Annotated in this window: 49 protein-coding genes; 30 read left to right on the top strand and 19 right to left on the bottom strand. The window is 73.2% G+C overall.

From position 1 onward, the window contains the following. Window positions 1-1,185, bottom strand: a 1,185-nt coding sequence (locus ABZ815_RS36120; RefSeq protein WP_357705709.1) for an NAD(P)/FAD-dependent oxidoreductase, incomplete at its 3' end; no start/stop codon positions are given. A gap of 198 nt (window positions 1,186-1,383) precedes the next feature. Next, on the bottom strand, window positions 1,384-1,971 hold the full coding sequence (locus ABZ815_RS36115; protein ID WP_357705708.1) for a TetR/AcrR family transcriptional regulator: 588 nt from the start codon (window positions 1,969-1,971) through the stop codon (window positions 1,384-1,386). Between the two features lie 119 nt (window positions 1,972-2,090). On the opposite strand from ABZ815_RS36115, the gene ABZ815_RS36110 reads away from it, so the two are divergent. After that, complete coding sequence (locus ABZ815_RS36110; RefSeq protein WP_357705707.1) at window positions 2,091-2,660, top strand: TIGR03086 family metal-binding protein; 570 nt, start codon at window positions 2,091-2,093, stop codon at window positions 2,658-2,660. Between the two features lie 34 nt (window positions 2,661-2,694). On the opposite strand, the gene ABZ815_RS36105 is transcribed toward ABZ815_RS36110, so the two are convergent. Further along, complete coding sequence (locus ABZ815_RS36105) at window positions 2,695-5,064, bottom strand: family 20 glycosylhydrolase (RefSeq protein ID WP_357705706.1); 2,370 nt, start codon at window positions 5,062-5,064, stop codon at window positions 2,695-2,697. Between the two features lie 167 nt (window positions 5,065-5,231). Between ABZ815_RS36105 and ABZ815_RS36100 the strand changes: the two genes are divergently transcribed. The 5 genes from ABZ815_RS36100 (at window position 5,232) to ABZ815_RS36080 (ending at window position 10,704) form a co-directional block, all read left to right on the top strand. Next, window positions 5,232-6,719, top strand: coding sequence for a sulfatase-like hydrolase/transferase (locus tag ABZ815_RS36100; RefSeq protein WP_357705705.1), 1,488 nt, complete (start codon window positions 5,232-5,234; stop codon window positions 6,717-6,719). 49 nt (window positions 6,720-6,768) lie between these two features. Further along, window positions 6,769-7,770, top strand: coding sequence for an aliphatic sulfonate ABC transporter substrate-binding protein (locus ABZ815_RS36095; RefSeq protein WP_357705704.1), 1,002 nt, complete (start codon window positions 6,769-6,771; stop codon window positions 7,768-7,770). Window positions 7,771-7,817: 47 nt separating this feature from the next. Beyond that, on the top strand, window positions 7,818-9,029 hold the full coding sequence (locus tag ABZ815_RS36090; protein ID WP_357705703.1) for an ROK family transcriptional regulator: 1,212 nt from the start codon (window positions 7,818-7,820) through the stop codon (window positions 9,027-9,029). Window positions 9,030-9,136: 107 nt separating this feature from the next. Continuing rightward, window positions 9,137-9,937: an ABC transporter permease gene (locus ABZ815_RS36085; protein ID WP_357705702.1), complete on the top strand. Its 801-nt coding sequence runs from the start codon at window positions 9,137-9,139 to the stop codon at window positions 9,935-9,937. After that, a complete protein-coding gene (locus ABZ815_RS36080) occupies window positions 9,934-10,704 on the top strand; it encodes an ABC transporter ATP-binding protein (RefSeq protein ID WP_357705701.1) in 771 nt (256 codons plus the stop codon). The genes ABZ815_RS36085 and ABZ815_RS36080 overlap by 4 nt, the downstream gene beginning before the upstream one ends. 44 nt (window positions 10,705-10,748) lie before the next feature. Here ABZ815_RS36080 and ABZ815_RS36075 read toward each other — a convergent pair whose 3' ends face one another. Continuing rightward, a complete protein-coding gene (locus ABZ815_RS36075; RefSeq protein WP_357705700.1) occupies window positions 10,749-11,705 on the bottom strand; it encodes an NAD-dependent epimerase/dehydratase family protein in 957 nt (318 codons plus the stop codon). A gap of 192 nt (window positions 11,706-11,897) precedes the next feature. On the opposite strand from ABZ815_RS36075, the gene ABZ815_RS36070 reads away from it, so the two are divergent. Further along, window positions 11,898-12,449, top strand: a complete 552-nt coding sequence (locus ABZ815_RS36070) for a hypothetical protein (RefSeq protein WP_357705699.1) — start codon at window positions 11,898-11,900, stop codon at window positions 12,447-12,449. A 2-nt stretch (window positions 12,450-12,451) separates the two neighbouring features. Continuing rightward, on the top strand, window positions 12,452-15,148 hold the full coding sequence (locus ABZ815_RS36065; protein ID WP_357705698.1) for a M48 family metalloprotease: 2,697 nt from the start codon (window positions 12,452-12,454) through the stop codon (window positions 15,146-15,148). On the opposite strand, the gene ABZ815_RS36060 is transcribed toward ABZ815_RS36065, so the two are convergent. Both ABZ815_RS36060 and ABZ815_RS36055 read right to left on the bottom strand, forming a co-directional pair. After that, complete coding sequence (locus ABZ815_RS36060) at window positions 15,149-17,203, bottom strand: SpoIIE family protein phosphatase (RefSeq protein WP_357705697.1); 2,055 nt, start codon at window positions 17,201-17,203, stop codon at window positions 15,149-15,151. 79 nt (window positions 17,204-17,282) lie between these two features. Then, window positions 17,283-17,840, bottom strand: a complete 558-nt coding sequence (locus ABZ815_RS36055) for a TIGR00730 family Rossman fold protein (protein ID WP_357705696.1) — start codon at window positions 17,838-17,840, stop codon at window positions 17,283-17,285. 108 nt (window positions 17,841-17,948) lie between these two features. On the opposite strand from ABZ815_RS36055, the gene ABZ815_RS36050 reads away from it, so the two are divergent. Then, complete coding sequence (locus ABZ815_RS36050) at window positions 17,949-18,854, top strand: polysaccharide deacetylase (RefSeq protein WP_357705695.1); 906 nt, start codon at window positions 17,949-17,951, stop codon at window positions 18,852-18,854. Window positions 18,855-18,892: 38 nt separating this feature from the next. Here ABZ815_RS36050 and ABZ815_RS36045 read toward each other — a convergent pair whose 3' ends face one another. Beyond that, the gene (locus ABZ815_RS36045; RefSeq protein ID WP_357705694.1) at window positions 18,893-20,443 is read right to left on the bottom strand and encodes an alpha-L-arabinofuranosidase B; all 1,551 of its coding nucleotides are present in this window, start codon (window positions 20,441-20,443) and stop codon (window positions 18,893-18,895) included. Window positions 20,444-20,918: 475 nt separating this feature from the next. Between ABZ815_RS36045 and ABZ815_RS36040 the strand changes: the two genes are divergently transcribed. The 8 genes from ABZ815_RS36040 to ABZ815_RS36005 all read left to right on the top strand — a co-directional run bounded on the left by ABZ815_RS36040 (window position 20,919) and on the right by ABZ815_RS36005 (window position 28,301). Next, window positions 20,919-21,215: a phosphopantetheine-binding protein gene (locus ABZ815_RS36040; protein WP_357705693.1), complete on the top strand. Its 297-nt coding sequence runs from the start codon at window positions 20,919-20,921 to the stop codon at window positions 21,213-21,215. After that, window positions 21,208-22,386, top strand: coding sequence for a cytochrome P450 (locus ABZ815_RS36035; RefSeq protein ID WP_357705692.1), 1,179 nt, complete (start codon window positions 21,208-21,210; stop codon window positions 22,384-22,386). Before ABZ815_RS36040 ends, ABZ815_RS36035 begins: the two co-directional genes overlap by 8 nt. Beyond that, the gene (locus tag ABZ815_RS36030; RefSeq protein ID WP_357705691.1) at window positions 22,383-23,657 is read left to right on the top strand and encodes a condensation domain-containing protein; all 1,275 of its coding nucleotides are present in this window, start codon (window positions 22,383-22,385) and stop codon (window positions 23,655-23,657) included. The genes ABZ815_RS36035 and ABZ815_RS36030 overlap by 4 nt, the downstream gene beginning before the upstream one ends. After that, window positions 23,650-25,029, top strand: a complete 1,380-nt coding sequence (locus ABZ815_RS36025; protein WP_357705690.1) for an amino acid adenylation domain-containing protein — start codon at window positions 23,650-23,652, stop codon at window positions 25,027-25,029. Before ABZ815_RS36030 ends, ABZ815_RS36025 begins: the two co-directional genes overlap by 8 nt. Window positions 25,030-25,135: 106 nt before the next feature. Further along, window positions 25,136-25,735: an RNA polymerase sigma factor gene (locus ABZ815_RS36020; protein ID WP_357705689.1), complete on the top strand. Its 600-nt coding sequence runs from the start codon at window positions 25,136-25,138 to the stop codon at window positions 25,733-25,735. Beyond that, window positions 25,728-26,612: a hypothetical protein gene (locus ABZ815_RS36015; protein ID WP_357705688.1), complete on the top strand. Its 885-nt coding sequence runs from the start codon at window positions 25,728-25,730 to the stop codon at window positions 26,610-26,612. The genes ABZ815_RS36020 and ABZ815_RS36015 overlap by 8 nt, the downstream gene beginning before the upstream one ends. Window positions 26,613-26,742: 130 nt before the next feature. Then, on the top strand, window positions 26,743-27,303 hold the full coding sequence (locus ABZ815_RS36010) for an RNA polymerase sigma factor (protein WP_357705687.1): 561 nt from the start codon (window positions 26,743-26,745) through the stop codon (window positions 27,301-27,303). Beyond that, a complete protein-coding gene (locus ABZ815_RS36005; protein WP_357705686.1) occupies window positions 27,300-28,301 on the top strand; it encodes a hypothetical protein in 1,002 nt (333 codons plus the stop codon). Before ABZ815_RS36010 ends, ABZ815_RS36005 begins: the two co-directional genes overlap by 4 nt. Window positions 28,302-28,356: 55 nt before the next feature. Here ABZ815_RS36005 and ABZ815_RS36000 read toward each other — a convergent pair whose 3' ends face one another. Genes ABZ815_RS36000 through ABZ815_RS35985 form a run of 4 tightly spaced genes read right to left on the bottom strand, consistent with a single transcriptional unit; the run spans window position 28,357 to window position 31,799 of the window. After that, window positions 28,357-29,067 carry an SDR family NAD(P)-dependent oxidoreductase gene (locus ABZ815_RS36000; protein ID WP_357705685.1) on the bottom strand — a complete coding sequence of 237 codons (711 nt, stop codon included), beginning with the start codon at window positions 29,065-29,067 and terminating at the stop codon, window positions 28,357-28,359. A 40-nt stretch (window positions 29,068-29,107) separates the two neighbouring features. Further along, window positions 29,108-29,752 carry a response regulator transcription factor gene (locus tag ABZ815_RS35995; RefSeq protein ID WP_357705684.1) on the bottom strand — a complete coding sequence of 215 codons (645 nt, stop codon included), beginning with the start codon at window positions 29,750-29,752 and terminating at the stop codon, window positions 29,108-29,110. Then, complete coding sequence (locus ABZ815_RS35990) at window positions 29,716-30,972, bottom strand: sensor domain-containing protein (protein ID WP_357705683.1); 1,257 nt, start codon at window positions 30,970-30,972, stop codon at window positions 29,716-29,718. The genes ABZ815_RS35995 and ABZ815_RS35990 overlap by 37 nt, the downstream gene beginning before the upstream one ends. Next, the gene (locus ABZ815_RS35985; protein WP_357705682.1) at window positions 30,969-31,799 is read right to left on the bottom strand and encodes a CPBP family intramembrane glutamic endopeptidase; all 831 of its coding nucleotides are present in this window, start codon (window positions 31,797-31,799) and stop codon (window positions 30,969-30,971) included. Before ABZ815_RS35985 ends, ABZ815_RS35990 begins: the two co-directional genes overlap by 4 nt. Window positions 31,800-31,996: 197 nt before the next feature. On the opposite strand from ABZ815_RS35985, the gene ABZ815_RS35980 reads away from it, so the two are divergent. After that, window positions 31,997-33,850 carry a serine hydrolase domain-containing protein gene (locus tag ABZ815_RS35980; RefSeq protein WP_357705681.1) on the top strand — a complete coding sequence of 618 codons (1,854 nt, stop codon included), beginning with the start codon at window positions 31,997-31,999 and terminating at the stop codon, window positions 33,848-33,850. Window positions 33,851-33,915: 65 nt separating this feature from the next. Then, window positions 33,916-35,205, top strand: coding sequence for an NAD(P)/FAD-dependent oxidoreductase (locus ABZ815_RS35975; protein WP_357705680.1), 1,290 nt, complete (start codon window positions 33,916-33,918; stop codon window positions 35,203-35,205). Between the two features lie 41 nt (window positions 35,206-35,246). On the opposite strand, the gene ABZ815_RS35970 is transcribed toward ABZ815_RS35975, so the two are convergent. The 3 genes from ABZ815_RS35970 to ABZ815_RS35960 all read right to left on the bottom strand — a co-directional run bounded on the left by ABZ815_RS35970 (window position 35,247) and on the right by ABZ815_RS35960 (window position 38,704). Continuing rightward, the gene (locus ABZ815_RS35970; protein ID WP_357705679.1) at window positions 35,247-36,230 is read right to left on the bottom strand and encodes a BtrH N-terminal domain-containing protein; all 984 of its coding nucleotides are present in this window, start codon (window positions 36,228-36,230) and stop codon (window positions 35,247-35,249) included. Window positions 36,231-36,355: 125 nt separating this feature from the next. Then, window positions 36,356-37,807 carry an MFS transporter gene (locus ABZ815_RS35965; RefSeq protein ID WP_357705678.1) on the bottom strand — a complete coding sequence of 484 codons (1,452 nt, stop codon included), beginning with the start codon at window positions 37,805-37,807 and terminating at the stop codon, window positions 36,356-36,358. A gap of 108 nt (window positions 37,808-37,915) precedes the next feature. Beyond that, a complete protein-coding gene (locus ABZ815_RS35960) occupies window positions 37,916-38,704 on the bottom strand; it encodes a serine protease (RefSeq protein WP_357705677.1) in 789 nt (262 codons plus the stop codon). A gap of 225 nt (window positions 38,705-38,929) precedes the next feature. Between ABZ815_RS35960 and ABZ815_RS35955 the strand changes: the two genes are divergently transcribed. Together ABZ815_RS35955 and ABZ815_RS35950 are read left to right on the top strand one after the other, a co-directional pair. Continuing rightward, window positions 38,930-39,994, top strand: coding sequence for a serine hydrolase domain-containing protein (locus ABZ815_RS35955; RefSeq protein WP_357705676.1), 1,065 nt, complete (start codon window positions 38,930-38,932; stop codon window positions 39,992-39,994). A gap of 36 nt (window positions 39,995-40,030) precedes the next feature. Beyond that, window positions 40,031-40,540 carry a protein-tyrosine phosphatase family protein gene (locus ABZ815_RS35950; RefSeq protein ID WP_357705675.1) on the top strand — a complete coding sequence of 170 codons (510 nt, stop codon included), beginning with the start codon at window positions 40,031-40,033 and terminating at the stop codon, window positions 40,538-40,540. 30 nt (window positions 40,541-40,570) lie between these two features. Here the strand turns inward: ABZ815_RS35950 and ABZ815_RS35945 are convergent, their stop codons facing one another. Further along, entirely contained in the window at window positions 40,571-42,199 is a 1,629-nt protein-coding gene (locus ABZ815_RS35945; RefSeq protein WP_357705674.1) for a RecQ family ATP-dependent DNA helicase, read from the bottom strand. Window positions 42,200-42,589: 390 nt separating this feature from the next. Here ABZ815_RS35945 and ABZ815_RS35940 point away from each other — a divergent pair, with 390 nt between their 5' ends. The 5 genes from ABZ815_RS35940 to ABZ815_RS35920 all read left to right on the top strand — a co-directional run bounded on the left by ABZ815_RS35940 (window position 42,590) and on the right by ABZ815_RS35920 (window position 48,503). Then, window positions 42,590-44,998, top strand: coding sequence for a PQQ-dependent sugar dehydrogenase (locus tag ABZ815_RS35940; protein WP_357705673.1), 2,409 nt, complete (start codon window positions 42,590-42,592; stop codon window positions 44,996-44,998). Between the two features lie 17 nt (window positions 44,999-45,015). Next, window positions 45,016-46,764 (top strand): CBM35 domain-containing protein, encoded by a 1,749-nt coding sequence (locus ABZ815_RS35935; RefSeq protein ID WP_357705672.1) that lies wholly within the window; start codon window positions 45,016-45,018, stop codon window positions 46,762-46,764. Window positions 46,765-46,874: 110 nt separating this feature from the next. Continuing rightward, on the top strand, window positions 46,875-47,417 hold the full coding sequence (locus ABZ815_RS35930; protein WP_357705671.1) for an isochorismatase family cysteine hydrolase: 543 nt from the start codon (window positions 46,875-46,877) through the stop codon (window positions 47,415-47,417). Window positions 47,418-47,497: 80 nt separating this feature from the next. Continuing rightward, window positions 47,498-47,956 (top strand): hypothetical protein, encoded by a 459-nt coding sequence (locus tag ABZ815_RS35925; protein WP_357705670.1) that lies wholly within the window; start codon window positions 47,498-47,500, stop codon window positions 47,954-47,956. 7 nt (window positions 47,957-47,963) lie between these two features. Then, window positions 47,964-48,503 carry a hypothetical protein gene (locus ABZ815_RS35920; RefSeq protein WP_357705669.1) on the top strand — a complete coding sequence of 180 codons (540 nt, stop codon included), beginning with the start codon at window positions 47,964-47,966 and terminating at the stop codon, window positions 48,501-48,503. A gap of 18 nt (window positions 48,504-48,521) precedes the next feature. On the opposite strand, the gene ABZ815_RS35915 is transcribed toward ABZ815_RS35920, so the two are convergent. Then, window positions 48,522-49,367 carry an alpha/beta fold hydrolase gene (locus ABZ815_RS35915; RefSeq protein WP_357705668.1) on the bottom strand — a complete coding sequence of 282 codons (846 nt, stop codon included), beginning with the start codon at window positions 49,365-49,367 and terminating at the stop codon, window positions 48,522-48,524. A gap of 67 nt (window positions 49,368-49,434) precedes the next feature. Here ABZ815_RS35915 and ABZ815_RS35910 point away from each other — a divergent pair, with 67 nt between their 5' ends. Beyond that, entirely contained in the window at window positions 49,435-50,013 is a 579-nt protein-coding gene (locus ABZ815_RS35910; protein ID WP_357705667.1) for a helix-turn-helix domain-containing protein, read from the top strand. Between the two features lie 13 nt (window positions 50,014-50,026). On the opposite strand, the gene ABZ815_RS35905 is transcribed toward ABZ815_RS35910, so the two are convergent. Continuing rightward, window positions 50,027-50,887, bottom strand: a complete 861-nt coding sequence (locus ABZ815_RS35905) for an MEDS domain-containing protein (protein ID WP_357705666.1) — start codon at window positions 50,885-50,887, stop codon at window positions 50,027-50,029. A 123-nt stretch (window positions 50,888-51,010) separates the two neighbouring features. Between ABZ815_RS35905 and ABZ815_RS35900 the strand changes: the two genes are divergently transcribed. Further along, window positions 51,011-51,460, top strand: a complete 450-nt coding sequence (locus ABZ815_RS35900; protein WP_357705665.1) for an ATP-binding protein — start codon at window positions 51,011-51,013, stop codon at window positions 51,458-51,460. A gap of 464 nt (window positions 51,461-51,924) precedes the next feature. On the opposite strand, the gene ABZ815_RS35895 is transcribed toward ABZ815_RS35900, so the two are convergent. Next, window positions 51,925-52,275, bottom strand: a complete 351-nt coding sequence (locus tag ABZ815_RS35895; protein WP_357705711.1) for a TetR family transcriptional regulator C-terminal domain-containing protein — start codon at window positions 52,273-52,275, stop codon at window positions 51,925-51,927. 309 nt (window positions 52,276-52,584) lie between these two features. Here ABZ815_RS35895 and ABZ815_RS35890 point away from each other — a divergent pair, with 309 nt between their 5' ends. Then, window positions 52,585-53,187: a hypothetical protein gene (locus ABZ815_RS35890; RefSeq protein WP_357705664.1), complete on the top strand. Its 603-nt coding sequence runs from the start codon at window positions 52,585-52,587 to the stop codon at window positions 53,185-53,187. 53 nt (window positions 53,188-53,240) lie between these two features. Next, complete coding sequence (locus ABZ815_RS35885; RefSeq protein WP_357705663.1) at window positions 53,241-53,774, top strand: GNAT family N-acetyltransferase; 534 nt, start codon at window positions 53,241-53,243, stop codon at window positions 53,772-53,774. A 16-nt stretch (window positions 53,775-53,790) separates the two neighbouring features. Here the strand turns inward: ABZ815_RS35885 and ABZ815_RS35880 are convergent, their stop codons facing one another. Then, window positions 53,791-55,212: a hypothetical protein gene (locus ABZ815_RS35880; protein ID WP_357705662.1), complete on the bottom strand. Its 1,422-nt coding sequence runs from the start codon at window positions 55,210-55,212 to the stop codon at window positions 53,791-53,793. Window positions 55,213-55,392 lie beyond the last annotated feature (180 nt).

Below are 55,392 nucleotides of genomic sequence, written 5' to 3'. Positions count from 1 at the left end.
CACTCCCGCGCCCGCTCCCGGCGCCCCACGCCGCGGCCCCCCGGGCGGGGCCGTTCTCGCCGCGCACCGGGGCTCGACCACGGGGACGCCCCCGCCGCCCAACAGGCTCCGCGCGCCCAGCGCGCGGCCGGCGCGGCTGCGCAGGGCGGCCACCGCCGCCTCCGCCGCGAGCGGCGACCGGATGCCCGCGAACACCCGCCGCAGCAGCAACCGCCCACGGAACCGGGCCCGCAGCGCGGCCCCGTCGTACTGCCTGAGCACCCCTTGATCGCCGGTGCGCAGATACTCGGCGATCACCGCCGCGGCCGGTTCGGACATCCGCAGGCAGGGGTCCAGCCCGCCGGCCGTCAGCGGCGACACCGCGCCCGCCGCGTCCCCGACCAGCAGCCCGGCCGGGCAGGCCAGCCGCCGCAGCACGCCTCCGACCGGGATCGGGCCGCCCCGCCGCTCGACCGGCCCGGTGGGCGGCGCGTCGCGGCCGGGCGCGCCGGCGGCGAAGGCGTCCAGCAGACGGCGGACGCCGGCCCGCATCGCCCCCGGCTCCCCCGCCACACCCACGTGGGCGTGCCGCCCGTCGTCCACCACCCACCCGAGGTACCCCGGAGCCACCCGGGGGTCCAGCACGCAGTGGAACACCGGGACCGCCGGGCCCGGCGCGACCGGATGGACGATCTCCGCGCCGACGAGGAAGCGCCGGTTGACGTCCAGGCCGAGATCACGGGCCACCCGCGACCGCGCCCCGTCCGCCCCCACCACGAACCTGGCCCTCACCTCCCGTACCCCCTGCCCCGCGGCTTCCAGGCGGACGAGGCCCGCCGACGTGCCCGCGTACCGCGTGCCCAGCAGGACCCGTGCCCCGGCCGACTCGGCCGCGCGGCGGGCGTGCTCGTGGACGGCCGCCATGTCGGCCACCCGGAACTCGTCCCTGTCGCTGGTGAGGTGGATCGGCGAACGCCGCGACGGCGGGTGCAGCAGCACGTCCCGGACGCCGGGCCCGAGCAGGTGGTCCGGCAGGTCGAAGTCGTCGAGCGTGCGGCGGACGAAGATCCCGGTGGTGCGGATGCCGGCCGACAGCGACCTGCGGCGGTCGACGACCATGACGTCCAGCCCTCGCAGGGCGAGCAGCCGGGCCGTGCTCAACCCGGCAAGCCCGGCACCCACCACCAGAACATCCACTGTCCTCATATTTCGGGACGTTAGGCGGGTTCCCCCTCCCGTAGGGCGGTCTGCACGGTACCCGCCCCCGACCTTCACACCCCCGCCACAAGTCCGAGGCCCGTCGGTGCACCGCGCCCACGACCGCCTCGCCCTCGCCGGGTCGCCGCCGGCCGGGGGAAGCAGTGCCTCCGCCGCGCGGTGCCGTGCTCGGCCTCGTCGACACGGTCAAGGACCGTACGCCGTGCGTGCGAGCAGGCGATCGGCCAGGCCGTCGACGTACTCGGGGGTCAGCGGGGCGGCTCCGAACAGGACGCGGAGGTACATCGGGGCCAGGATGTGGTCGACCACGTCGAGGACCTCCGGAGGGTGCTCGCCCCGGTCGCGGGCCCGGTCGAGCATGGCCTGGAGCTGGCGGGAACGCTCGGCGAGGAACGCCGCGCGGGCCCGCAGGCCGTCGTCGCCCGCCGACGACAGGGCGATGACCAGGCGCAGCAGGGCCAGGCCGTCGGGGCCGGTGACGTCTCTGGCCACGTTGGCCGCGTAGGCGCGCAGGTCGCCGTCCAGGCTGCCGGTGTCGGGGACGGGCGAGGTGGTGGTGAGCCAGGTGATCGCGACGTCGATGGTCAGGGCCTCGATCGTGCCCCAGCGCCGGTAGACGCTGGTGTCGGCCACGCCCGCGCGCGCCGCGACGTCGCCGACGGTGTAGTTGCCGTAGCCGCGTTCGGCGATCAGGTCGGTGACGGCCTGGTGCACCGCGGCGCGGACCCGGGCGCTGCGCCCGCCGGGACGCCTGGCGGGCTGTCGCTCTTCCATGCCCTCACCTTAACGCAGCCACGACTTGCGTTTGCGGCTTCTCGCGCCCTAGAGTCCTCGCCGTAAACGCAGCCACATCCTGCTTTAGCAGTGGGGCGACGCACCTGAAGGAGAGCACGATGACCTCCGTGATCGAGCAGATCGACCGCGCCCTCGACATGGCCGGCGTCATCGTCGAGGGCCTCACCGGCGACCGGCTCGCCGTCCCCGCCCTCTGCCCGGCCTGGGACGTGCGGACCGAGCTGAACCACCTGGTCGGCGGCATGCGCATCTTCGCCGCCGAGCTCACCGGCACCGACGCCGGCGCGGCGCACGAGGACGACTGGCTCGGCGGCGACCCGCGGGCGGCCTTCGCCCTCGCCGCCCGCCTCGACCGCGACGCCTGGCACCGCCCCGGCGCCCTGGACGGGACGGTCCGCCTGAGCTTCGGCGAGCTGCCCGCGCGGATGGCCGCGCTCGTGCACCTCACCGAGGTGCTCGTCCACGGCGCCGACCTGGCGCTGGCCACCGGTCAGGAGACACTCGTGGACGACGACGCGTGCGGCGAACTGCTCACGGTGATGCTCGCCATGGATTTCGGCGCCTTCCGGCGGCCCGGCATGTTCGGCCCCGAAGTCCCGGCCGACCCCGGCGACCCCGCCCACCGCCGCCTCCTGGCCTTCACCGGCCGCCGGCTCCCGTCCCGCTGAAGGCCGGACGGGAGCCGATCGAACAGGACGCGGGTCAGTCCTTCACGGTGACCGCCAGAGCACCCTGCACCGGCGCGAGGCCGGTCGGGCGCACGGTCAGGGTGCCGCTGTACGTGCCGGGCCCGGCGAACGACCGGTCCGACCGGGCCGTGAAGGCGTCGTTGACCCGCATGTCCGGGATGCTCGCCACGCGCGGCGTGGTCAGCGTGACCTCCTCCGTCACCCCGTCGCTCCAGGCGATCGACGCCTTGAGCCCGTCCGCGGCGTGGCCGGGCGCGGTGACCGTCCACGTGGCCCCGGCCGGACGTCCGGCGCGGACGGTGACGGGCCGGCCGAGGACCTGCAGCCGCCACGGGACGTCGGCGGTGGGGAAGAAGTTGGTCCCCGTGACCGTCAGCCGGCCGCCGACCGCCGACAACCTGGTGCTGAATCCAGCGTAGTCACGCTGGTCCTGCGGGGTCCAGCCGACCTCGGCCGTCGCGATCAGGCGCGGGAAGGAGTAGTACTGCGCCTGGCCGAGCCGCCTGATGAACTCGCCCCACATCGCCGACTCCACGCCCAGCACGGACGACTCGGCGACGCCGGGCACGTACGTGCCGGGGTCCCAGTTGTAGTGGCGGTCCAGCCCGCAGACCCCGCCGCACGCCCACGTGCCGCCCTGCGGCTGACGGGGGTCCTGCTTCTGCGGGACGTACGTGTTGGCCGCCGGGGACAGGATGGCCTTGGCCCCGCGCTCGTTGACCGCCTTGGCGACGGCGGCCAGGTTGCCGTTCCAGAACTGCACGACGGCATCGCCCTGGGGCAGGGCGGTTCCGGCGTACTCGTTCCAGCCGACGACGGTCTTGCCGAGGCCCTTCACCGCGGCGGTGAACGCGTCCACCATCTTGACGTAGTCGGCGTGCGGGGTGACGTGCGCCTCGTCCCCGCCGATGTGCAGGTACGGGCCCGGCGTCATCGCGGCGATCTCGGCGAGCACGTGCCGGGCGAACTCGTAGGTGACGGGGGCGGCGGCGTCCAGCGAGGAGTAGCCGACCGCGCCGGTGCCGTTGTGCGGGACGGTGGTCTCCCCCGGCTGGAGCCGCGGCTGCGCGCCCGCCGTGTTGAGCTGCGGGACGGAGTGCAGCGCCGAGTTGACGTGACCGGGCAGGTCGATCTCGGGGATGACGGTCATGCCGTTCTCGCCCGCGTACCGCACGATCTCGGTGTAGTCGGCCTTGGTGTAGAAGCCGGTGATGCCCGGTTCGGTGCCCCGGTCGGTCATCGCGGTGGCGCCGCCGACCCGGGTGAGCAGGCCGTAGTCGATGCCCGAGGGGTTGGTGGCCGGGTCGCCGACGGCGATGCGCCAGCCCTGGTCGTCGGTGAGGTGCAGGTGCAGCCGGTTGATCTTGAACTGGGCGGCGGCGTCGATCGCGGACTTCACCTCCGCCACCGGGTAGAAGCTGCGCGCGACGTCGAGCATCATGCCCCGGTGCGCGAAGCGCGGGTAGTCGGTGATCGTCACCGCGGGCGCCGTCCACGAGGCGGGCACGACGGAGTCGGACTCGACCCACTGTGGGAAGAGCTGGCGCAGCGTCTGGACGCCGTTGAGCGCGCCGGCGGCCGTGCTCGCGGTCAGGGCGATCCGGCCGGGGGCGACGGTGAGCCGGTAACCCTCGTCCTCGTGCCCGGCCGGGCCCTTGCCGGGGCCGACCTCGACGACGATCGGCGCGGGGCCGTCCCCTGCGGCGACGACCGGCAGGCGGTAGCCGGTGGCCGGGCGCAGTGCCCTGGCCAGGTATTCGGCGGGCGCCCGCGCGTCCTGCCCGGCCGCGACGACCCGGGTGTTCCTGTGCAGCGTGTACGGCGTCCCGCCCTGCTCCTGGAGCGCCACCGGCTTCGGCAGCAGGCCCAGGACGGGCCGGGGCGGCGCGGGCGGCCGGTCCCAGATCTCGAACTCCGAGATCGAGTAGCCGAAGGCGGCCCAGCGCTTCCTGCCCTGCATCCGGACATGGGACACCGGGGTCTGTGAGGCCACGTCGATGACGTCGGTGCGCGGGCAGGTGTCGCGTTGCAGCGAGGCCACGTCGGTCCAGGTCACGCCGTCGGCGGAGGTCTGCAGGACGAAGTCGCGGGCGCAGGCGTTCGGCCAGCGCAACGTCACGTGGTCGACCTTGGCCGGCTCGTCCAGGCGTACCTGGACCCAGTTGTCGTCGGCGTACTTGGAGGACCAGCGGGTGGCGGTGTCGCCGTCGTTGACGTGCGCGGCGGCGAAGTCGGCGCGGTCCAGTTCGACGCTGGAGGCGGTGGCGGTGCCCGCGAGGGCCAGGTTGACGGGCTCGTCGGCGGCGTAGGCGCTCGGAGCGGGCCCAAGAGCCGGGACCACGAGCGCTGCCGCGAGCGCGGCGGTCAGGAGATGTCGACGCATCGGACTCCTTCGGGAGGCGGGGGATATCGCAAAGTGTGATCACCCTCACCGATTTACGTCAAGAGACCGGAAATAAAAACCGACATCTCTCCCCTATCACCCCCTTGCGGAGCTCATGATCCTTCTTTAACGTAAACCCTCAAGAAAAATTAGCGATCGGAGAGCGAGTGACCAGTCCCCGCAACGTCCTGTTCCTGATGACCGACCAGCATCGGGTGGACACGCTCGGCTGCTACGGCAACCCCGTCGTCCGCACCCCCGCGCTCGACGGCCTGGCGGCGGAGGGCACGCGCTTCGACCGGTTCTACACGCCGACCGCGATCTGCACCCCGGCCCGCGCGTCGCTGTTCACGGGGCTGCACCCGTTCCGGCACGGCCTGCTGGTCAACCCCGAGCGCAACGGCGGCGGCCGGGACGAGGTCGCCGACGACCAGCCGACCCTCGCCGCGCCGCTGCGGGCCGCCGGCTACAACCTGGGCCACGTCGGCAAGTGGCACATCGGCCGCGAACGCGGGCCCGAGTTCCACGGCATGGACGGCGAGCACCTGCCCGGGGCGCTGAACCCCTTCGACCACCCCTCCTACGACAGTTGGCTGAAGGAGCACGGCCATCCCCCCTTCGCGGTGGACAGCCCGATCTTCGGCAAGGCCCCCAACGGCACCGGCCGCGGCCATCTCATCGCCGGCAGGCTCCGGCAGCCGGCCGAGGCCACGATCGAGGCGTTCCTCGCCGACCGCACCCTGGAGCTGCTGGAACGCTACGCCGCGGACTTCCGCCGCACCGGCCGCCCGTTCCTGCTGTCCTGCCACTGGTACGGCCCCCACCTGCCGTACCTCATCCCCGACCACTACTACGACATGTACGACCCGGACCTCGTGCCGCTGCCCGCCTCGATGGCCGAGACCTTCGCCGGCAAGCCCGAGGTGCAGCGACGCTACTCCGAGTACTGGTCGGCCGACAGCTTCGACGCCGACGCCTGGCGCAAGCTGATCGCCGTCTACTGGGGTTACGTGACGATGATCGACGACCAGATCGGCCGGCTCCTGACGGCGCTGCGCGAGCTGTCCCTCTGGGACGACACCACGGTCGTCTTCACCGCCGACCACGGCGAGTTCACCGGCGCCCACCGGCTGAACGACAAGGGCCCGGCCATGTACGAGGACATCTACCGCATCCCCGGCATCGTCCGGGTGCCCGGCGCGCCCGCGAAGACCGTGGACGCGTTCGCCACCCTGATCGACCTCAACCCCACCATCCTGGACCTGGCCGGGCTGCCGCCGCAGGAGCCCTGCGACGGCGAGAGCCTGCTCCCGCTGCTGCGCGGCGAGCCCGCCGAGGGCCGGGACTCGGTGGTCGCCGAGTTCCACGGCCACCACTTCCCCTACTCCCAGCGCATGATCCGGGACCGCCGCCACAAGCTGGTCTTCAACCCGGAAGGCGTGCACGAGCTCTACGACCTGGACGCCGACCCGCACGAACTGCACAACGTCTACCCCGCGCCCGCCTACGCGGCGGTCCGGCGCGAGCTGACCGTACGCCTGTACCGGGAACTGCTGCGCCGCGGCGACCCGGCCTACACCTGGATGAGCTACATGGCCGACATCGGCGAGGGCCGCGCCCCCGACGTGGACGGCGTCGCCGACGAGGTCGCATGAGGCCGCCGTCACCCCCCGATCCCTCCGTGAGACGAGAAAGGACCCCCCGATGAGGCGTCCTCGCACCCTGGTCAGCGCCCTGGCGGCGCTGGCCGTCCTCCTCCCCGCCGCCGCCTGTGGCTCCTCCTCCGGCGACGGCCCCGAAGCCAAGAGCGTGCGCTTCGGCTACATCGCCGACTTCTCCGGCGCCGCCGCGCTCGCCGCGGCCGACAAGCAGGGCCTGTGGGCCAAGCAGGGGCTGGAGCCCGACCTGAAGGTGTTCACCAACGGCCCGCTGCAGATCCAGGCGCTCGGCTCCGGCGACATCGACTTCGGCTACATCGGCTCCGGCACGACCTGGCTCCCGGCCAGCGGCAAGGCCAAGATCATCGCGCCGAACATGCTCGGCATGGCCGACCGGGTGATCACCTACCCGGAGTCGGGCATCACCTCCGTCAAGGACCTGAAGGGCAAGAAGGTGGGCGTGCCCGAGGGCACGTCCGGCGACATGATCCTTGAGCTGGCCCTGAAGGAGGCCGGCCTGTCCGGCAAGGACGTGCAGAAGGTCAACATGGACCCGAGCACGGTCGTGACCGCGTTCAGCGCCAAGCAGATCGACGCGGCGGCCATCTGGTACCCGCTGATCGACACCATCAAGAAGAACGTGCCTGAGCTGGTCGAGCTGACCAAGAGCGAGGACTTCTACCCCAAGCTGAGCTTCCCCAGCTCGTTCGTCGCCCGCAACGAGCTGGTCTCCGGCGACGCGGCCACCGTCACCAAGGTGCTGAAGGTGCTCCAGGAGGCCAACGACTGGGTCGCCGGGCACGCGGCCGAGGCCGAGACGCTGACCGCCGCCTTCCTCAAGGCGCCGCCGCAGCAGTTCAAGGGCGCCTCGGCGGTGACGAAGATCCTGCCGACCGCCGAACTGGTCAAGCTGGCCAAGGACGGCACCGCGGCCGGCTGGTACAAGGGCCTGGCCGACCTGTTCGTCACCATGGGCAAGCTGACCGAGTCGCCCGAACCGTCCACGTACTTCACCGCCGACCTGTACGCGTCGGCCGCCGCCGGATGATCCGGACGGAGAGTTGACCGCAATGCCTTGCCCACCATCATGGTCCCATGTCGTCACCCACTGACGCGCTGCAGCGGCTGCGGCTGGTGCACGAGGACGCCGTGCTCGCCACGCTGCGCGCGGCGGGCGCGCTGAGCCGGGCCCAGCTCACCGAGCGCACCGGCCTGTCCCGCAGCACGCTGTTCGCGATCATCTCCGACCTGATGGACCGCGGTGCGGTGATCGAGACGGACTCGGTGCCCGCCGAGCCGCGCGGACGCGGCAGGCCCGCCGCCTTCGTCTCGCTCAACCCGGCCGCCGGCCTGCTCCTCGGCCTCGACCTCGGCCGCGGACGGGTCCGGCTGGCCGTGGCCAACGCCGCCCACCAGGTGGTGGCCACCGCCTCCGCGTCCCTGCCGGAGGACGCGGCCCCGCTGGAGGAGGCCGAGGCGGCGATCCGGCTGACCCGGGAGATCGCCGCCGAGCGCGGCATCGGCCTGGGCGCGCTGGAGGCCGTCGGCCTCGGCCTGGTCGGCGTCGTGGACGAGAGCCCCGCGCCGGCGCCGGTCGACGTCCCGGGCATCCCGCCGACGCTCCCGGCCTCCTACCTGCCGGTGGCCCGGCGGGTCGCCGAGGAGTTCGGCGTGCGGGTGGCCGTGGACAACAACGCCAGGCTCGCCGCGCTGGCCGAGGCCACGTGGGGCGTCGGCCGCTCGGTGCGCGACATGGTCTACGTGCGCTGGTCGGTCGGCGTCGGCGGCGGATTCATCGTCGCCGGCCGGCTGCTGCGCGGCGCGCACGGGGCCAGCGGCGAGATCGGCCACGTCTCCCTCGACCCCGGCGGCGAGCCCTGCCACTGCGGCAGCCGCGGCTGCCTGGAGGGCGGCATCGGCGGGCAGGGCCTGCTCAGGGCGTGCGCCGCCCGCGGGGTGCGGCTGTCCGGCCTGGACGCGCTGGTCGCGGCCGCCCAGGACCGCGTGCCGGCGGTGTGCGAGGTCATCGTCTCGGCGGCGGCCGACCTGGGCCGCGTGCTGGCCGGCACCGTCGCCCAGCTCGACCCCGCGCTGATCGTGGTGGGGGGTGAGCTGGCCGGGCTGGGCAGCCTCGTCCTCGACCCGATCCGGGACGCGGTCTCGCGGCTGGCGCTGCCGCGCGCCCCTCGGGAGATCGCGGTCGCGCAGGCGGACCTGGGGGTGAACGCCTCCGCCATGGGAGCGATCGCCCTCCTCGTCCACGAGGAACCCTCGATCCCCGCCCACCTCCGCCCCCTGACCCCCTGACCGTCATCCCACCCTCCCCCCACCCCACCCGCCCCTGCTTTTCCACGGAAACCCCAGACACGCATGCACCGCCCGGAAGGACCCCCGACGATGACGAGCCCCGAACCATGACCGCCGTGACCGTGACCGATCCTCCCCCGGCCCGCAGGCGGCGCCTGGCGCGACCCCGTCGCACGCTCGTGCTCAACGCGGCCGCCGTCGTGGCGGGCCTGGCCGTCTGGAGCGGGCTGTCGCTGGCCGGCATCCAGGGCCTGTCCAGCCCGGCCGACGTGGCGGCCCGCGCCGCCGAGCTCGTCTCCGACGGCACCCTCCCCACCGACCTGCTGGCCAGCCTGCGCCGCGTGTTCACCGGCTTCGCGCTCGGCACGGCGCTGGCCGTCCCGATCGGCTTCCTCATGGGCTGGTACGCCACCGCCCGCGCGCTGATCGAACCGTACGTGCAGTTCTTCCGTACGATCCCACCGCTGGCGATCATCCCGCTGGCCATCGTGCTGATGGGCATCGGCGAGACGCCGAAGATCTTCGTGATCTTCCTGGCGGCGTTCCTGTCGAGCGTGGTCTCCACCTTCCAGGGCGTCCTGGACGTCGACCGCACCCTGATCAACGCGGCCAGGGTGCTGGGCGCGGGCGACCGGACGATCTTCCTGAAGGTGATCGTCCCGGCGTCCACGCCGTTCATCATCGTCGGCATGCGGATCGGGCTGGGCGCGGCCTGGGGCACCCTGGTCGCCGCCGAGCTGATCGCCGCCCAGGAGGGCCTGGGCTACCGCATGCAGCAGGCGCAGCTCTACTACGACCTGCCCACGATCTTCGTCGGGCTGATCAGCATCGGCGTGCTCGGCCTGGTCATGGACCGGCTGCTGCTGCTCGCCGAGCGCCGTTTGACCGGATGGCAGGAGCGCCGATGACCCCCAAGATCTCCTTCGAGGCCGTCTCGAAGACCTTCCCGCTCAAGGACACCGAGTTCGTCGCCCTCGACCGGGTCGACCTCGACATCGCCGACCGCGAGTTCGTCACCGTCGTGGGCCCGTCGGGATGCGGCAAGAGCACGCTGATGAGCATGGCCGCGGGCCTGACCGAGCCGGGCGCCGGGCGCATCCTGCTCGACGGCGTCCCGGTGACCGGCCCCGGCCCCGAGCGCGGCGTGATCTTCCAGCAGTACGCGCTGTTCCCGTGGCTGACCGTGCGCAAGAACGTCGAGTTCGGCCTGAAGCTGGCCGGCCTGCCCGCCGACGAGCGCAGGCGGCGGGCCGAGCACGCCATCGAGCTGGTGGGCCTGACGGACTTCGCCGACGCCCTGCCCAAGACGTTGTCCGGCGGCATGAAGCAGCGCTGCGCCATCGCCCGCGCGTACGCGGTGGGCCCGCAGGTCCTGCTCATGGACGAGCCGTTCGGCGCGCTCGACGCCCTCACCCGGGTGCAGTTGCAGGACCAGCTCCTCGACACCTGGAGCAGGGAACGGCGCACGGTCATGTTCATCACCCACGACGTGGACGAGGCGGTCTACCTCGCCAACAAGGTCGTCGTCATGGCCGCCCGGCCGGGCCGGATCCACCGCGTCATCGAGGTGGATCTGCCCTATCCGCGCACGGAGGAGATCCGGCTGTCGCCGGAGTTCGCCCGCATCAGGAACGAGGTCTGGCACTCGGTCTACCACCAGGAGGCCACCGTCTGACGCCCCGTCCCCGACGTCCGGGCGGGCGGCGGGGACGGATGGGCTCAGGCGAGCAGGCGGAGCAGGCCGGCCTCCTCCTCGGCCGTGAGGCCGGAGCGGGTCACCGTGTGGCCGGAGTCGCGCAGCCAGGCGAGCGTGTCGCGGGCCGTGTCGGCCACCGGACGGATGCGCAGCCCGGCGGCCACCGTGGCGGAGGTGTCCCGGGTCATGAACCCGGCGTACTCCGGCAGCGGCAACCACAGCGGCAGCGAACGCGGCCCCATCCACGGCTCGACCTTGTGCTCGGTGAGGAACTCCTGACCGGCCCAGACGAGCTCCGGCTCGACCTCCAGCCCCTCGGCGATCCGCGCCAGCATCTCCCCCCTGCCGAACGGCATGGAGATCCCGTCGTACGGCCCGGTGAGCCCGGCCTGGGCCGCGTCGAGCGTCCAGGCGGCGAGATCGCGCACGTCGACGAACTGGACCAGGTCGCCGGGCGAGCCGGGGGCCAGCACGGGCCCGCCGCGCGCCAGCCGCTCGACCCAGTAGGTGAACCGGTCGGACAGGTCCTCGGGGCCGACGATCAGCCCGGCCCGCACGTGGAGCGCGTCGGCACCGACGATCTGCTCGCACGCCACCTTGGCCGGGCCGTAGTTCTCCGGGTCGCCCTCGTCGGCGTCGCCGGGCAGCGGGTCGTGGAGGACCTGGGTGACCCGGGTCGCGTCGGCGTAGACGCTGCACGTCGACACGAACGTCCAGTGACCGGCCCGGCCCGCCAGCTCCGTGACCGCGCGCCGGACCTGGCTCGGATGCCTGGCGACGTCGACGACCAGGTCGAACGCCCCCTTCACGGGTGCGAGCCCGCCGTCCTCGGCCCGGTCGACCCGGACGAACTCCACCCCCGGCGGCGGATCACCGGCCAGGCCGCGCGCCGCGCACACCACCTCGTGCCCGCGATCGCGTGCCTGTCGCGCGATCTCCCTGGACAGAAATCTCGTGCCACCCAGAACAAGTGTCCGCATGCCCACCATCCTGGCGCACCCGCCCCGGCCGGGCCCCCGCCCTTCACTCGCAGCGCAAAAGGCCCCCGGCGGCCGCGATGAGACGCCTCTGCGAAAGAGGTCGATCGCATTCCGCAGTCAGGTATCAGCAGAGCGGCGGACATGCTCTCATAGGGGTGATTCGGGGACTCAGTTCAAGTCAGGCGAGGAGACATGCCCGAACCAGGCTCCCCAGAAACCGGCCCCCTGGAAACCGGCGGCTCAGGTCCCACGGCGCCGACCATCGAGGAGGCCGCCCGGACGATCCTGCTCGACGTGGCCCCCGAGGACGCGCGGTTCCTGCCTCTGGCCTGCGCGGACTTCTTCGGCAACCCGATCGCGCGCAGACGCGCGGTCCGCGCCGTGCTGCGAGGACGCGAACGCGACCAGCCCACCGGCTTCGACGCGGGCGAGGGCATGCAGCTCGTCCTCGGCGTGGTCCTGACCCTGCTCAACGGCGTGGCCTGCGAGGTGCTGACGGGCATGGCGACCGAGCGGGTCGACCGGCTGCGCGGCCGGTGGCGGGAGCGCCGCCGTCGCAGGGCTCTGACCTCGGCCGTCGCCCCGCAGGCCGAGCGCACGCCGTTGCCCAGGGTCAGCGCGGTGGACGCGGCGGCCATCGGCGCCCAGGCGGCGGAGATCGTCCGGGCGGCGGGGATGTCCGAGGAGGCCGCCCAGCGGGTGAGCACGCTGCTCGCCGCGGCCCTCATCGACCCGCGGCCCTGACCGTGCCCACCACCAGCGGGCCGCGCCAGGACGGCGCGGCGCCGGCCGGTCCGCCGGTGCCGCCGTCGCCGCCGAGACTGGACCCGTTCGCGCTCCCCGCGGCGACCACGGCGCGTTTCCTGCTCATGATCGTGGTCGCCGTCACCAGCGCCGTCCACCTGTACCTGGTGCTGCTCGACCGGTACGTCACCGCCAGAACCGACCTCGGCCCGCGCGCCTGCGCCCTGGCCGCGAACTCCGGCGCGGGACGCGTGCCGGACGGCGACCTGGTCCGGGACTACCTCGGGTGCCTCCAGCACGAGTCGGTCCGTGCCGGGTGGACGGTGATCGGCATGGTGGCCGTGCTGCTCGCCGTGACCGTCGTGATCCACCTCCTCCACCCGCGCCTGGTCATGCGCTCCCGCCCACGGCCGCTGGCCCGGCTCGCCGTGGACGAGGGCATGGCCGCCGTGGTGCGCCGCGTCGAGGACACCGTACGGGCCCTGGCCCCGGGGACCGAGGTGTACGTGGCGACCCTGCGCGCGAGCGCGAGCGGCCGGGCCTTCGGCCGTCGCCCCCGGTACCGGATCATCCTCGACCTCGGGCTGCTGCGCGCGGCCGACGCCGACTCCGGGCAGCTCGACGCCGTCCTCGCCCACGAGCTGGCCCATCTGCGCAACAAGGACGTCGGCCTGACCACGTTCGCCTTCGCGATCTGGTGGGCGTACGTGCTGGTCGTCGCCCTGCCCCTGCTGCTGCTCTCGGCCGTCGAGCCCGGCCTGCGCGCCGTCCTGCCGTGGCGGGTGGCGGCGGTGCTCGCTCTCCTGTGGTTCACCCGCACCGCGGTGCTCAGGACCAGGGAGTACTACGCCGACCTGCGCGGCAGCGCCACGCCGGGCGGCGAGCGGCTGCTCCTGGACACGCTGCGCCCGTCGCGGCCGACGAGCGGGCGGCGCCGGTGGGAGCCGTTGTCGTTCCATCCCGGCGACGACGAGCGGGCGGGCGTCATCCGCGGCGCGCCGCTGCTCTTCCGGGTCGGCGTGGTGGAGTCGGCGGCCGTCGGCGTGCTGCTCGGGCTCGGCTACACGCCGTGCGTCCACCTGATGAGCCTGCTGTTCCCGGCGTCCGGGGTCTCCCTGTTCACTCCGGAGCGCCTGGCCGTCGGGGTGCTGTTCGGGGCGCTGGCCACCGGCGCGGTCGCGGGCACCGTGTGGCGGGCCGGGCTGCTGGCGCAGGCCACGCACACGCGGCCGCCGTCCACGCTGCTCGCCGCGACGGCCCTGACGGCGGGGGTGCTGACCGGCCAGCTCGTCGCGCCGCCGCTGGCGACCGCCCACGGCTCGTGGGCCGCGATCCTCGCCAGGTCGCCCGTGATCGCGGCCGTGCTGGCCTTGCTGCTCGCCGTCCTGTTCCAGCTCATGCTCAGGTGGGCGCTGCTGTGCGCGTCCGTGTGGCTGCCGCTGGCCCGGCGGGTCCGCACGGCCGCGCTGGCCGGCTCGGCGCTGTCGGCGTTGATCTTCGGGACGTGGTTGAGCTTCTGGTTCGACGTCATCACGTGGATGACCGGCAGCTCGGCCGACTGGAACATCCTCTGGTTCAGCCTGTTCACCACCGCGGTCAACCCGACGTTGCAGCTCTGCGTCGTGCTGGCCTGCGCCGTCGCGGTGACCGGCTGGGCGGCGCGCCGCGGGCTGCCACCCCGGCCTCTCGCGGCCGTCTGGCGGGACGCGCCGCCCAGCCGCCTGGCGGCGCCGCGCATGCCGTTGCCTGCGGTCAACGTCACCGCGGTGGCGATCGTCCTGGCGTACTCGGGGGTGATGGTCCCCTTCTACGGCCGGCTGCGCTCGACCTTCGGCGGCGTGCCGCTCACCGGGGACGTGCCCCCGGCGAGCGCGGCGGCTCTCTTCGCCCCGCTGCTCATCGTGGCGACGGCCGTGGTCCTGGCCGGGTCGTTCTGCTTCGGCCTGGCCGCCGGAGGACGCGGCGGCACGGCGCCGGTCGTGGCGGGCGCCGGGGTCCTCATGCTGCTGATCGTGCTCGGCCTCGTACCGCTGGTCCTGGTCCACCTGGTCATCGCGGCGTGCGGTCCCGGGCAGCTCTCGTCCTGCATGGCCCCGCTGCCGCGTCTACTGTCCCGGAACGGGCCGTTCTTCACGATCGGGTTCGCCGTGCTGATGCTGGTGGGCCCCGCCGTGGCGTGGCTGGGCAGTGTGCTGCGCGGCGGCGTGCAGGCGCTGTCCGACGCGGGTCCCCTTCCCCGGAAGGCACGTCCCTGGGGTGCGCGTCCATGGAACGGCGCCGCCGGGCGGCCGGTCGGCGCCGTGCTCTCGCTCGTCCCCACCGTGCTCGGCTCGCTGCTGTTCGGCCATCTGGCCATCACCGCGTTGTCCACTGCCGACGACAAGCCACTGCCGGTCGACCGGGCGGCCGTGGTCCGCGAGCTGAGCGTGGCCTCCGAGGGTCCGGTGCCGCCCGTACGCGCCTGCGCGGCCGCCGACCGGGCCGGCGCCGAGCCGGTGTTCCGCGTCCTGGACTCCACCGGCATCGTCGTCGGCGTGGCCCGTAGCGCCCGGTACGCCGTGGCCGCGCGCGACCCCGCCGTCCAGGCCATGGGACGCGAGGCCGCCGCCGCCCTGCTGGGCGGGGACTACGGGCGGGCCCTCAGCACCCACGCCGCGCTGCGCAGCCTGTGCACGGTCACGGGCCTGCTGCCCGGCTGATCACTCCTGCGCGGCGGGCGGGAGCCGGAGGGCGATGATGGCGATGTCGTCGAGCCCGGTGCTGGGCAGGCCGCTGAGCACCTGGTCGCAGAAGCTGTCCAGCGGTTCGGCGGCGAGCGACTCCGCCACCCGGCGCAGGCGCTCCAGGCCGAGGTCGAGATGCTCGCCCGACCGCTCGATGAGGCCGTCGGTGTAGAGCAGCACCGTGCCGCCCGGCGGGAGCGGTTCCGTCTGGGAGGCGCGGGTCTCGTCGTCGGGGAAGCCGAGCAGCGGGCTGACCGCGCCCTCCAGGAAGCGTCCGTGGCCCTGGGCGGTGACCAGCAGGGGCGGCGGATGGCCGGCCACCGCGAACCGCAGCCGGTGGCCGCCCTCGCACTCCTCCACGCGGGCGAACACGCACGTGGCCGTGACGTCGGAGGACAACGACTCCATCGCGACGTTGAGCCGGGTCAGGATCTCGCCGGGCGGCTCGCAGCGGTCCATCGCCAGCGCCCGCAGCATGTTGCGCAACTGGCTCATCAGGACGGCCGCCGACAGGTCGTGCCCCGCCACGTCGCCGATGACCAGCGCCGGGACGCCGTCGGGCAGGACGAAGCAGTCGTACCAGTCGCCGCCCACCTCGGCGGCGCTCGGGCTGGCCCGGTAGCGGGCCACGATCCGCAGGCCCGGCAGCCGCGGCGGCTCGGCGAGCAGGCTGTACTGCAGGGCCAGCGCGACCTGCTGGGTGCGCTGGAAGCGGATGGCCCGGCTCAGGGCGTCGTGGGCGTGGCCGAACATGTTGGTCAGCAGCGAGATGTCGGCCCGGCTGATCGCGGGGCGTTCGCCGCACGTCACCACCCCGACCACGGCGGGGACCGTGCCGTCGACCACGACCGGCAGGATCAGCAGGCTGTTGGCGTCGCTGGCCGCCAGCCACTCGCGCGTGCTCGCGGGGGCCAGGCCGGGCGGCGGCGACCCGGCCGGGAACGTCTGCAGCATGGGCCGCCGCCGGCGTACGGCCGTCACGAAGGCGTTGTCGTCGTCGAGCTGCTCCTCGCTGTACGGCGACAGCGGCACCAGGCCGCGACGGACCGCGGTGACCAGCCGCTCGACGACGAACGGCGCCCCGCCGTGCCGCTCGCCGGTGAGGTCGGTGACGAGGTAGACGCCGCAGCCGTCGGCCAGCTCGGGCACGATGACGTCGGACAGCGCGCCGAGCATCTCCTCCAGGCTGGTGGACTGGGCCGTGGCCGCCGCGGCGTTGTCGAGCAGGCGCTGCCGGCGCTGTTCCTGCCACTGGTCCTCGATGTCGGTGCACGACCCCACCCACTCCACGATCTGGCCGTTCTCGCAGATGGGCACGGCGCGCATCTGGAAGTGCCGGTAGGAGCCGTCGGCGGTGTGCAGCCGGTAGACGTGCTCCCAGGTGTCGATGGCCCTGCTGACCGCCCGGACCCACGACCTGATCGTGTCCTGGCGGTCGTCGGGATGGACCATCTTGAGCCAGCCCTGGCCGCGGTGCTCCTCCCACGGCTGCCCGGTGACCCGCTCCCAGGTCGGGCTGGGCTCGTGCACGTAGCCGTCGCGGGTGGTCACCCAGATGATCTGCGCGCTGACCTTCATCAGGCTCTCGTAGCGGCGCAGGATGCGGCGGCGTTCCTCGGCGATGGCCTCGATCCGCCGCGCGGCGGTGACCTGGTCGGTCACCTCCATCACCACTTCCAGCACGCCGTAGTCGCCGGGGCCGAAGACGACGCGCGACAGGCTGGAGGTGAAGAACCGCTTCTCGGTGCCTTCCAGCCCGCCGACGACGTACTCCGGCTCGGCCGTGGTGACGAACGGCTCGCCGGTGGCGTAGACCCGGTCGAACTGGGCGCGGAAGTGCACCTCGACGAACTCCGCGAACGCCTCCTCGATCGGCATCCCGGTGCGGCTGTCGGCGAACAGGGAGCGGTAGGCGGCGTTGGTGTAGACCAGGCGGTGGTCGGGGCCGCGCGCGACCGCCACGCCCACCGGCGCCGGGTCCAGCACTTCGAACGCCAGCCCGCTGCCTGCGGGCTCGCCGTCAGCCCCCATCGTGACCTCCCCCGACGGCCACAGCCTCCTCCCCCCCTACCCGCGCGCGGTCGTCCCTGAACGCCCGCCGCCGGGCCGGTCAGCCCCGGTCGCCCGGCGGGATCAGGCCCGACTGTTCCTCCAGGTAGGCGATGGCCCCGACGCCCTCCTCGGCGAAGAACACCAGCTCGGTGAGGGGCAGCGGCAGGAAGCCCTCCGCCTCCATGCGCTGGAACTGCTGCTTCAGCCCGTCGTAGAAGCCCGCGGTGTTCAGCAACACGACCGGCTTGGTGTGCAGGCCGTGCTTGCGCAGCTCCAGGATCTCGGTGGCCTCGTCGAGCGTCCCGCTGCCGCCCACCATGATCACGAAGCCGTCGGCGCGGGACAGCAGTTGTGCCTTGCGCTCGGCCAGGTCGCGGGTGACCAGCATCTCGTCGGCGCCCGGCCGGGCCTTGTGCGCCAGGAACTCGACCGAGACGCCCACCAGGCGGCCCCCGGCCTCCTGCACGCCGTCGGCCATGACCTTCATCAGGCCGGTGTCGGAGCCGCCCCACACCAGGGTGTGGCCGCCCTTGCCGATGAGCTCGGCGAACTCGCGGGCGGGACGGGTGTAACGCTCGTCGAGGTCGGCGGCGGAGCAGAAGACGCAGATGTTCACGCCGTAACTGTAGGCGAACCAGACCAGGTCAGGGCACCTGTGAAGGATCTACCCAAGATCCGACGAACCCGGTTGCCCGGCCGTCACGCCGGGGGTACGTCCTGGTCCATGAAGAAAGCCATCAACGTGTGCTTCGGCGTGGACGTGGACGCCGTGGCGGGCTGGATCGGCTCGTACGGCGGCCAGGACTCACCGAACGACATCCAGCGGGGCGTGTTCGCCGCCGAGGTCGGGACCCCGAGGCTGCTGCGCCTGTTCGCCCGCGAGGGAATCCGGACGAGCTGGTTCGTCCCTGGACATTCGGCGGAGTCGTTCCCCGACCAGATGCGGCGGATCGTCGAGGCCGGGCACGACGTCGGCGCGCACGGCTACATGCACGAGAACCCGGTCTCGATGTCCGCCCAGCAGGAGGAGGACGTCCTGGCGCGCAGCCTGGAGGTGCTGGACCAGGTGCTCGGCGTCCGGCCCCGCGGCTATGTGGCGCCGTGGTGGGAGATGTCCGCGCGGACCGCCGAGTTGCTGCTGCGCTACGGCTTCGGCTACGACCACTCGCAGTCCTACCGCGACTTCCAGCCCTTCTACGCCCGTAAGGGCGAGCGCTGGACGCGCATCGACTACGAGCAGGCCGCCTCGACCTGGATGAAGCCGCTGGTGCCCGGCGAGGAGGTGGACCTGGTGGAGTTCTCGGCGAACTGGTACCTGGACGACCTGCCGCCGATGATGTTCATCAAGAGCTCGCCGAACAGCCACGGCTTCGTCAACCCGCGCGACCTCGAACAGCAGTGGCGCGACCAGTTCGACTGGGTCTACCGCGAGCTGGACTACGCGGTCTTCCCCATCACGCTGCACCCCGACGTCAGCGGGCGTCCCCAGGTGCTGCTGATGCTGGAGCGGCTCATCGCGCACATGCGCGGGCACAAGGGCGTCACGTTCATGTCGATGGCCGAGGCCGAGATCGACTTCCGCGCCCGTTTCCCCTTCGACGGGCGGGCCCGTCCGGCCGACATGCGGTGAGCCGCCCCGGTCGCGGGCCGGGGACGGCTCGGGGCCCGTCACGCCCAGGGCGGGCTGACGGCCCAGCTCACGTCGGCCGCCCAGGAGGTGGCGCTGTCGAAGGCGTGCGAGCCGCCGTTGCTCGCGATGTAGACGGTGTTGTCGTAGTGGCGCAGGAACCGGTCGGGGAAGTTGGCGGAGGCGAACGACGTGCCCTGGCCGCTCTTCCCCGCCTGCGGGCAGAAGGTGGCGTCGGCGGCGAACAGCGCGCTGCCGTCGTTGTGCTGCCGGTGGAGCTGGTAGTTCTGGTGCCGCAGGTAGTCGCCCGGGTAGTTGCGCGACTCGAACGACAGGCACGAGCTCCCGGCCAGCCCGGCGCGGACGATCCACGTGGCGTCGCTCCTGTCCAGCGACGAGCTGCCGGACCCGATCACCGACGTGACGACCTGGTCGTTCTGGTGGCGCAGGTAGCGGGTGGTGCAGCAGGCCGTGGTCGCGCGCAGCGAGACGGACGCGCCGGGGGTGAGCGTCCCGTCCGCGCCGCCGCCCGTCGTGGTGTAACCGGCGGCGACGATGGCCGCCTGCACGGCGTTCTCGGTGGCGTTCGAGGGGTAGCCGGAGGTCATCACGCCCTCGTAGAAGGTGCCGGCGGAGCCGTTGCTGTTGTCGCCGCCGATGCCGAGGATGATCGCGCCCTCCTTCTTCATGGGGTTGTAGCCGGGGGCGTTGGGGCGCGGGCCGTCGTAGTAGGTGGACAGGCCGCCGGACTGGGCGTTCCCGGCGCGGATCGCCCAGTGGTTCGGCTCGCCCTTGACGACGGCGGTCAGGTAGCGGTGGCTGACGCTGGGGTCGTTCGCGTTGTAGCCCGGGTTCACGCCGGAGAACAGGCCGTTCTCCAGGTCGGCCATGACCCAGGGGCCGTTGCCGGTGCCGTAGCCCCAGACCTTGATGTCACCGAAGTAGATGGCCTCCATCGTGCCGTTGCCGTTGTCGCGGCTGTTGGTCTCGGCGTTGCCGTAGTCGAAGCAGCAGCCGCCGTTGTGGTGGGTGCCGTCGAAGACGGCGTACATGCCTTCGGGCTGGTCGCCCTTGGCGACGCCGTTGGTGGTGTTGTTCCGGTAGCCGGTGCCGGGGGTGACCCGGACGCCGTACGCCTTGTGGCCGTTGATCACGGTCGGGGCGGCGGTGGCGATCGCGAGGTTGTCGTACCCGCCGGGTGCCGGGCCGGGGAACCCGCCGGGGGGCGCCTGGGTGAGGTGGTTGCCCCGTCCGGACTGGTCGTAGAGGACCGTGATGAGGCAGGTCGTGCCGGCGCAGAAGGCGTCCTGGGCGGCGGCGTCGGCGTAGCCGCCCGCGCCGAGGAGGCCGACGTCGCGGGTGGCGTTGTCGGAGGAGCGGCGCACCTGGTAGAGGGGGCCGTTGTAGGCGGCGTACAGGGCGCGGGTGGTGCTGTGCGCCGCGACGCAGGGGGTGCCGCCGGCGGCGTAGATGTCGCACGACTGCTGGGTGGCGGCCTGCGACGCCGCGGGGGCGCCGGCGAGCAGCCCGGCGACGAGCGCGACGGCCGCTCCCGCCTTTTTGAGAATGCTTGATCCGGACCGGGACATCATCAATGAAACCGCTGCCTTTCAGGGGGTGCCGAGGTAATTCGACGCACGGAAAGAGGCGATCGGCCGCTGCGCGGACGCGCACAGCCCTATGTCCATTGACCTGCGACGAACCGTCAGGGACGGAAAGGAAGTTGCTCTGTTATCGCTAACATTATTGTCGCTGCGAACCTCCGGGAATACGTAAATAGGTGACCGGCTCACTATGAAACGAAATTGCGGGCGCCGTCAAGTTCCGCAGGTTGTGTCAATCGCGTGCCGCTCACGCCGTTTCACACAGGCGCGCCACAGGGAGCCGAGGGTGAGGGATGCCTGCTTCCACGCCGGCGACCTCGTCAGGAGGAGATTCGGCCGTCGCCGCACCGTCCGGCCGATCTCCCGAACCTGGGCGAGGGTGATCAACACATCCTCAACGGGGACTCAACAGCGGCGGGGCAGGCTGGCCGGGCCCTCGCGTTCACCTCACCACGGAGTTGGGATGACCACTGTCACGTCACGGGACGACCTCGAACTGGAATCGGCGTACGAGGCTCCGCGCACCGACATCGAACGGCGGCTGGCCGGCCTGTGGTCGGCCAAACTGCGCGTCGCGCCCGTCGGCATCGAGGACGACTTCTTCGAGCTGGGCGGCGACTCCCTGCTGGCGGCCGACGTGCAGTTCGCGATCGACCGCGAGTTCGGGTTCGAGGTGCCCGCCTGGACGCTGTTCCTGTCGCCGACCATCGCCGAGCTCGCCGAGGTGATCGGCTCGCCGGCCCCCTTCGACCATGCGTGACCTCGCCGACCCCGCCCTGTTCGAGGCGGGCGGGCAGCACCGGACCTGGCGGTGGTTGCGCGAGAACGACCCGGTGCACCGGCACGACCGGGGCTTCTGGTCGGTCACCCGGTACGCCGACGTGGACCGCGTCCTGCGCGACCACACGTGCTTCACCAGCGAGCGCGGCACCCTGCTCAACCTGCTGGGCCGCGACGACCCGGCGGCCGGACGGCAGCTCGCCGCCACCGACCCGCCCGAGCACGACCGGATGCGCGCCCCGCTGCGGAAGGTCATGGACCTGCGCTCGGCCGCGGCCTACGAGCCGTCCGTCATCACCGCGATCACCGGGCTGCTCGCGCCCGGCCTGGACGGGCCGGAGTTCGACCTGGCCGCCGCCGTCCGGGGACTGCCGCTGGCGCTGGCCGGGCCGCTGCTGGGGCTGCCGGACGAGGACCGGCCGCGCCTGCTCACGCTGGTCATGGCGGCCAGCGCCGAGGACGACCCCGACTACCAGGTCGCCGGCGACGCGTCCGGGACGCTGCGCCGGGCGCACCGCGAGCTGTTCGCCTACTTCCTGCACCTGGTACGGGAACGCGCCCGCACCCCCGGCGAGGACCTGATCAGCCTGATGTTGTCGCCGGACGGCGGCCGGATGGACCCCGGCACGGCCGTCTCCAACTGCTACAGCCTGCTGCTCGGGGCGAGCGTCACCCTGCCGAACGTGGTCAGCTCCACGGTGTTCGAGCTGGCCCGCGGCGGCTACCGCGCCTGGGCCGGCCGTCCTGAGCTGCTGCGCGACGGGGTCGAGGAGGCGCTGCGCTGGGCGTCGCCCGGCAGCCACTTCATGCGCCACACCACCCGGCCGGTGCGGCTGTCCGGCGTGGACCTCCCGGCGGGCGAGCCCGTGGTCGCCTGGATCGGCTCGGCCAACCGTGACCCCGCCGTCTTCGCCGACCCGGACACCTTCGACCCGGCCCGTACGCCCAACCGCCACCTCGCCTTCGGCAGCGGACATCACTACTGCATCGGATCCCACCTGGCCCGGCTGACGCTGCGGCTGTTCTTCGCGACGCTGTTCGCGACCTTCGCCGACGTCGAGGTGGTCGGCGAACCGGTCCGGGTGCGATCGACCTTCCTCACCGGCTTCAAGAAGCTGATCATCTCGGGGACGCCCAGGAGAGGCCAATGACGACAGAGATCCCGTTCACCTACGCCCAGCGGTTGCTGCTCGGGCTGGAGGAGGCCGTGCCGGGGAGCGTGGTCAACTCGACGTTCATCGTCCGGGCGGCCTACCGCGTGGCGCACGAGGTGGACGCCGATGTGCTGCGCCGGGCCGTGGACGACGTCGTGGCCAGGCACGACGCCCTGCGCACGACCGTGTCGCGCGATCCGGACGGCGGCGTCCGGGCGCGGGTGCACGAAAGCGTCCCGGGGCGCCTGCTGGTGCACGACGTGGACGACGAGGACGCCTTCCTCGCGATGGCCACCGGCTCGGCGTACCCGCCGGAGGAGCCGCCGTTGCTGTGGGTGCACCTGGGCCGGTGCGAGGACGGCACGAGCCTGCTGGTGATCGTCGCCCACCACCTCACCTCCGACGCCTGGTCGCTGCCGCTGCTGGCGCGCGACCTGTCCGACGCCTACACCGCCCGCCTGCGCGGCGGCCCGCCGCCGGGCTCCGGGGTCATGGGGTACGCCGAGGTCGCCGCCGACGACTTCTCGCCGTCCTGGGAGAGGACGATCACCGACGCGCTGCCGTACTGGAGGGACCGGCTGGACGGCGTGGCGGAGCTCGCCATGCCGGTGCCGACGCCCGGCAGGCGCGGCGACCAGCGGACGTGCCGATTCACCGTGCCCGGCCCGCTGTGGCTGCGCCTGGGCCGGGCGGCCCGCCGCCGCCGGACCACGCCGTTCACCCTCCTGCTGACGGCGTTCACCGCGTCGGTCTGGGCGGGGCACGGCGACGCCGTCGTGCCGGTCATCACCGCCGGGCGCAAGCCGTCGGAGTGGTACACGGCCGGGTTCATGCTCAACCTGTTGTGGCTGCGGATCACCACCGACGACCCCGCCGACCTGGACGAGCTGAGCCGCCGGGCCGACGAGGCGTGCCGGGCGGCCTACCGGCACGACGTGCCGCTGCTGCGGGTGCTGCCCGAGGCGCCGGAGCTGGCGGCCGTGGTGTTCGACCCGTCGGAGGTCGTCGAGCGCACCTTCCCGGTGTTCCAGCTCATCCCGAGGACGCCGTTCGCTCCCACCGCCGAGGACCCGGCGCTGCTGCTGACGCCGGTGCCGGAGGAGCGGCAGCCCGCTCCCGTGATGCCCGTGCACCTGCTGTGGTCGATGCGGGTGGACGAGGAGGTGGTCGGCGTCGTCGCCTACGAGGCCGGGATGTTCGGCCTGGACTGGGTGGAGGAGAAGGTCGCCGGGTTCCTGCGCGTGCTGGAGCGGCTGGCCGATGCTTGAGCTCATCGAACCCCACCTGGGCCGCGAGCACACCGCGATCGCCGACCGCGAGGGCGAGCTGTCCTACCGGGACCTGGACCGGCACAGCGCCGGGCTCGCGCGGGTGCTGCTGGAGGCGGGCCTGCGGCCCGACGAGCCCGTGGTGATCCATGCGCACCTGTCCCGGTGGGCGGTCATCGGCATGCTCGCCGTCCTGCGGGCCGGCGGCCGTTACGTGGCCATCGACGCCGCCTTCCCCTTCCAGCGGCAGCAGGACGTCGCGCAGGCGTGCGGGGCGCGGATCGCGCTCATCGAGCCGGACATGATCGTCCCGCTGACCGGCCCGGCCCTCCGCGTCGAGATGGCCCGTACGGACCTGCCGGACGGGCCGGTGCCCGCCACCTCGGCGCGGCTCGCCTACACCTGCTTCACCAGCGGCTCGACGGGCACGCCGAAGCCCGTCACCGTCTCGCGCGCCGCCTTGGCCTGGTCGACCTCGGCCCGGCTGGCCCACTACGGGTCGCCGGTCACCGGGTTCCTGCTCTGCTCGTCCATCTCCTTCGACAGCTCGGTCGCCGGGATCTACTGGACGCTGGCCTGCGGCGGCAGGCTGGTCATCCCGAGCCAGCGCCCGTCCGACCTGGCCGCCGCCGCGCGCTTCGCCGTCGAGCACCGGCCGTCGCACCTGCTCATGGTGCCGTCGTTCTACGGGCTGGCGCTCCGCAACGGCCTGGCCGACGCGTTCGGGTCGCTCGGCACGGTGATCGTCGCGGGCGAGACGTGCCCGCCCGCGCTGGTCGGGGAGCACTACGCCGCGCTGCCCGGCACGGCCCTGCACAACGAGTACGGCCCCACCGAGTGCACGGTCTGGAGCACGGTCCACCGCTGCGTCCCCGAGGACGCGCAGGCGGCCCGGGTGCCGATCGGCCGCCCGGTCCCGGGGGCGCGCGTGACCATCGCCGACCCCGGCCCGGACGGCGTCGGCGAGCTGCTGATCTCCGGCCCCGGCCTGGCCGAGGGCCTCGGGGACGCCTACCGCACCGGCGACCTGGTCTCCCGGCGTCCGGACGGGGAGCTGCTGTTCCACGGCCGCGCCGACCACCAGCTCAAGCTGGGCGGCGCGCGGGTGGAACGCGCGGAGATCGAGCACGCCATGGCGGGCTTCCCCGGCGTGCTGGCCGCCGCCGTCGGGGTCGCGCGGACCGGCTCCGGCCCCGTGCGGCTCAAGGGCTACCTCGTCACCGACCAGGACCGGATCGACCGCCGGGCGCTGCGCGCGCACCTGCTGGACCGGTTGCCGATCGTGGCCGTCCCGACGGTGTTCCAGCGGCTGGACTCCCTGCCGCGCCTGCCCAACGGCAAGGTCGACCACCAGGCCCTCGACGGCGGCTGACCGCCTCCCGGGAGGATGAGGGGCGTTCCGTACGCGGTCGCCGGGAACCGCTCGCGGCCGTCCAGGCAACAACTGTTGTCCTGATTCATCGCCGAAAGGCCACAAAGTGAGCGCCCCGAACCATCCGGAAGGTGATGACGCCTCCCATGTCCAACGCTCCCTGCACGAGCCGGAGGCCTTCGCCGAGCTGTTCCGCCGGCACGCCTCCGGCATCACCCGGTACGTCACCAGAAGGCTGGGGGCGGACGCCGCGGACGACGTGGTGGCGGAGACGTTCCTGACGGCGTTCAGGCAGCGTGGCCGCTACGACCTGTCCCGTCCGCACGCCCGTCCCTGGTTGTACGGGATCGCCACCAATCTGATGAGCCGCCATGTGCGTACCGAGGTGCACCAGTTGCGCGTGCTCGAACGCACCGGCACGGACCCGGTGACGGCCTCCTTCACCGACCGCAGCGACGACCGGGTGAGCGCCGAGGCGGCCCGCCGCCGCCTGGCCGGGGCGCTGGCGACGCTGCCCGGAGGTCACCGTGACGCGCTGCTGCTGGTGGCGTGGGCCGGGCTGACGTACCCCGAGGTCGCCGAGGCGCTGGACGTGCGGGTCGGAACCGTGCGTTCTCGCATCAACCGGGCCAGGGAGAAGTTGCGCGGAGAGCTCGGAGGAGTCAACCCGATGGCCGTCGTCAGCGAGGAGCCCGTCCATGAATGAGATGACCGAGCTCGGACGCCTCCGCTCGGAGGTGCCCGCGCCCACCGCAGAGGCCCTGGCCGCGCAGGAGGACCGCTTCCTGGCCGCGCTGGCCGAGCAGGAGGACCGCCTTCACGGCGCCTTCCCCGCTTCCCGGCGCGGGCGTCGGGGGCGGCTCCTGTTCGGCGGGCTGCTCGCCGCCGCCGCGCTCGCCGCCGCGGCCGTCCTGGGCCCGGTGCTGGCCGGCCCCGACGCCCGCCCCACCGCGTACGCCAACTCCGCCATCGGCATCGAACTGCGCGGCGACGAGTACGTGGCCACGATCAAGGACCCGTTCGCCGACCACGCCCTCTACAGCGAGGCGTTCCGGGCGATGGGCCTGGACGTCGCCCTCGACCTGCGGCCCGCCTCCCCCACGGCGGTCGGCGAGGTCTTCCGGCTCGGCTTCAGCGGCACGACCGAGAGCGACCGCATCGGCGGCACCCTGCGCCCGAAGGGCTGCACCCCCGGACGGCCCGGCTGCGCGCTCACCGTCACCGTCTCCAAGGACTTCGGCGGCAAGGGCGTGCTCTACCTGGGCCGCCCCGCCAGGCCCGGCGAGCTGTACCAGAACAACGCGGACGCCGGCCGGAAGGGCGAGGCCCTGGAGGGTTACGTCGTGGACGGCCGCCCGGTCGCCGAGGTGCTGGCCGAGACGCGCAGGCGGGGCCTGGAGGTGACGTTCCAGATCATCGAACCCGCTCCCGGCGGGGACGGCTTCTCGGTGGACCCGCGCGGGCAGTCGGCGAAGGTGGGCGGCCACTGGGTGGTCTGGGCCGCCGAGCCGTACCGGCAGGGCGCGGTACGGCTGCTGGTGTCCGAGAAGCGCGTGCCGAAGAACCCGGTGACCGGCGTCTGACCCCACGTCTCCATGCTCGGGACCCTCGAAGTTCGCCGCGATTCAGGGCGAAATGATGGCGCATGCGCGCACATAGGCAGAGGTGTCCGAGCAAATGATTCGATGAGGAGATTCGCCATGGGAACCGCCCGTGGATGACGAGCGGTCGGCCAAGTTCGAGGCCGCCTACAACCGGGCCTACGGCCAGATCACCGCCTACGCCGTACGCCGGTGCGACTCGCCTCAGGACGCCGCCGACGTGGTGGCGGAGACCTTCACCGTCGCCTGGCGCCGGGTGGACGAGCTGCCCGAGGGCCCTGAGGCCACCCTCTGGCTGTACGGCGTGGCGCGCAAGGTCCTGGCCAACCACTTCCGGGGCGACAACCGCCGCAGGGAGCGCACGGCCGAGCTCGACGCCGAACTGGCCGACCTGTACGGCCACTCGCCCGACAGCCAGGTCGAGCTGGACGCGATCGGCCGGGCGTTCAGGGGCCTGTCCGACGACGACCGGGAGTTGTTGTCCCTGGTCGCGTGGGAGGGGCTGGAACGCGAAGAGATCGCGAAGGCGCTGGGCCTGTCGCGCAACGCCGTACGGATCAGGCTGCACCGCGCCCGCAAGCGCCTGTCGCGCGCCCTGGCGTCGGCGGGCGTGCACGTCACCGCAGAGAGCCGGCTGGTCCCGGCGGAGAGGCCGTTGGGAGGAGCGCTGTGAAGAACACCGAGAACGCTGAGAACACCGAGCGGAACCTGGACGGGATCGAGGCGATCGGGAGGCTGGCCCGGGTCGCGCCCGGTGAGCGGGGAGGCGAGTCGTCCGGCGCGGGGGCGCGGGCGCTGCTGGCCGCGATCACCGCCGAAGAGCCGGGCACAGCACCGGGAACGGCACCGGGAACAGCGCCGGGCTCGGCCCGGCGGGCACGGCGCGGCGTCCGGCCCGGGCGCCTGGCGTTCGGGCTGGTCGCCGCGGTCGCGCTGGCCGCGGGTGTGGTGACGGTCCCGATCGTGCTGGAGGACGGCGCGCCCAGCTCGTGGGCCGTCAACCTGGACGAGGGGATGGTGACGATCCAGATCCGTGACTTCGACGACGCTACCGGGCTGGAGAAGCGGTTGAGGGAGCTGGGCGTGCCCGCGCTGGTGGACCACGTGCCCAAGGGCATGACGTGCCGCCGGCCGCGCGGCAAGGACGTGGAGAACATCCCGCGCGGCATCTACAGCCTGCCGGAGAACATCCCGGGCGAGTCCGAGGGCGTGCAGATGCGCATCAACACCAAGCTGTTCGGCCCGGGGCAGACGTTCGTCTGGACCCTCAGCGGAAAGGGCGGTCTGACCAGCACGTATCTGATGGAGGGCCCGGTGGCGCCCTGCGAGCCCGTGCCCCTCCCCACGGTGAAGCAGGAGGAGCCGGAGTTCCGCGCCATCAGCACCCGCGAGCTGGGCGGTCTGCGGGTGGACGAGAAGACCGTCGGCGAGGTGCTGCCCGAGCTGAGGAGGCTCGGCCGGAAGGTGATCTTCGCGGTCATCACCGTCCCGCCCGGCAACCCGGGAGGGTTCGCCATCGACCACACCCAGAGCACGCCCGTCGGCGACCACTGGGTCGTCTGGGAGGCGGAGCAGAACGCCAAGGGGGTGATCCAGCTGCTCGTGACGGAGGAGCGCCTGGACAAGAACCCCTACTACGGCGGCCCCCGCGACGCGGTCATCAAGGACTGACCGCCGTCCCCTCCGCGCCTGCCGGGATCACCCCCCGAGGCGCGGAGGGCGTCGGTCACCAGGTGAGGGGGCCCTCGGCGTCGAAGTAGCCGCCGGTGGGGCCGTCGGGTCCCACCTGGGCCATGCGGACGATGATCTCGGCGCCCTGCCCGACGGTCTGGTGGCCGCTGTTGCCGTTCAGGTCGGTCCGGGTGAAGCCGGGTTCGACCGCGTTGATCCGCATCTCGGGGAACGCCTTCGCGTACTGGACGGTGATCATGTTGACGGCCGCCTTCGACGCCGGGTACGCCACGCCCCGGTAGTCGTGGCCGACCCTGCCGGGGTCGGCCATCCGGGACAGGGAGGCCAGGCCGCTGCTGACGTTGACGACGACCGGCGCGCCGGATCGCCGCAACAACGGCAGGAACGCGTGCAGCACCCGGACCATGCCGAAGACGTTCGTCTCGAACGTGCGCCGCATCATCTCGGCGGTCAGCTCCGCCGCGCCGGCCACCACGTGGCCGTCCTCCATCTCCACCTGGATGCCGGCGTTGTTGACCAGCACGTCCAGCCCGCCGTCCGCCTCGACGGCCCGTGCCGCCGCCGTCACGGACGCGTCGTCGGTGACGTCCAGCGGCACCGCCCGCGCGCCCAGCCGTTCGGCGGCCGTCCGTCCGCGTCCGGCGTCCCGGCTCGCGACGTAGACGGTGTGCCCCGCCGCGACGAGCCGCCGGGCGGTCTCGAACCCGAGCCCCTTGTTGGCCCCTGTGATCAGTGTCGTCGTCATGGACGCGACGCTAGGAATTCGAGCGCGCTCGAAGTCAAAGTCAGCGTTTGAGGTAGGCGAGGACGGCCAGGACGCGGCGGTTGTCGTCGGCCGAGGGGGCGATGCGGAGCTTGGCGAAGATGTTCGCGGTGTGCTTGGCGACCGCGCTCTCGCTGAAGTGCAGGGTCGCGGCGATGGCGACGTTGGACCGGCCCTCGGCCATCATCTCCAGCACGTCCAGCTCGCGCGGGGTCAGGCTGTCGATCATGCCGCGCGCCTGGCTGCGGGTCAGCAGCTTGGTGATGACCTGCGGGTCCATCACCGTCCCGCCCGCCGCGACCCGGCGGACCGCGTCGACGAACTGGGCGGTGTCGGTGACCCTGTCCTTGAGCAGGTAGCCCACGGCGCCGTCGCCGGTCGCCAGCAGCTCGTTGGCGTAGAGCTGGTCGACGTACTGGGACAGGACCAGGACGGGCAGGCCGGGACGCCGGCGGCGCGCCTCCAGGGCGGCCTGCAGGCCCTCGTCGGTGTAGGTGGGCGGGAGCCGTACGTCCACCACGGCGACGTCCGGCTCGTCCTCCAGCAGCGCCCGCAGCAGGGACGGGCCGTTGTCGACCGACGCCACCACGTCGCAGCCGTGTTCGCGCAGAGTCCTGGTCAGCCCGTCCCTCAGCAGGAAGAGGTCTTCGGCGAGGACAACGCGCACGGGATCTCCAGGGTGGCAGTGGTCGGCCCGCCGGGCGGGCTGTGCAGGGTGAGGACGCCGTCGAAGGATTCCAGACGGCGGCGGAGCCCACGCAACCCGGTGCCCTTCGCGGGGTCGGCGCCGCCCCGGCCGTCGTCGGTGACGGTGACGCGCAGGCGCCCGCCGTCGTGGTCGAGGACGATGGCGACCTCCCGCGCGGCGGCGTGCTTGGCCGCGTTGGCGAGCAGTTCGCCGACCGCGAAGTAGGCCGCCGACTCCACCGGCGAGGGCAGCCGGCCGCTCAGCCGGACGTCCACGCCGACGTCGAGGAAGCTGTCCAGCGCCAGCGACCTGACGGCGTCGCCGAGCCCCCGGTCGGCGAGGACCGGCGGATGGATGCCGTGCACCAGGTTGCGCAGGTCCTCCAGGGCGCGGGCGGAGGTCTCGGCCACCTCCAGCAGCAGCTTGCGGGCGGCGGCCGGGTCGCTGTCGAGGAGCCGGGTGGCGCTGTCGAGGGTCAGGCCGAGGGACACCAGCCGGGCCTGGGCGCCGTCGTGCAGGTCGCGCTCGATGCGGCGCAGCTCGGCCGCCTGCACGTCGAGCACCTCGGCCCGGGTGTCGGTCAGGTGGGCGATCCGCCGGACCATCTCCGTACGGCGGGGCACCGACAGCAGCCGCCGGGTCCAGCGGCCGTGCAGGCGCAGGATCGGCGGGGCCAGCAGCAGCCCGGCGGCCATGAAGACGACCCCCAGCACGAGGGCCGCCAGCATCGTCGGCATGTCCTGCACCGGGACGAACGCGTACCAGTTGTCGGGGCCGAGCACCGGCCACACGAACGGCTGCACCAGGGCGCCGAACGCGCCGTACCAGAGGAAACCCAGCGGGACGGCGACGAGGAAGCCGCCGACCCACGGCTCCAGCCAGGCCCAGGCCAGGTCCCGCCAGAAACCCTCGGCGGCCAGGATCGCCCCCGCCCGCCTGCGCCTGCTCCATGAGTGATCGCCGGCGTAGGGCTCGGGCGGGGTGATGCGGGTGCCCGTCCACCGGGTGGCGCGCTCGCGCGAGCGGTCCGACAGCGACCGCAGCGTCGTCGCCCCGGGGACGAGCAGCCAGAAGCCGACGCCGACCGGCAGCAGAAGGAGGGCCAGGACGACGAGCGACCCCACCGCCGACCCCGCCACGGCGAGCAGCCCCGCGAGCTGGCAGCGCGCCACGGCGACCAGCCTCTCCTTCGCCCTCATCGGACGTGGATTCTAGCCGGTGCCCTCCACACCCAGAGCACCGCCGCCAGCAGGCACGACGCGGCGAACAACATGATCGGCGTGACCGCGCCCGCCTCCTCGTCCATGAACAGCAGCAGGCCGAGGTTGATCAGCGTGTGGAAGCCGCCGGTCAGCAGCAGCCGGTGGGCGCGCACCCGCTCGACGGCCAGCCCCATCACGACCGACATCGCCACCGTCGCCACCAGGAACGCGGCCGCGTACGCCGGCGCCTGGCCGAACACCGGGACGTGCCACGCCCCCCACAGCAGGCCCACCACGACCGACGCCGTCAGCGGGCCGGTCCGGCGGCGCAGCAGCGGCTGCAGCAGGCACCGCCAGCCGATCTCCTCGGCGCACGCCCCGACCAGCTGCGCGACCACGATCAGCGCGAACGGGTTGTTCAGCGCCCCCGGGGCGGTGAACCGCGGGTCGCCGGTCAGCAGGCCGTGCGCGCCGACGGCCGCCGCGATGATCAGCGGTGCCGTGACCAGCAACGCCACCCCGGTGGCAGCACCCCACCCGCCGCGCCCGGCGGCCCCGGACGTGCCCTGCGCCCCGGACAGGGCCGTCCGGTCGACCCAGCCCACGGCCCCGGCCAGGGTCTCGCGGGCGGTGCGCGGCCACAGCAGGGCGACGACCGCCACGGCCAGGGCCGGGCCGAACTGGGTCAGCTGGATGACCTCGGGCGGTATCGGCGTGCCCGCCTGCGCCGCGCCCAGCAGACCCGCCGCCACGAAGGCGACCGCGGCGAACACTCCGGCCGGCGCCGCGATGCCACGGGCCGTCCCGCGTTCTGTCCTCAGCATGTGTGCTCACATTTCGTCGAATCGGTAGATACGGGACCACGATGTCGCCCGGCACGAACCCGTTCACTGCATCTGGCCCCCGAGCCGGGGTGGACCTGGGTACACCCCCGGCCCGCGCCAGGACCGGTCGCGGTTGGCCCTGGCCGGTCATCTCTGCCAAGATCGCCGTGATTCCCCCGCCTTGACCGAGGAGCCCTGTGGACAGGAGACGTTTTCTCACCCTGACCGGTGTCGCCGGACTGGCGGCCGCCACAGTGCCGGCCGCGGTGGCGGCCACGCCCGCGCTGGCGGCGGCCTACCCGTCCGCGGACGCGGGCCTGACCGCCGAGGCGCACGCCAAGCTGGCCGAGCTGGCTCCCTACGGCGTCACGGCGCTCGCCTTCACCCCGTCCGGCGGGTGGGTCATGGTCACGCAGGACGGGCGGTACTTCGCCCGCGGCATCCCCGACGCCTGCTTCACGGAACTGGGGGCGCTGCTCAAGGCGGGCCGGAAGGTCAACGCCGTCGCCTTCCCCCCGGAGGGCGGCGACCGCTGGGTGATCACCACCGACAAGGGCGTGTCGGCGCGCGGCCTGCCCGCGGCCTGCCTCAGCCGGATCAAGGCGTTCTACACCGCCGGGCAGCAGGTCGTGGACGTGGCCTTCCCGCCCGCCGGCGGCGACCGCTGGGTGGTCGTCGCCGCGAACGCCTTCCAGGCCAACGGCGTCGACGACGAGTGTTACCAGATGATGCGCAACCTGACCCAGGGCGGCCGCCGGCTGACCCGCGTCGCCTTCCCGAAGGCGGGCGGCTGGGCCCTGGTCGCGCAGGACGAGTTCTACGCCCGCAGCATCCCCGACGCCTGCTTCAAGCAGATGAAGACCGTGGCCGGCGGCGGCTGGCAGCTGCACAACCTGGCCTTCGCGCCCGGCGGCGGATGGGCGCTGTGCTCCCGGGGCAAGGCGCCCGCGCTGCCCGCCGACCGGGTGCGGCAGTTCGAGAACGCGGTCGGCGGCTCGACCGTCTGGCAGCGGATGAGCGCGTACAAGACGCCGGGCCTGGCGGTCGCGGTGGTCGTCGGCAACAAGATCGCCTGGTCCGCCGGCTACGGGCGGCTCGCGGCCGGCGGCGCCGCGGCCGCGCATCCGGAGAGCGCGTTCCAGGCCGCCTCCATCAGCAAGGCCGTGACCGCGGTGGGCGTGCTGCGGCTGCTCCAGGTCCGCAAGATCGCGCTGACCGCCGACGTCCGCCCGCATCTCGGCTGGACGCTGCCGGCCCGCTCCTGCGTCTCGCCGACGGCGGAGCCGACCGTCGAGCAGCTCCTGACGCACCGGGCCGGGATCGTCGGGCGCGGCTCCACCTCGCCCGCCGGGGCCTGCTCCGGCTTCGACTCCTCCGGCGGCGGCTTCGCCGGGTACGGCGCCTCCGCCACGGTCCCGTCGCTGCTCCAGGTCATGAACGGCGAGGGCAACTCCCCCAAGATCGAGCTGTCCACGGAACCGGGCGCCGAGTACCACTACTCCGGAGCCGGGTACGTGCTGCTGCAGCGCATGGTGGAGGAGCTGACCGGCACGTCGCTGGCCGACTACATGAGCCAGGAGGTGTTCGCCCCGCTGGGGATGGCGGGCAGCTCGTACGCGCTCTCCCCCGCCTTCGAGCTCGCCTCCGGCCACACCTCCACCGGGACGGTGATCCCGGGCGGCCACAACCGCTACCCCGAGTCGGCCGCCGCCGGCCTGTACACGAACGTGCTCGACCTGTGCCGCCTGATGTCGTACCTCAACCGGGCCTGGACCGCCACCGGCGACATCGCCGGCCCGCTCAGCCGCGCGTCCGTGCGTACGCTGCTCACCCAGGGCCCGCAGCCCGGGATGGGACGCGGGCTGTTCATCGCCGGCTCCGGCACCCAGAACTTCTCCTACACCCACGACGGCTCGAACTACGGCTTCAAGTCGGTCTTCAAGGGCTATCCGGAGCTGGGCGCGGGCTACGCCGTCCTGTCCAACGGCAACGACACGGCGCTGGTCAACGAGGTCGCCGCGGCCGTCAGGTCGGTCTACGGCTGGGCGTAGGGCCTTCCCCGCCCTGACCGGCGGCCGGTCGTCTGACCTGCGGAGTCGTGGGTAGGGGCCCTGACATGGACAACGAGCGGGGAACGTCGGGGGCCGTCATCGTCGTGGGGGCCGGGATGGCGGGGCTGGCCTGCGCGGTGCGGCTGCACGAGGCGGGCGTGCCGGTACGGGTGCTGGAGGCGTCCGACGGGGTGGGCGGCCGGGTGCGCACCGACGTCGTGGACGGCTTCCGGCTGGACCGCGGCTTCCAGGTGTTCAACACCGCCTATCCGGAGGCCCGCCAGGTGCTCGACCTGGACGCGCTCGACCTGCGCCCGTTCGCGTCGGGCATGATCGTCCAGGGGACGAGGGCGCGGGCCAGGGTGATGCTGCCGTGGCGGCACCCGCTGCACGCGCTGAGCGGGCTGCTGACCGGCCTCGGCACGCCGCGCGACGACGCCGTGCTCGCCGCGATCACGGCCCGCGACCTGGTCCTGCCGGCGTCCAGGCTGCGCGGCGGGCCGGACCGGCGTACCGACGACGAGCTGCGTGCCTGGGGCATGTCCGAGCGGATGATCGACTGCCTGATGCGTCCCTTCCTGGCCGGGGTGCTCCTGGAACGCGATCTGGAGACCTCCAGCCGGATCTTCCACCTGTTCTGGCGGTCGTTCGCGCGCGGGACCATCGCGCTGCCCGCCCTCGGCATGGGGCAGATCCCGCGCCAGCTCGCCCTCCGGCTGCCGCCGGGCGCCGTCACGTTCGGCGCGCGCGTCACCGAGGTCACCTCCGGCGGCGTGCGGCTCGCGGACGGCTCCACGGTCGGGGGCCGCGCGGTGGTGGTGGCCGCCGACCCGCCGGCCGCGGGCCGCCTGCTGAGGGAGATCGACACGCCGGAGATGCGCGCGGTGACCACCTTCTACCACGCCGCGCCCCGCTCCCCCATGCGCGAGCCCATCCAGGTCATCGACGCCACCGGGGCCGTCGCCGACACCCTGGTCCTCACGGACGCGGCCCCCGGGTACTCCGCCGACGGGCGGGCGCTGGTGTCCACGTCGGTCCTGGGGGTGGCCGACGACGAACGTCCGGTGCGCCGGCGCCTGACCGAGATCTACGGCGACACCTCCGGCTGGGAGCACGTGGCGACCTACCAGGTGCCCGCGGCGCTGCCGGCGATGCGGCCGCCGTACCCGCTGCGCAAGCCGGTGCGGCTGCGCGCCGGGCTGTACGTGTGCGGCGACCACCGCGACACCGGCTCCCTCCAGGGGGCGCTGGTCTCCGGCCGGCGCGCGGCCGACGCCGTGCTCACCGACCTCGCGTCCCTGGATCTGTCGCTGGGCGCCGACCGTTTCACCGCCGTCGATCGCGCGACGCTCTAGCGGCCCGGGGTCACAGCTCGCGGCGCTTCAGCGGTCCGGGGTCACAGCTCGCGCAGTGCCAGCATGGCGTCCCGCTCGATGCGCGCGAGGTCGCGCAGGACGGCCCCGGCCTGCTCCAGGTACGCCGCGTCGCGCCCCTCCCCGGCCTTGGCGACCAGGGCGGACACGTCCGTCCAAAGGGCGGCGGCCTCGGCGTACAGGCGGTGGCCGGCGCGCAGGCGGTCGTCGTCGACGAACGTGGCGCACTCGGCGAGGAAGTCCCGGTACAGGACGCGGAACAGGCCGCCGCCGGTGCCGCCCTTCTCCATGAGGAGCGCGGCCTGCGGCAGGTCCCGCGCGGGCTCGCCGGCGCGGGACAGCCAGGTGGGCACCAGGCGGGCGGCCTTGTCGATGCCGCGGTGGCCCAGGTTGGCGATGGGCGCGGCGAGGAACGCCTCGGCGCACGTCCTGATCGCCGGGACGGCCCGCTCCCGCCAGGCGGGCGGGCCGTCCGGCAGGGCGAGGGTGAAGGAACGGTTCCTGGCGGTCATCGGGCCGCGTTCGGACCGCGCCGCCGCCAGGCTGTCCCGGCTCGTACGCACGGCGCCGCCCTGCTGCGCGGTGTCCACCAGGTACGCCTGCCGCTCGTCGTAGCCGTACATGGCGACGACGTGGCCACCGAAGTGCACCTTCGTGCCGAAGTACTCCAGGTGGTGGCAGTCGAGCTGGAGGCCGACCGGCAGGCCGTCGTCGATGCGGGCGGCCACGTTCTCCCATGCCTTGCGGGCCGAGCCGGTCTCCTCCACGCGCAGGGTCAGCCCGAGCCTGCCGGCCAGGTTCCTGGTGAGCTCGAACGGCTTGACCCGGCCGCCCATGAACGGGAAGTCCATGCCCTTGGCGTCCCAGTAGACGAAGGACAGGCCCGAGCCGAGCCCGAACAGCATGGGCTCGGACAGGTCGAGCCCCTGGTGCCGCAGCAGCACTCCCAGTGCCGTCGTCTCGCAGTGCTCCAGGCCGCGAGCCTCGATGCCTTCCACGATGGTCATGCGTCGCTCTCCTCGGTGGCCGGGTCGATCAGCGTGCGCGGGGCCGCCGGCCGGTCCGTGCCCCGCGAGCAGCATGACGCCTCCCACGGGGGGAGAGTCCACCGTCCCGGCCGCGTGGCCCCGTCCTACGGCTGCGCCCGGTCCGTACGGCCGGCCGCGCGGGCGGTGAGGGCGCCGGTCGCGCAGACGGCCGCGAAGCCGAACAGCACGTACCGGGCGGAGTCGAGCATCGAGGCGCCGCCGAGGTTGACCAGGATCCCGGCGACCGCCGTGCCGAACGCGATCGACAGGCTGGTCACGGTGGCGATCGCCGCGGCGGCCCGCCCGCCCTCCTCCGGATCCCGCGTGCTGGTCATCACGGCCACGGACAGGTGCGGGTAGGCGAGGCCGATCCCCGCCCCGGCGGCGAACAGCACCGGCACCCAGACCAGCACCAGCCATCCCGGCGTGTCCGCACGCTGCACCAACCCCTGGACGAGGAGTCCGGCCGCGAGCAGCACCGGGCCGAGCACCCGCAGCCGCCGCACCGCGCGCCGCCCGGTCACGGACGAGCTGCCGATCTGGGTCGTCGACCAGCCGAGCGAGACGGCCGCGGCGAAGAACCCGGCCACCAGCGGCGGCAGCCCGGCCAGCCGCTGCCCGAACAGCGGCAGGAACGACTCGACCGCGACCCCGAAGGTCAGCACCCCGATCGTCAGGTAGGCCCACTTCAGCGACGATCCCCGCCGGTACGTCGCCTCCGGGAAGACCCGGCGCCCGCTGCGCCGCTCATGGACGACGAACCCGCCCGCGAACAGCAGCGCCAGGGCGAGGACGGCGGCCTTGGCGGGCGTCCCGGCCACGACCGCCGCCACGCTCACCGCCCCGGCGGCCGCCGTCACCAGCACCAACGACGCCACCGGCACCGCACCCGGCGCCCCGCGCTCCCCGCGCCCGTCGCGCGGCAGGGCGCGGGGGACGATCGCGCCGCAGCCGACCCCGATCACCGCCATCGCCGCGAACGCCGGCCGCCACGCCCCGAACTGCGCGAACAGCCCGCCGAGCGCCGGGCCGGCGAAGTTGCCGACGCCGTACATCGCCGACATGAGGGCGGTGCCGCGCGTCCAGAGCCGGGACGGCAGCGCCGACCGGATGACGGCGAACCCGAGCCCCGACAGCAGCCCGGCGCCGAGCCCCTGGACCCCCCGGGACACCAGCAGCACCGCCATCGCCGGGCTCACCGCGCAGGCCAGCGAGCCCACGGTGAACGTGGCGAACCCGGCGAGGTAGGAGCCGACGTTCCCCCACGTCGACAGTGACCGGGCGGTGAGCATCGTCGCGATCACCATGGCGACCAGGTAGACCGTCATGTTCCAGGCGTAGAAGCTCGCCCCGCCGAGCTCGGCCACCGCGGTCGGCAGCAGGCTCGCCGCCAGGTAGATGTTGATCGCCCCGGCCAGCACGCCCCCGGCCAGCACGACCGCGGCCCCCAGATGCTCCCGTCCCAGCAACTCCCCCCAGCCTGCGGCGACGTGCCCTGTCGGAGGGGCGGTGGCGGGCCGGCGGCCGCCGGGCTGTTCGTCGTGGTCAGCACTCATGACTTCAAGGCTGTCGTTGAACCGTTCCCGGAAGCTTTCGCCCGAGCGCCGCGGACGACGCTGGACGGGCGGGCGGGCAACCCTCAACCGCCGGGCGAACCCGTCGCGTCAGCTGTACGTGCGCATCGTCCTGCTGATCCACTCCGCGTACGCCGGCACGTTGGTGTACAGACCAGGACCTTCCGCGCAGGACGGGCTCTTGGCGCCGGGGCCCGAGGTGACGCCGATGAGCTCCCACCGGTCTCCCCGGCCCCGGCGCAGCTGCGGGGAGCCGGAGTCGCCGTTGCACGCCATGGCCTTGGGCACCCGGCTGACCGTGCACAGCCGGGTGCCGCCCGCGAACCCGGGCCCGCACTCGGACTTCGCGCCCCTACGCGTGTCCAGCTCGTTGAGCCGCGGGGACATCTTCCAGCGGGCCGGATCGCGCTCGGCCACGGTGACGCCGAAGCCGATGATCCGGGTCGGGGTGCCGGGCCGTCCCGGCTGCGCGGCGATCGGGACGGGCCGCTGGCCGACCGGGCGGTCCAGGCGGACCAGGGCGATGTCGTTCCTGTTGGGCGTGTGCTGGGAGTAGCGGGGGTGGAGCACGGCCTGGGCGATCCCGCGCACCTCTCCGCCGGACGTCCGCCGGTCGCTCCCGACGCGGACGGTCCCCTTCGGGATCGACCCGATCTCCATGTCCAGGCAGTGGGCCGCGGTCACCACCCACTGCGGGGCGATCAGCGCCGCTCCGCACACGCCGTCCGTGAGCCCCATGGCCGGGGCCGAAATCGGGATCGAGGCCATGAACGGGTACGCCTCCGTGGCCTTCGTCCCGTTGATGATCGCTCCGGCGCTGCCGGCGGTGGCGGCGAGGCAGGCGGCGCCCGCCACGACGACGACAGCGGAACGGGTCACGACACGACGCAGGGATTTATTACCGAACAACGGATATATCCATTTCAGTGGGCGATTCGTATGAAATGACGCTATCTGCGAAGAACCCGGCCGGGTCAGTACGCCAGCACGCCAACCGGTGGTAGGGACAACCCCCCTGCGCGGCGCGGGGCTGTGGTTTTCCGCAGGGGGACTGGGCGGAGCACCGCATTCCGCCGAGGAGCCGATCTTCCTAACGTTGACCGCATGATGCAGACGATGATGAACGTGCTGGTGGCGGTGACGATGGCGGCGGGGAGCCAGGGCGCCGGAGTGGGCCCCGAACTGGAGAGGATCGTGACGGGACAGGGCGCGACGGCCGCCCTGGCGCGGGTCACCGACGGCGGCCGCACCTGGTCGGGCTCGGCGGGCGTCCGCGACGTCGAGCGCGGCGGACGCCCCTCGCCCAACGGCTACTTCCGGATCGGCAGCGTGACCAAGACCTTCGTCGCCACGCTGGTGCTCCAGCTCGTGGACGAGGGCAAGCTGAAGCTGGACGACCCGATCGACGCCCACCTGCCCGGCCTGGTCCCCGGCGGCGGCCGGATCACGGTCCGCAGCCTCCTCGACCACACCAGCCACCTGTACGACTACATGAGCGAGCCCGGCTACTCCACCAACCGCTGGCGCGGCGAGGCCCGCTTCCGCTCCTACCGGCCGGCCGAGCTGCTGAAGGTGGCCTTCGCCAAGAAGCTCCCCGACGACGGCAAGTGGCACTACTCCAACACCAACTACGTGGTGCTCGGCCTGCTGGTGGAGAAGCTGACCGGCCGCCCGTACGGCGAGGAGGTCACCCGCCGGATCCTGCGCCCGCTGGGGCTGCGCCACACGCTGGTCCCCGGCGACCGGGCGGGGGTGCCGTCCCCCCACGCCAAGGGGTACGAGCCGATGCCCGCCCTCGTGGACGCCACCCGCATGAACCCCTCGCTGGACTGGGCCGCGGGAGAGATGATCTCGACCGCCGCGGACCTGGAGCGGTTCATGTCCGCCCTGCTGGGCGGCAAGTTGACCAGCGCCGCGTCGCTGAAGGCCATGCGCACGACCGTCGAGACGGGCGCCGGATTCGGCTACGGGCTCGGCCTCCAGGCGTACGCGCTGCCGTGCGGCACGGTGTGGGGGCACAGCGGGGAGCTGATCGGGTACCTGACGTTCGCGTTCCGCTCGGACTCGGGCAAGTCGCTGACCCTGTCGCTCAACCCCTCGACCAGGAACCCGTCCACGGAGGAGATCATGGGCATGGCCGTCAAGGTATTCTGCGGGACCGCGGGCTGAGATCAGGGCGGCCCCCGAGATCACGAGGAGGTTCCCTTGGCAGGTCCGACGGAGAGCGTGACCGGTGAGCCGCCGCTCCTGGGCTCCTTCCGGCTCCCGGACGGCTCCTGGGTCCGCGGCCGGGGCCTGCGCCACCCGCTGCCCGAGGGCCCGGCGCCCGGCTTCGGCCTCTACCTCGGGTCGGCGCGGCTGGCCCGCCGTCATGAGGACGGGCTGCGCTGGCCGCACGCGTGGATCGAGTGGCCCGACTTCCTGCTGCCCCGCGACCGGGACGCCGCCGTGGAGGCGATCCGCGACCTGCACCGGCGGGCGAGGGAGGGCACGGCGGTGGAGGTGGCGTGCGGGGGCGGCGTGGGCCGCACCGGCACGGTGGTCGCCTGCCTCGCCGTCCTGGCCGGCATCGATCCGGCCGACGCCGTCGCCTGGACGCGCGAGCACCACCACCCCCGGGCGGTGGAGACCCCGTGGCAGCGCCGCTGGATCCAGGGTTTCCCCCGGCCCGTCCGCCCGGAGCCGGGCGATCGGGGGCCCGCGCCGCGCCGCTGACCCGGCGGTCCGGGGCGCCGGGGGGTGGCCTCAGCGTCCCTTCGTCGGCGGGGAGTCCGTCAGGAGGCCCTCTTCGAGGACCAGGTCGAGCTGGAGTTCCCGGTATCCGGCGTCCTCGAACAGGACCGTCAGGCGGTCCTCGCCGCGCTGGATGACCTGGCCCGGCCCCCACGCGCGGTGTTCCACCCGGGCGTGCAGCGGGAAGGGGCCGGTCTCCTGGGGCGCCTGCCCGGCGGTCCCGGCGCGGCAGTTGTCGCAGTTGCCGCAGTTCTCGGCGAGCTCCTCGCCGAAGTAGCCGAGCAGGAAACGCCGGCGGCAGTCGGTGGTCTCGGCGTAGCGGCGCATCATCTCCAGGCGGCTGCGGTCGACGTCCCGGCGGCGCTCGGCCAGTTCCCTGGCGCGGCTCGCCGCCGCCCGCGGGTCGAGGCCGGGCACGGGATCGACCCTGCGGGTGCCGAGCCGTACCGCGCCCGCTCTCTCCAGCAGGTCCAGCAGGGCCGTCAGGCGGCGCGCCGACAGCCCGGCGCGTTCCGCCAGCGCCTTGCGTTCACTGCCGGGGCCGGACTCCGCGACCGCCTCGGCGACCCGCGCCAGCTTCTCCTCGTCGGGCACGCCGCCGGTGAAGAACCGCTGCACCCCCAGGTCCTCGGGCCGGTAGAAGAGCACGGCCGCGGCCGGCTCGCCGTCCCTGCCCGCTCGGCCGATCTCCTGGTAGTACGCGTCCGGCGAGCCGGGGATCTCGGCGTGCAGGACGAAACGTACGTCCGGTTTGTCGATGCCCATGCCGAAGGCGTTGGTCGCGACCACGACGTCCAGGTCACCGGCCATGAAGCGGCCGTGCACCTCGTCCCGCTCGGCCCTGCGCAGGCCGGCGTGGTAGGCGGCGGCCCGGACGCCGGCCTCGGCCAGCAGCCCGCTCAGGCGGCCGGTCTGCCTGCGCGAGGTGGTGTAGACGATGCCGGGCTTCTGCGCCGCCACGACGGTCGCGACGATGTCGTCCGCCGGGTCGTCCAGCGCCCGGCGCACCTCCAGCGAGATGCCGGGCCGGTCGAACCCCTGGACGATCTCCACCGGCGCGCGCATGCCCAGCCGCTCGGCGATCTCCGCCCGTACCGGCGGCGCGGCGGTCGCCGTCAGGGCCGCGACGACCGGACGGCCGAGCGCGTCGGCCACCGAGCCGAGCCGCAGATAGTCGGGGCGGAAGTCGTGCCCCCAGGCCGAGACGCAGTGGGCCTCGTCCACCACCATGAGCGAAGGGGCGGCGGCGGCCAGCTCGCTCAGGACGTCGGGACGGGCGAGCTGCTCCGGCGCGCAGAACAGGAACTCCGTCTCCCCCGCCCGCAGCGCCTGGAACAGCTCCGACCGCTCGCTCGCGCGCGTCCCCGCGTTGAGACTGACGGCCTCCTCGTCGCGGTCGCGCAGGGCCTCGACCTGGTCGCGCTGCAGGGCGACGAGCGGCGAGACCACCAGGGTCGGGCCGTTCAGGAGCAGCGCCGGCACCTGGTAGACGGCCGACTTGCCGCTTCCGGTCGGCATCACCACCAGTGTGTCCCGGCCCTCGGCCAGGGCCGTCATCGCCCGTAGCTGGCCGGGCCGCAGGTCGGTCAGGCCGAGCGCCTTCCTGGCCACCCGCTCGCATTCCGCCGCTGTGTCGCGCATCCGGTCCTCTCCGGTCGGGGAGACCGTCCCTCCTGCCCCGCCATCGGCCTTCGCATGCGCGATCTCATGAACGGCGGGTCATCGGGGCGGGAGCCGGAGCTCGAAGACTGTCCAGCGGGGGCGGGTGGCGACCGCTGATGTCGGTTTCTGAGCGGCACGATCTCAACCTCCCGCCGAACGGCGACGATCACAGGTCCGACCTCACACCTTCTCCAGGCATACATCTCCGGCAGATGTCTGTCCACAGCCGGTCGCACCTCCGATGTCTCCGGAGGGCCGAGTTAGGAAAGTTTCCTAAACTTGGATCGTTCCAAGATCGATAATCTGTTGACGGGTGTGACTCCTTGTGGGAACACGATGAAAAGCCGCTCACCCCCCAGGAGCCACCCGATGAACCTGTGGAAGTCCCGGTTGTGCGTCCTCGCGCTGGTCGCGGGCATGCTGGCCGTACCCGCCGGCCCAGCCGGCGCCGCCCCCACCCGGTACGAGGCCGAGAACGCGACGATCTCACAAGGGGCCGTCGAGTCCAACCACACCGGGTACTCCGGCAGCGGCTTCGTGAACGGCGACAACGTCGCGAGCTCCTACGTCCAGTGGACGATCAACGCCCCCGCCGCCGGCACCGCCACCCTGTCCCTGCGTTACGCCAACGGCACCACCGCCGACCGTCCGAGCGACATCGCCGTCAACGGCTCGGTCGTCGCCGCGGCCCGCCCGTTCGCCCCGACCGCGAACTGGGACACCTGGGCCACCGTCACCCTCACCGCCCAGGTCAACGCGGGCGCCAACACGATCAGAGCCACCGCCGCCACCGCCGGCGGCAACCCCAACTGGGACTACCTGGACGCCGACGTCCAGGTCAGCGGCTTCACCGACTACCAGGCCGAGACGGCCACGATCGTCCAGGGCGTGGTGGAGTCCAACCATGCCGGCTACACCGGCTCCGGCTTCGTCAACTACGACAACGCGCTCGGCTCGTACGTCGAGTTCCAGGTCAGCGCGGCGGCGACCGGCCCGCAGAGCCTGACCTTCCGCTACGCCAACGGCACCACGATCGACCGGCCGATGAGCATCTCCGTGAACGGCTCGGCGACCACCCGCTCCTTCCCCGGCACCGGCGCCTGGACGACCTGGAACGAGGTCACGCTCAACGCCCCCCTGAACGCGGGCGCCAACACCGTACGGGCCACCGCGACCACCGCGAACGGCGGCCCCAACCTCGACCGGCTGCGCGTCAGCGGACCGGGCGACACCGAGAAGCCGAGCGCGCCCGGCCAGCCGGTGTGCGGCGAGATCACCCACAACAGCCTGAAGCTCGACTGGCCGCCCGCCACCGACAACATCGGCGTCGCGGCCTACGACATCTACCAGCAGGGCCAGCTCATCGCCACCGCCCCCGCGCCGCCGGCCACTTTGACCGGGCTGAACCCGGACTTCGGCTACCAGCTGTCGGTGTTCGCCCGCGACGCCTCCGGCAACGTCTCGCTGAGCAGCCCCGAGGCCGCCTGCCACACGCTGCCCGCGCCGCCGGACGACCCGCCGTCGCAGCCGGGTCAGCCCGCCGTCAGCGGCGTCCAGCCCACGACGGCGACCGTCACCTGGGCCGCCTCCACCGACGACGGCGGCGTGCGCGCCTACCTCGTCCGCGACCACGCCTCCGGCACAGTGCTGGCCACCGTCACCGGCACCCCGCCGGCCACCACCGCGAGCGTGCCGCTGGAGTGCGCGCACACCTACCAGCTCGACGTCGTCGCCCGCGACACCGCCGGCCAGCTCTCCACGCCGAGCACACCGTCGGCCTCGTTCACCACGGGGACCTGCGGGACCGTGCCCCAGACGCCGACCGGCGTCGCGGGCGGCTGGGACGTGCCCTGGGACATCTCCTGGACGCCGGACGGCTCGTACGCGCTGGTCACCGAACGGGACACGTTCAAGGTGTTCAAGGTGACCCCGTCGGGCACGAAGACGCAGGTCGGGACCGTGCCGAACGTGCAGACCACCGACGGCGAGGGCGGCCTGATGGGCCTGGACCTCTCCCCCACCTGGAACGGCACGACCGACCAGGAGGTGTTCTTCATGCACACCGCCGCCGAGGGCAACCGCATCGCGAAGATGAACTTCAACGGCAGCACGCTCAGCGGCTACACCACGATCCTCCAGGGCATCGACAAGAACCGCTACCACAACGGCGGCCGCGTCCGGTTCGGCCCCGACGGCTACCTGTACGCCACCACCGGCGACGCCCAGCAGTCCGCCAACGCGCCGAACCTGAACTCGCTCAACGGCAAGATCCTGCGCATCACCAGGACCGGCGCGGCCGCGCCCGGCAACCCGTTCGGCACCCGCGTCTACAGCTACGGCCACCGCAACCCGCAGGGCCTGGCCTGGGACTCCGCCGGCCGCCTGTGGTCCTCGGAGCTGGGCAACTCCTCGCGCGACGAGCTCAACCTGATCCAGCCCGGCAAGAACTACGGCTGGCCCACCTGCGAGGGCACCTGCACCACCTCCGGCATGACCAACCCCAAGTACACCTGGGGCGTCGCCGAGGCCTCGCCGAGCGGCATCGCGATCGTCAACAACACGATCTTCATGGCGGCGCTGCGCGGGCAGCGGCTGTGGCGCATCGTGCTGAACGGCGAGAACGTCTCGACGGTCAACTCCTACTTCAACGCCACCTACGGCAGGCTGCGCGCGGTCGAGAAGGTGCCGAACGCCGCCGCCATCTGGTTCGGCTCGACCAACTCCGACAACAACGGCGACGGCACCGCCGACACGATCCGCCGCTCCGCCATCCAATAGCCCCCGAGGGAGTGACCGTGCTCGCAACCCGCTTACGCACCCTCGTCCCGATCGCCGCCGCGTGCCTGGCCGTCTCCGCGCTCGTCGCGCTGCCGGCCCGCGCCGCGACCGTGCGCTACGAGGCCGAGAACGCCACCAACGTCCAGGGCGCCGTCGAGGCGAACCACGCCGGGTTCTCCGGCACCGGCTTCGTCAACAGCGACAACACGGCCGGCCCGTACACGGAGTGGACCGTCAACGCCCCGGCGGCCGGCACCGCCACCCTGGCCATCAGGTACGCCAACGGCACCGGCTCGGCCCGGACCTCCGACGTCTCCGTCAACGGCACGGTCGTGTCGGCCGGGCGCTCGTTCGGCGCGACGGCGAACTGGGACACCTGGGCGACCTCCACCCTCACCGCCACCCTGCACCAGGGCGACAACAAGATCCGCGTCACCGCCGCCTCCGCGGGCGGCAACCCCAACCTCGACTTCCTGGAGGCCACCACCGCCGACGCCCCGGCCACCGAATACCAGGCCGAGGCCGCGACGCTGACCCAGGCGAGCGTCGCCACCAACCACACCGGCTACACCGGCACCGGATTCGTCGACTACGTCAACGCCGCCGGCGGCTCCGTCGAGTGGTCGGTCAACGTCGCCGAGGCCGGCAGCCACACGCTGACCTTCCGCTACGCCAACGGCACCGCCGTCGCCCGCCCGATGGACATCGCCGTCAACGGCGTCACCGCGGTGACCGGCCTGGCCTTCCCCGGCACCGGAAGCTGGGACACCTGGGCCGACGCCCGCGCCACCGTGACGCTGAACGCCGGCGTCAACACCGTCCGCGCGACCGGGACCGGCGCCGACGGCGGCCCGAACGTGGACAGGCTGTCGGTCAGCGGCTCCGGCGGCCCCGACGGCCAGGCGCCCACCGTGCCCGCGGGCCCGCGGGTGACCGGCGCCTCGGCCGCCAGCATCTCCCTGGCCTGGACCGACTCCACCGACAACGTGGGCGTCACCGGCTACCGCGTCTACGAGGGCACCGCCGTGGTGGCGACCTCGCCCACCGCGAGCGCCACGGTGGCGGGGCTGACCTCCGGGTCCACGCACACGTACACGGTCACGGCGGTGGACGCGGCGGGCAACGAGTCCGCGCACAGCGCCGCGGTCACCGGCACCGCGACCGGCGGCACCGGCGGTCCCACCGCCGACCAGCTCCTCGCCAAGGTCACCACGTGCGCCCAGATCTCCAACGGCAAGTACAAGACCGACTCCGACGTCTCCTCGGGGACCGTCCCGGTGTGCGGCAAGACCGGCGGCGTGTTCTGGAAGGGCGACCTGGACATCGACTGCGACGGCGTCCGCACCACGCAGTGCAACGAGAACACCGACTGCTGCTTCCAGGCCGACACGTTCTGCCACACCACGTCCGACACGCCGCTAAACGCGGCACAGCTGGCGTACATGGTGGTGCCGAGCCCCAGCTCGATCTGGGACTACCGGACCAAGGGCATCGGCTGCGGGACGGTGGTGGCCGTCATTTACAACGGCCAGGTGGAGTACGCGGTCATGGGCGACACGGGCCCGTCGGGGATCATCGGCGAGGCCTCCTACCGCACCGCCGCCGACCTGGGCATCAACCCCGACCCGAGCAACGGCGGCACCGACTCCGGCGTCACGTACATCGTGTTCACCGGCTCGGGGACGAAGGTCTCGGCCATCGAGAACCACAACCAGGCCGTGACGCTGGGCAGGACCCTCGCCCAGCAGTTCGTCGACAACAACTGACCACCCCGTGAGCGTGCCGGGGGCCGCCGGTCGGCCCCTGGCACGGGATCGGGGTGTCTGCCCCGATTTGTCCTGGATAAAACGGCAGCCCCCTGGACAGGACAGGGGTTATGGCAAGATCTGCGCTGGTCGTCATCGACATGCTGAACCCGTACGAGCACCAGGACGCCGAGCAGCTCGCGCGGCAGGTGGAGCCGATCGTCGAACCGCTGGCGGAGCTGGTCGCGCGGGCCGGCGAGCGGGACGACGTCGAGCTCGTGTACGTCAATGACAACTACGGCGACTTCGCCGCCGACCGGCGGGAGATCGAGGATCGGGCGATGAAGGGCCGGCGGCCCGACCTGGTGCGGCCGGTCCTGCCGCCGCCGGGGTGCGCGTTCCTGCCCCAGGTGCGGCACAGCGCCTTCTTCGGCACGTCCCTGGAGTACCTGCTGTCCCAGAGCCGGGCGGAGCGGGTCGTCCTGGCGGGGCAGGTGACGGAGCAGTGCGTGCTGTACAGCGCGCTGGACGCGTACGTGCGGCACTACGAGCTGACCGTGCCGCCCGACTGCGTGGCGTCCATCCACCCGGATCTCGGGCAGGCGGCGCTGCGCATGATGGAACGCAACATGTCGGCCCGGCTCGCCCCGTCCGGCGACTGCTTCCCCGCGTAAGCCCTTGACCGCATTCCAGGGGACTCCCTAGAGTCGGTAACTGCTGTTCTTCCTTTTGTCAGTTACCGAATGGAGTCGGCGTGAAGTCCCACAGGCCGGAGCCGTCCTTCGCCGGATGGCCGACGGTCCGGTACGTCGGCGCGGCGACGCTGGTCCGATGCGTGGACGGCGGCGCCACCGTGTGCCTGGTCCTGCTCGCGATCCAGCGTCTCCCCCAGGGCGCCGCGGCCGGCGGCCTGTTCGCGGCCCTGCTGACCGTGCCCCATCTGCTCGGCCCCTGGCTGGCGCGCCGGCTGGACGGGGCCGCCGACGGGCGGCGGCTGCTGGCGGGGGCCTTCGCGCTGCACGAAGCGGCGCTGGCGGCCGGCGCGGCGCTCATGGGCGTCGCGCCGTTGCCCGTGGTGGGCGCGCTGCTCCTGGTCGCCGGGGCCGGCGGCCCGATGGTGACGGGCGGGCTGAGCAGCCGCCTGCCGGAGATCGCCGCCCGCGGGCGGATGGCGCGGGGACGGGCCGAAGGCTGGGACGGCTCGGCGGGGTGAAGGGGCCATGACGGTGCGGCAGGCCCTGGGGCTCATGGTCACGGTCGGGCCGCTGCGGCGGGTGCTGGTCGCCACGCTGCTCACCGCCGTCACCGCCGGTGGGCTGACCGTGGTCGCGGTCGAGTTCGGCGCCCGGCTCGGCCACGGCGCGACGGCCGGCGCGGCTCTGGCGGCGGTGTACGGGCTGGGCAATCTCGCGGGCTCGCTGGCGGTGACGGCGTTCCCGTTGCGCGGGGAGCCGGAGCGGCTGACGGTCCGGCACGTGGTGATCCTGGCCGTCGCCCTGGCCCTGTGCGCGTTCTCGCCCGTCTATCCGGTGGCCGTGGCGGCGTTCGGGCTGGCCGGGTTCGCCAACGCGCCGCTGTTCGCGGCCAGCCTCATCCTGGGGCCGCGGGCGCTGCCGGCCGCGGGGGCGGCGCTCGTGCTGCTCGCCGCCCTGGTGGCCGTGGCGGACCGCCGCCTCACCGCCTCCTCCGCACGCCCTCGTCCGGAACGGCCCGGTACGGTCCCCGTCCCGGCCGAGGCGGCCTGCGAGGACCGGACGTGACCACCGATGCGCCACCGATCAGGACGCGTGGTGGAGGAGGCGGGCCGTGCGGTCGGCGACGAGGTGCGGCTGCTCGGCCTGGACCAGATGCCCCGCGGAGACGTCCTCGTGGCGCCCGTCGGGCAGGCTCTCGGCGTAACGGCGCTGGTGCTCGCGGTTGGCGGCGTGCTGACGCTCCCGCCCACGGGCGGCGCGGGTCACCGACAACACGATCGCCGGGCATTCGGGGAGCCGCGGCGGCCGGGCCCGGAACTCCGGGATCGCGGCGGCCACGGCCCGGACCTCGCTGCGGGTCTGGGCGACCCCGGCCGGGGTGAAGTCCTCGGCGAGCATGGTCCGGTAGGTGTCTGCGGGGAACAACCGCCGGACGTTCCCGCTGAACAACCGCGCCAGGGGACGGAACCGGCTGAGCGCCTGCGACACCGCCAGCATGCGGTCGACCTGCTCGGTGGTCCGGTCCCAGGTGTCGTACACCGGCGAGGTCTCCGGCAGGACGTCGGCCAGCAGCAGCCCCCGCAGCCGGGGCCCGAGCCGCTCGGCGGCCCGGCGGGCGACCAGCCCGCCCATGCTGTGCGCGACCAGCACGAACTCCTCCGGCACGACGGCCTCGGTCATCGCGACCAGGTCGGCGGCCAGGTCGTCGATGCCGAGCGGCCCTCCGGCGGGGCCGCTGCGCGCGCGCCCGGCGCGGTCGTAGGTCACCAGCCGCGCCCTGGACGCCAGCAGCGGCGTCACCGCGTCCCAGCAGGTGCGCCCGCAGCCGCCGCCCGCCTCGAAGACCACCCATGAGGGCCCGTCGCCGGACTCCTCGACGTAGACGTGCCGTCCGTTCACCGGCACCGCCCGCCCCCGCACGTCTCGCATGCGTCCTCCTCCGCCGTCCGAACGTTTTCATTTTGGATAACGGTATCTCATATGAAATCGTTGGGCCATGGATCCTGTCGAGCAGTTGCTGCACCCCGTACGGCTGCGCATCGTGCACGCCGTGTCCGCCGCGGGCACGATGACGATCGCGCAGCTCTGCGCCCGCATGCCGGAGGTTCCGAAGATCACCGTCTACCGCCAGGTCGCCCACCTCACCGAGGGCGGCTTCCTGGAGGTCGAGGGCGAGCAGCGCGTACGCGGCGCCACCGAGCGCCGCTACCGGCTGCGCCAGGACCGTCCCGCGATCGACGCCGGCGCCGCCGCCGCGATGTCGCTCGACGACCACCGCAGGGGGTTCGCCGCCGCCATGGCCGTCCTGATCGCCGAGTTCGACGCCTACCTGCGCCGCGAGGGCGCCGACCCGGTCGCCGACTCGGTCTCCTATCGGCAGGGCACGCTGTGGCTCAGCCCCGACGAGCTCGCCGCGATGCTGACCGACCTGCTGGCGGTCCTGGGCGGCCGCCTGGGCAACACCCCGGCCCCCGGCCGCGCCCCCTACCTGCTCAGCGCGATCCTGTTCCCCTCCGGCGCCCCGCCTTCCGGCCCGCCTTCCGGCCCGCCTTCGCCGCACGAGACCGGCCGGTAGCCCGCCCCGAACGTCAGGGCGTCCGGGCGGGAAGGACCTCGATGGCGGCGAGCCGGTCGATCCTGAGCAGCGACAGCCGGGTGACCTGGCTGGAGGTGGCGCGGATGGTGAGCGGCCGGGAACGGTCGGCGGCGGCCAGGTCGGCCAGGTCGGCCAGCGCCCGGACGCCGAGGAAGGACATGGCGCTGATGTCCACGACGTGGTGGCCGGGGTCGAACGAGGACAGCAGCGCTTTCCAGGCCAGGGCGTTGGACCGGTCGGCCTCGCCGGAGAAGGCCAGCCCGTCGCCGTCGGCGGTGGCGCGGTGGCCGAAGCGGGCCGCCTCGGCGATCGCCGGATGCGCCTGGCAGGCGCGGAAGACGTGCCCGGAGGTGAAGACGCGGGTGTCGTACGCGCACAGGGCGGTCAGCGTCCCCAGGGTGAACAGGGTGTTGGCGGCGGCCTCGAACGCGACGAGCGCGTCGATGTCCACCGCGTCCACGGCGTCCACGGCGTCCGCACGGTCCACGGGGCATGCCCACGCCATGTCGACGGCCACCCACAGGCCCGGGTAGCCGGCGGCGGTCGCGGCCAGGGCGGCGTCCCGGTAGGCGGCGTGCAGGCGGCCGGCGTCGAACCCGCCGCCGGCGTGTCGCGCCTGGACGGTGTCCATGACGTGCAGGTGGCCCTCGTGGAGCGCGCGCCGCAGCGGCGGGGACGCGCCGAGCCGGTCGCCGAGCGAGCCGCGCAGCCGGGGCGAGGGGAAGATCATCACCTGGGCCCCTCCCGTGACGCCGACGTGCGCGAACTCGGCGGCGGCCGACAGGAAGGCGCCGTCGGAGCCGAAGCGCGCTCCGAGGTGGTCGCCCGTGTGCACTGGCGGCAGAATCGCCATCGTGCTGCCTCCCATGCCCGGTTGCCCTTCATCCTAGGCAGGCGCGGCACGTCCGCCGGAGGGCTTTCGAGGATTTTGCGGCCGAATGTCGTATCAAGGTGCTTAGGATTTGCTCACTGAGGGATGAGCGGCCACGGGACGAATCAGGCGGTGACCATGGGCGAGTCGTTCGGACTGCACGTGCCGATCGGTACGAACCTGGCTCTGCTGCGTGGCCTGATCAGCGCCTTCGCGCTGGAGGCGGGGCTCGACGGGCAGCGGGTGGAAGGGCTGGTCCTGGCGGTCAGCGAGGCGGCCAGCAACGTCCTGGAGCACGCCCGGGCGCCCGGCATGGTGAGCGCCCGCAACGACCCCGACGGCGTGACGGTGCACGTCGTGGACGAGAGCGGCACCCTGACGGACGCCCACCTCAACCGCGTCCCGCCGTGGCCGCCGCAGCGCGGCATGGGCCTGTGGATGATGCAGCGCGTGTGCGACCGGGTCACGCTCGACCATCCGGACGGCCGTTCACGACTGGAGCTGTTCATGAGCCGCGCCCCCGCGAACACGGACGAGGAGACCACGCACCCCTAGTACGGTGGCCGGCCGCACGCCGCCGACCTGTCGGCTTCGCCGCCGCCCCCGCCTGATCGCGACCGCCGAGGAGCCGTTCCGGCCGGTCAGGGAGCCAGGGATCGCCCCTCGGCGGGAACGAACCGGATGAACGGGATGCGGCGGCCGACCTCGCGGTAGTCGTCCACGCCGCCGTCGACACCAGTCGGCCCTGGGACCGAAGCCGGAGGCGGCCACGTAGCCGCGCTCGTCGTGCTGGACGACCTCGACGACGGCCCGGCGGGGCAGGCGCGAGACGCGTCCGGTGTGGGTGAGCAGCATGACGCGGCGGCCCAGCAGCGGCCCGAGGCCGAGGCGGTACAGCAGGATGGGCAGCCGCCACAGCCGGCGGCTCAGCCCGGCCGGCGGGTCGGGTCTCCTGACGATCTCCATGGTTCGGGCCTTCCGTAGTGGGTCGGAATGCTCCGCGCACCGGACCGGCCTACTTACGGGCCGTCCGCCTCCAGCAGGTCCTCCACCGCCGTCAGCGCCTCGCCGACCGGGAGGCCGGGGTCGATCAAGCGGTGCAGCATCAGCCCGTCGATCGCGGCCGTGACGAGCGTGGCGACGCCGTCCAGGCGGGCGGCCGTCCAGATGGGACGCAGGCGTCCGAGGCGGGCGTCGATCCTGGCGCGGCCCCGGCGGAGCTCGTCGCGCAGCACCGCGCCCAGGGCGGGGTCGCGGGTGGCGCCCACGATCAGCTCGGCCGCCAGCCGGGTCGTCGGCTCGTCGCCCGCCGCCTGAGCCGGCAGGCCGCGCATCAGGGTCAGCGCGGCGCGTTCGTCCTCGGCGTTCAGCAGCTCGGTGACCAGCGGGCCGACGACGAGGTCCGTGGCGCGGCGGAAGATCGCCTAGTGCAGGCCGGGCAGCCCGCCGAAGTGGTAGTGGATCAGGCCGGGGTTGGTGCCGGCCCGCTCGGCCACGGGCCCGCGTGGTGACGGCGGGCCATCCGTGCTCCCCCAGCAACACGATCCCGGTCTCCACCAGCTGCTCGCGACGGCGGTCGCCACGCGGGGAATGTGGCCGATCGGCCAAGTTGGTCACACGGCCAAGTCAGCACGGAAATTCGCGTGCGCCACGGGCGGTCGCCGGTGTTGCATGTCCGGATGATCGACGAACCCCTGGACCGCCTCCGCGCCGCCGCACGACGTACCCGCGAACTGGCCCTGGAACGGGGGGCCACCGGCGTGGGCCACGAGGACGCCGACGACGACGCCGGCACGATCGGCACCGACGGCGCCCTCGGCTTCGACCCGTTCCCGCTGCTGGAAGCCCTCCACCGGCACGGCGTCCGGGCCGTGGTGATCGGGCAGGTCGCCGGCATCATGCACGGGTCCGCCGAGCTGACCGGCGACCTCGACCTGCTCTGGGACGGCGTCCCGGCCCACGCCCCGGCCCTGGCCGCCGCCTTCGCCTCCGCCGGCGCCCGGCTCGGCGACGAGACGGGCCGCCCTCTGGCCGCGCACCCGGACTCCCTCCTGCGCCCGAAGGTGCGCTTCACCTCGCCCGGGGCCGGCGGCGACTGCTGCACCCCCGCGCTCCCCTGGGGAGGGTTCCGGGTCCGCGACTGCCTGGACCGCGCACTGACCGCGACCGGCCCGGACGGCCTGGAGGTCCACTACGTCTCGCGGGACGACCTGATCGGGATGCGCCGCGCCCTGGGCCGCCCGAAGGACCTGCGCCGGGCAGCCGAACTGGAGGCCCGGTGACCGGCGGAAAACCAGTCGTGGGAAGGGGCGGCGGTCGAGTAGCTTCGCCGTTCATGACCATGACCCCGACGCTGCGCACCGAACGGCTGCTGCTGGAGCCGTACGTCCCCGAGGACGAGGAAGCCTTCGTCGCCCTGTTCCAGAATCCGCAGGTCACGCGCTGGATGGGGGACGGCACCGCCACCGAGGCCGAAGACCGCGCGCTGTTCGGCCGGATCTTCAGCAAGGTCTACGCCCAGGACCTGTTCGCCGTCTGGGCCGTACGCCGGGACGGCGCGCTGATCGGCCACGCCGAGATCAAGGCGACCGACACGGTGGCGGGCCACGAGCTCGTCTACGCGCTCACCCCCGAGGTGTGGGGCGCGGGCCTGGGCCGGGAGCTGGCCGAGGCGATCGTCGCCCACGGCTTCGACGCCCTCGACCTGACGGAGGTGCACGCCACCGTGGCGCCGGCCAACCTCGCCTCGCTGGCCGTGCTGCGCAGGATCGGCTTCGAGCACGTACGCGACATCGCCGAGGACGACGGCGGCAGCACCCATGTGCTGACCCGCCGCCGTCCGGCCGATCAGCCGGTCCCGGCGTCGTAGGAGACCCGCCCGCCGGTCATTCGACGGCGCCCGCCCGCGTGAGCAGGTCCTGGTACCAGGCGTCGTAGGGACGGTTGGCCGCCGGATAGTTCGCCGGCGGATCGGTGGCCTGGCCGGCCGAGTCGAAGTCCCAGCCGCGCACGAGCCGTCCCGCCTGCCGCGCCTGGATGATGAACGCCGACTGCCCGGCGGGCGCCGCGTAGAACAGCGCGTCCTGCCGCAGCTCCGCGCTGTTCCCCTGCTGGAACTCGGTGAAGGCGACCTGCTGGGGGCGGATGCGGTCGCCGGTGAACGCGTCGGTGTCCACCCGCAGGGTGCCCGACGGGGTCGGGCCGTCGGCGCCGGTCCACACGTGCACGCGGGGAGCCGTGCCGGCCGAGGTGGTCTTGTCGTGGCGGGCGTCGGAGGTCCTGGCGTTGCCGGTCCAGGCGACGCTCGACGCGGCGGCGTCCAGCGTGCCGGTCCACTCCCAGTTCTGGTTGTTGCTCTGGCTGCGGTGGATCTCGCGGAGCCGGGTCCCACCGGCGTCGGTGAAACGGACCGTGGGCAGGACGCCGTTGTCGTACTGACGGCTGGCGGACCAGGTGATCTCGCCGTCGGCGTCCAGGCGTCCCACGTGGTACCAGAGCGTGGCGGCATTCTGGGACTGGTGGACCTCGACCAGGTCGCCGTTGTCGTTGAGGGCGACGGCGGGGGTCACGCCGGTGTCGTACCGGCCGTGGCGCAGCCAGGTCACGCGGCCGTCGGCGCCGTACCTGCCGGTCCAGTACCACAGCGCCCCGGAACCGGAGTCGTGCACCTCCACGACCTGGCCGCGGTTGTTGGCCGCGACGGCCGGGTTGGCGCCGACGTCGCGCTTGTACTGGGTGCGGGTCCCGCCGTCGCCGGAGATCACCGCGAGCACGCGGCCGCGCAGCGCGTCCACGGTCGGCGGGACGGCCGGGTAGTCCTCGGCCCGGAGCAGCCGCGGCCCGAAGGCGGAGACGAGCTTCTGGTTCAGCGCGGTCAGGTTGCCGGCGGCGTGGGAGGGGTTGTCGGTCAGGTCGTCCTTGAGGTCGAGGGCGACGACGACGGGGGCGGCCGCGGGATGCGCCGCCGACCAGTCGCCGATCACCGCGAGCCAGTCGCCGAGCAGGTTGGAGGCCGGGTTGCCCGCATGGTCGACCTCGTCGCCGGGCGCGTCGTGGCCGACGGAGTAGTCGCGGGCGGTGGCGTACCCGTTGTCGTGGACGTCGAGCTCGACGAAGCGGACGCCGTGGTCGAGCTGGTAGGCGATCGAGTTCCGGGCGCCGGCGATGTTGCCCGAGTAGCTGTTGTGCGTGGCGCGGAAGACCGCCGAGGGTAACGGGACGTCCGCCGCCGCCTCGGCCGATCCGCCGGCCGTCAGGACCGAGGCGACGGCGGCGAGGACTGACAGGACGGCTGTCGAACGGGGCATGCGCTGATCCTCACGTCGGGGGGTGTCTCGCGGAACGACGACGCCGTCCCGCCACCCCGACCCGGGGCGGGACGGCGGGGGGGGGGGAGCCGTCGAGGTGCAAGTTAGGAAGAGGGTCGGGGAGGGAAAGAGTGTGCGATGCCCAGTGTCTAGCACGGGGGGCGCCGCCCCCGGACATCC

This window comes from Nonomuraea sp. NPDC047529, assembly GCF_040642995.1.
Classification (GTDB): Bacteria; Actinomycetota; Actinomycetes; order Streptosporangiales; family Streptosporangiaceae; genus Nonomuraea.
This window is presented reverse-complemented; position numbering and strand designations above follow the sequence as displayed.

Bases quoted from the DNA above. Each gene is read 5' to 3' on its own strand.
- ABZ815_RS36115 (WP_357705708.1), bottom strand. From the start codon at position 1,971: ATGGAAGAGCGACAGCCCGCCAGGCGTCCCGGCGGGCGCAGCGCCCGG.
- ABZ815_RS36110 (WP_357705707.1), top strand. From the start codon at position 2,091: ATGACCTCCGTGATCGAGCAGATCGACCGCGCCCTCGACATGGCCGGC.
- ABZ815_RS36105 (WP_357705706.1), bottom strand. From the start codon at position 5,064: ATGCGTCGACATCTCCTGACCGCCGCGCTCGCGGCAGCGCTCGTGGTC.
- ABZ815_RS36095 (WP_357705704.1), top strand. From the start codon at position 6,769: ATGAGGCGTCCTCGCACCCTGGTCAGCGCCCTGGCGGCGCTGGCCGTC.
- ABZ815_RS36090 (WP_357705703.1), top strand. From the start codon at position 7,818: ATGTCGTCACCCACTGACGCGCTGCAGCGGCTGCGGCTGGTGCACGAG.
- ABZ815_RS36085 (WP_357705702.1), top strand. From the start codon at position 9,137: ATGACCGCCGTGACCGTGACCGATCCTCCCCCGGCCCGCAGGCGGCGC.
- ABZ815_RS36080 (WP_357705701.1), top strand. From the start codon at position 9,934: ATGACCCCCAAGATCTCCTTCGAGGCCGTCTCGAAGACCTTCCCGCTC.
- ABZ815_RS36075 (WP_357705700.1), bottom strand. From the start codon at position 11,705: ATGCGGACACTTGTTCTGGGTGGCACGAGATTTCTGTCCAGGGAGATC.
- ABZ815_RS36070 (WP_357705699.1), top strand. From the start codon at position 11,898: ATGCCCGAACCAGGCTCCCCAGAAACCGGCCCCCTGGAAACCGGCGGC.
- ABZ815_RS36060 (WP_357705697.1), bottom strand. From the start codon at position 17,203: ATGGGGGCTGACGGCGAGCCCGCAGGCAGCGGGCTGGCGTTCGAAGTG.
- ABZ815_RS36050 (WP_357705695.1), top strand. From the start codon at position 17,949: ATGAAGAAAGCCATCAACGTGTGCTTCGGCGTGGACGTGGACGCCGTG.
- ABZ815_RS36045 (WP_357705694.1), bottom strand. From the start codon at position 20,443: ATGATGTCCCGGTCCGGATCAAGCATTCTCAAAAAGGCGGGAGCGGCC.
- ABZ815_RS36040 (WP_357705693.1), top strand. From the start codon at position 20,919: ATGACCACTGTCACGTCACGGGACGACCTCGAACTGGAATCGGCGTAC.
- ABZ815_RS36035 (WP_357705692.1), top strand. From the start codon at position 21,208: ATGCGTGACCTCGCCGACCCCGCCCTGTTCGAGGCGGGCGGGCAGCAC.
- ABZ815_RS36030 (WP_357705691.1), top strand. From the start codon at position 22,383: ATGACGACAGAGATCCCGTTCACCTACGCCCAGCGGTTGCTGCTCGGG.
- ABZ815_RS36025 (WP_357705690.1), top strand. From the start codon at position 23,650: ATGCTTGAGCTCATCGAACCCCACCTGGGCCGCGAGCACACCGCGATC.
- ABZ815_RS36015 (WP_357705688.1), top strand. From the start codon at position 25,728: ATGAATGAGATGACCGAGCTCGGACGCCTCCGCTCGGAGGTGCCCGCG.
- ABZ815_RS36000 (WP_357705685.1), bottom strand. From the start codon at position 29,067: ATGACGACGACACTGATCACAGGGGCCAACAAGGGGCTCGGGTTCGAG.
- ABZ815_RS35990 (WP_357705683.1), bottom strand. From the start codon at position 30,972: ATGAGGGCGAAGGAGAGGCTGGTCGCCGTGGCGCGCTGCCAGCTCGCG.
- ABZ815_RS35985 (WP_357705682.1), bottom strand. From the start codon at position 31,799: ATGCTGAGGACAGAACGCGGGACGGCCCGTGGCATCGCGGCGCCGGCC.
- ABZ815_RS35975 (WP_357705680.1), top strand. From the start codon at position 33,916: ATGGACAACGAGCGGGGAACGTCGGGGGCCGTCATCGTCGTGGGGGCC.
- ABZ815_RS35970 (WP_357705679.1), bottom strand. From the start codon at position 36,230: ATGACCATCGTGGAAGGCATCGAGGCTCGCGGCCTGGAGCACTGCGAG.
- ABZ815_RS35965 (WP_357705678.1), bottom strand. From the start codon at position 37,807: ATGAGTGCTGACCACGACGAACAGCCCGGCGGCCGCCGGCCCGCCACC.
- ABZ815_RS35955 (WP_357705676.1), top strand. From the start codon at position 38,930: ATGATGCAGACGATGATGAACGTGCTGGTGGCGGTGACGATGGCGGCG.
- ABZ815_RS35945 (WP_357705674.1), bottom strand. From the start codon at position 42,199: ATGCGCGACACAGCGGCGGAATGCGAGCGGGTGGCCAGGAAGGCGCTC.
- ABZ815_RS35940 (WP_357705673.1), top strand. From the start codon at position 42,590: ATGAACCTGTGGAAGTCCCGGTTGTGCGTCCTCGCGCTGGTCGCGGGC.
- ABZ815_RS35930 (WP_357705671.1), top strand. From the start codon at position 46,875: ATGGCAAGATCTGCGCTGGTCGTCATCGACATGCTGAACCCGTACGAG.
- ABZ815_RS35920 (WP_357705669.1), top strand. From the start codon at position 47,964: ATGACGGTGCGGCAGGCCCTGGGGCTCATGGTCACGGTCGGGCCGCTG.
- ABZ815_RS35915 (WP_357705668.1), bottom strand. From the start codon at position 49,367: ATGCGAGACGTGCGGGGGCGGGCGGTGCCGGTGAACGGACGGCACGTC.
- ABZ815_RS35910 (WP_357705667.1), top strand. From the start codon at position 49,435: ATGGATCCTGTCGAGCAGTTGCTGCACCCCGTACGGCTGCGCATCGTG.
- ABZ815_RS35905 (WP_357705666.1), bottom strand. From the start codon at position 50,887: ATGGCGATTCTGCCGCCAGTGCACACGGGCGACCACCTCGGAGCGCGC.
- ABZ815_RS35900 (WP_357705665.1), top strand. From the start codon at position 51,011: ATGAGCGGCCACGGGACGAATCAGGCGGTGACCATGGGCGAGTCGTTC.
- ABZ815_RS35890 (WP_357705664.1), top strand. From the start codon at position 52,585: ATGATCGACGAACCCCTGGACCGCCTCCGCGCCGCCGCACGACGTACC.
- ABZ815_RS35885 (WP_357705663.1), top strand. From the start codon at position 53,241: ATGACCATGACCCCGACGCTGCGCACCGAACGGCTGCTGCTGGAGCCG.
- ABZ815_RS35880 (WP_357705662.1), bottom strand. From the start codon at position 55,212: ATGCCCCGTTCGACAGCCGTCCTGTCAGTCCTCGCCGCCGTCGCCTCG.